Source organism: Aquabacterium sp. (assembly GCF_016234775.1).
In the GTDB taxonomy this organism is placed as follows: Bacteria; Pseudomonadota; Gammaproteobacteria; order Burkholderiales; family Burkholderiaceae_C; genus Aquabacterium.
Genome location: NZ_JACRAH010000026.1, coordinates 1 through 57,671, shown reverse-complemented (window position 1 = coordinate 57,671; position 57,671 = coordinate 1). Strand labels below are relative to the sequence as shown.

General features: G+C 62.8%; 44 protein-coding genes and 1 pseudogene (1 of these 45 running past the window's edge). 22 read left to right on the top strand and 23 right to left on the bottom strand.

Going from position 1 to position 57,671, the window contains the following annotated elements:
- On the top strand, positions 1-187 hold the 3' end of the coding sequence (locus HY836_RS07835) for a hypothetical protein (RefSeq protein WP_290675204.1). 962 nt of this gene lie to the left of the window's left edge; only the last 187 of its 1,149 coding nucleotides appear in the window; its start codon lies off the left edge, out of view; it ends in the stop codon at positions 185-187.
- A 23-nt stretch (positions 188-210) separates the two neighbouring features.
- Here the strand turns inward: HY836_RS07835 and HY836_RS07830 are convergent, their stop codons facing one another.
- From HY836_RS07830 to HY836_RS07815, 4 genes are read right to left on the bottom strand one after another with little or no spacing between them, the layout of a single operon-like run.
- Positions 211-690 carry a VOC family protein gene (locus tag HY836_RS07830; RefSeq protein WP_290675203.1) on the bottom strand — a complete coding sequence of 160 codons (480 nt, stop codon included), beginning with the start codon at positions 688-690 and terminating at the stop codon, positions 211-213.
- A gap of 31 nt (positions 691-721) precedes the next feature.
- Entirely contained in the window at positions 722-1,801 is a 1,080-nt protein-coding gene (locus HY836_RS07825) for a sel1 repeat family protein (RefSeq protein WP_290675202.1), read from the bottom strand.
- Positions 1,779-3,806 carry a phospholipase D-like domain-containing protein gene (locus HY836_RS07820; RefSeq protein WP_290675201.1) on the bottom strand — a complete coding sequence of 676 codons (2,028 nt, stop codon included), beginning with the start codon at positions 3,804-3,806 and terminating at the stop codon, positions 1,779-1,781. The genes HY836_RS07825 and HY836_RS07820 overlap by 23 nt, the downstream gene beginning before the upstream one ends.
- Positions 3,807-3,820: 14 nt before the next feature.
- Complete coding sequence (locus HY836_RS07815) at positions 3,821-7,228, bottom strand: type VI secretion system Vgr family protein (RefSeq protein WP_290675199.1); 3,408 nt, start codon at positions 7,226-7,228, stop codon at positions 3,821-3,823.
- Between the two features lie 256 nt (positions 7,229-7,484).
- Between HY836_RS07815 and HY836_RS07810 the strand changes: the two genes are divergently transcribed.
- From HY836_RS07810 to HY836_RS07795, 4 genes are all read left to right on the top strand, one after another.
- Positions 7,485-7,799, top strand: a complete 315-nt coding sequence (locus tag HY836_RS07810) for a hypothetical protein (protein WP_290675197.1) — start codon at positions 7,485-7,487, stop codon at positions 7,797-7,799.
- Between the two features lie 77 nt (positions 7,800-7,876).
- Positions 7,877-8,785, top strand: a complete 909-nt coding sequence (locus tag HY836_RS07805) for an MBL fold metallo-hydrolase (protein WP_290675195.1) — start codon at positions 7,877-7,879, stop codon at positions 8,783-8,785.
- A gap of 153 nt (positions 8,786-8,938) precedes the next feature.
- A complete protein-coding gene (locus HY836_RS07800) occupies positions 8,939-9,799 on the top strand; it encodes a phosphate/phosphite/phosphonate ABC transporter substrate-binding protein (protein WP_290675193.1) in 861 nt (286 codons plus the stop codon).
- A 19-nt stretch (positions 9,800-9,818) separates the two neighbouring features.
- Positions 9,819-11,684 carry an ATP-binding protein gene (locus HY836_RS07795; RefSeq protein WP_290675192.1) on the top strand — a complete coding sequence of 622 codons (1,866 nt, stop codon included), beginning with the start codon at positions 9,819-9,821 and terminating at the stop codon, positions 11,682-11,684.
- 20 nt (positions 11,685-11,704) lie between these two features.
- On the opposite strand, the gene HY836_RS07790 is transcribed toward HY836_RS07795, so the two are convergent.
- Genes HY836_RS07790 through HY836_RS07765 form a run of 6 tightly spaced genes read right to left on the bottom strand, consistent with a single transcriptional unit; the run spans position 11,705 to position 18,332 of the window.
- Complete coding sequence (locus HY836_RS07790; RefSeq protein WP_290675191.1) at positions 11,705-13,735, bottom strand: neutral/alkaline ceramidase; 2,031 nt, start codon at positions 13,733-13,735, stop codon at positions 11,705-11,707.
- A 38-nt stretch (positions 13,736-13,773) separates the two neighbouring features.
- A complete protein-coding gene (locus HY836_RS07785) occupies positions 13,774-14,688 on the bottom strand; it encodes a hypothetical protein (protein ID WP_290675189.1) in 915 nt (304 codons plus the stop codon).
- Between the two features lie 30 nt (positions 14,689-14,718).
- Entirely contained in the window at positions 14,719-15,150 is a 432-nt protein-coding gene (locus HY836_RS07780) for a DUF2147 domain-containing protein (protein WP_290675187.1), read from the bottom strand.
- Between the two features lie 58 nt (positions 15,151-15,208).
- The gene (locus HY836_RS07775) at positions 15,209-16,489 is read right to left on the bottom strand and encodes an alanine racemase (protein WP_290675186.1); all 1,281 of its coding nucleotides are present in this window, start codon (positions 16,487-16,489) and stop codon (positions 15,209-15,211) included.
- Between the two features lie 17 nt (positions 16,490-16,506).
- Positions 16,507-17,928 carry a D-arabinono-1,4-lactone oxidase gene (locus tag HY836_RS07770; RefSeq protein ID WP_290675185.1) on the bottom strand — a complete coding sequence of 474 codons (1,422 nt, stop codon included), beginning with the start codon at positions 17,926-17,928 and terminating at the stop codon, positions 16,507-16,509.
- Between the two features lie 14 nt (positions 17,929-17,942).
- On the bottom strand, positions 17,943-18,332 hold the full coding sequence (locus HY836_RS07765; protein WP_290675184.1) for a c-type cytochrome: 390 nt from the start codon (positions 18,330-18,332) through the stop codon (positions 17,943-17,945).
- Positions 18,333-18,459: 127 nt separating this feature from the next.
- On the opposite strand from HY836_RS07765, the gene HY836_RS07760 reads away from it, so the two are divergent.
- The 7 genes and pseudogenes from HY836_RS07760 to HY836_RS07730 form a co-directional block, all read left to right on the top strand.
- Positions 18,460-19,116, top strand: a complete 657-nt coding sequence (locus HY836_RS07760) for a WHG domain-containing protein (RefSeq protein ID WP_290675183.1) — start codon at positions 18,460-18,462, stop codon at positions 19,114-19,116.
- Between the two features lie 75 nt (positions 19,117-19,191).
- Positions 19,192-19,755 (top strand): ECF-type sigma factor, encoded by a 564-nt coding sequence (locus HY836_RS07755; RefSeq protein WP_290675182.1) that lies wholly within the window; start codon positions 19,192-19,194, stop codon positions 19,753-19,755.
- A 196-nt stretch (positions 19,756-19,951) separates the two neighbouring features.
- On the top strand, positions 19,952-23,032 hold the full coding sequence (locus HY836_RS07750) for a serine/threonine-protein kinase (protein WP_290675181.1): 3,081 nt from the start codon (positions 19,952-19,954) through the stop codon (positions 23,030-23,032).
- 96 nt (positions 23,033-23,128) lie between these two features.
- On the top strand, positions 23,129-23,530 hold the full coding sequence (locus tag HY836_RS07745; RefSeq protein ID WP_290675180.1) for a hypothetical protein: 402 nt from the start codon (positions 23,129-23,131) through the stop codon (positions 23,528-23,530).
- A gap of 99 nt (positions 23,531-23,629) precedes the next feature.
- Positions 23,630-24,034, top strand: coding sequence for a hypothetical protein (locus HY836_RS07740; RefSeq protein ID WP_290675179.1), 405 nt, complete (start codon positions 23,630-23,632; stop codon positions 24,032-24,034).
- A 545-nt stretch (positions 24,035-24,579) separates the two neighbouring features.
- Positions 24,580-25,491, top strand: a complete 912-nt coding sequence (locus HY836_RS07735) for a DUF3800 domain-containing protein (protein WP_290675178.1) — start codon at positions 24,580-24,582, stop codon at positions 25,489-25,491.
- Positions 25,492-25,652: 161 nt separating this feature from the next.
- Positions 25,653-25,934, top strand: a pseudogene (locus HY836_RS07730) (type I restriction enzyme endonuclease domain-containing protein); the annotation flags it as partial.
- Between the two features lie 11 nt (positions 25,935-25,945).
- On the opposite strand, the gene HY836_RS07725 reads toward HY836_RS07730, so the two are convergent.
- Entirely contained in the window at positions 25,946-26,527 is a 582-nt protein-coding gene (locus HY836_RS07725; RefSeq protein WP_290675177.1) for a TetR/AcrR family transcriptional regulator, read from the bottom strand.
- Between the two features lie 102 nt (positions 26,528-26,629).
- Between HY836_RS07725 and HY836_RS07720 the strand changes: the two genes are divergently transcribed.
- Positions 26,630-27,097, top strand: a complete 468-nt coding sequence (locus HY836_RS07720) for a nuclear transport factor 2 family protein (protein ID WP_290675176.1) — start codon at positions 26,630-26,632, stop codon at positions 27,095-27,097.
- A gap of 31 nt (positions 27,098-27,128) precedes the next feature.
- On the opposite strand, the gene HY836_RS07715 is transcribed toward HY836_RS07720, so the two are convergent.
- Entirely contained in the window at positions 27,129-28,004 is an 876-nt protein-coding gene (locus HY836_RS07715) for an AraC family transcriptional regulator (protein WP_290675175.1), read from the bottom strand.
- Between the two features lie 168 nt (positions 28,005-28,172).
- Between HY836_RS07715 and HY836_RS07710 the strand changes: the two genes are divergently transcribed.
- Complete coding sequence (locus HY836_RS07710) at positions 28,173-29,591, top strand: cytochrome P450 (RefSeq protein ID WP_290675173.1); 1,419 nt, start codon at positions 28,173-28,175, stop codon at positions 29,589-29,591.
- Positions 29,592-29,595: 4 nt separating this feature from the next.
- Here HY836_RS07710 and HY836_RS07705 read toward each other — a convergent pair whose 3' ends face one another.
- The 4 genes from HY836_RS07705 to HY836_RS07690 all read right to left on the bottom strand — a co-directional run bounded on the left by HY836_RS07705 (position 29,596) and on the right by HY836_RS07690 (position 39,055).
- A complete protein-coding gene (locus HY836_RS07705; protein WP_290675172.1) occupies positions 29,596-29,949 on the bottom strand; it encodes an HPF/RaiA family ribosome-associated protein in 354 nt (117 codons plus the stop codon).
- A 55-nt stretch (positions 29,950-30,004) separates the two neighbouring features.
- Entirely contained in the window at positions 30,005-32,353 is a 2,349-nt protein-coding gene (gene pbpC, locus HY836_RS07700) for a penicillin-binding protein 1C (protein WP_290675170.1), read from the bottom strand.
- A gap of 36 nt (positions 32,354-32,389) precedes the next feature.
- Positions 32,390-38,614, bottom strand: a complete 6,225-nt coding sequence (locus HY836_RS07695) for an Ig-like domain-containing alpha-2-macroglobulin family protein (protein ID WP_290675169.1) — start codon at positions 38,612-38,614, stop codon at positions 32,390-32,392.
- 153 nt (positions 38,615-38,767) lie between these two features.
- Entirely contained in the window at positions 38,768-39,055 is a 288-nt protein-coding gene (locus tag HY836_RS07690) for a hypothetical protein (protein ID WP_290675168.1), read from the bottom strand.
- Between the two features lie 215 nt (positions 39,056-39,270).
- Here HY836_RS07690 and HY836_RS07685 point away from each other — a divergent pair, with 215 nt between their 5' ends.
- The 4 genes from HY836_RS07685 to HY836_RS07670 are packed head-to-tail and all read left to right on the top strand — an operon-like array spanning position 39,271 to position 42,621.
- Complete coding sequence (locus HY836_RS07685; RefSeq protein WP_290675166.1) at positions 39,271-39,903, top strand: bifunctional 2-polyprenyl-6-hydroxyphenol methylase/3-demethylubiquinol 3-O-methyltransferase UbiG; 633 nt, start codon at positions 39,271-39,273, stop codon at positions 39,901-39,903.
- 17 nt (positions 39,904-39,920) lie between these two features.
- A complete protein-coding gene (locus tag HY836_RS07680) occupies positions 39,921-41,420 on the top strand; it encodes a bifunctional aminoglycoside phosphotransferase/ATP-binding protein (RefSeq protein ID WP_290675164.1) in 1,500 nt (499 codons plus the stop codon).
- A gap of 2 nt (positions 41,421-41,422) precedes the next feature.
- Positions 41,423-42,382 (top strand): hypothetical protein, encoded by a 960-nt coding sequence (locus HY836_RS07675; protein ID WP_290675162.1) that lies wholly within the window; start codon positions 41,423-41,425, stop codon positions 42,380-42,382.
- A gap of 20 nt (positions 42,383-42,402) precedes the next feature.
- Positions 42,403-42,621: a SlyX family protein gene (locus tag HY836_RS07670; RefSeq protein WP_290675160.1), complete on the top strand. Its 219-nt coding sequence runs from the start codon at positions 42,403-42,405 to the stop codon at positions 42,619-42,621.
- A 19-nt stretch (positions 42,622-42,640) separates the two neighbouring features.
- Here the strand turns inward: HY836_RS07670 and HY836_RS07665 are convergent, their stop codons facing one another.
- From HY836_RS07665 to HY836_RS07640, 6 genes are all read right to left on the bottom strand, one after another.
- Positions 42,641-43,423, bottom strand: a complete 783-nt coding sequence (locus tag HY836_RS07665) for a DUF4239 domain-containing protein (protein ID WP_290675158.1) — start codon at positions 43,421-43,423, stop codon at positions 42,641-42,643.
- A gap of 37 nt (positions 43,424-43,460) precedes the next feature.
- A complete protein-coding gene (locus tag HY836_RS07660) occupies positions 43,461-46,082 on the bottom strand; it encodes a PAS domain S-box protein (protein ID WP_290675156.1) in 2,622 nt (873 codons plus the stop codon).
- Between the two features lie 168 nt (positions 46,083-46,250).
- Positions 46,251-48,104, bottom strand: coding sequence for a hybrid sensor histidine kinase/response regulator (locus HY836_RS07655; protein WP_290675154.1), 1,854 nt, complete (start codon positions 48,102-48,104; stop codon positions 46,251-46,253).
- Between the two features lie 151 nt (positions 48,105-48,255).
- Positions 48,256-48,861, bottom strand: a complete 606-nt coding sequence (locus HY836_RS07650) for a tRNA-uridine aminocarboxypropyltransferase (protein ID WP_290675152.1) — start codon at positions 48,859-48,861, stop codon at positions 48,256-48,258.
- 21 nt (positions 48,862-48,882) lie between these two features.
- A complete protein-coding gene (locus HY836_RS07645; protein WP_290675150.1) occupies positions 48,883-50,385 on the bottom strand; it encodes an aminoacyl-histidine dipeptidase in 1,503 nt (500 codons plus the stop codon).
- The gene (locus HY836_RS07640; RefSeq protein WP_290675148.1) at positions 50,342-50,887 is read right to left on the bottom strand and encodes a DUF1016 N-terminal domain-containing protein; all 546 of its coding nucleotides are present in this window, start codon (positions 50,885-50,887) and stop codon (positions 50,342-50,344) included. The genes HY836_RS07645 and HY836_RS07640 overlap by 44 nt, the downstream gene beginning before the upstream one ends.
- Positions 50,888-51,065: 178 nt before the next feature.
- Between HY836_RS07640 and yegQ the strand changes: the two genes are divergently transcribed.
- The 4 genes from yegQ (at position 51,066) to HY836_RS07620 (ending at position 56,697) form a co-directional block, all read left to right on the top strand.
- Positions 51,066-52,433, top strand: coding sequence for a tRNA 5-hydroxyuridine modification protein YegQ (gene yegQ, locus HY836_RS07635; protein ID WP_290675146.1), 1,368 nt, complete (start codon positions 51,066-51,068; stop codon positions 52,431-52,433).
- 140 nt (positions 52,434-52,573) lie between these two features.
- Complete coding sequence (locus HY836_RS07630; RefSeq protein ID WP_290675144.1) at positions 52,574-53,494, top strand: HDOD domain-containing protein; 921 nt, start codon at positions 52,574-52,576, stop codon at positions 53,492-53,494.
- Positions 53,495-53,590: 96 nt separating this feature from the next.
- A complete protein-coding gene (locus HY836_RS07625) occupies positions 53,591-56,317 on the top strand; it encodes a TonB-dependent siderophore receptor (RefSeq protein WP_290675142.1) in 2,727 nt (908 codons plus the stop codon).
- 29 nt (positions 56,318-56,346) lie between these two features.
- Positions 56,347-56,697: a cupin domain-containing protein gene (locus HY836_RS07620; RefSeq protein ID WP_290675140.1), complete on the top strand. Its 351-nt coding sequence runs from the start codon at positions 56,347-56,349 to the stop codon at positions 56,695-56,697.
- Here the strand turns inward: HY836_RS07620 and HY836_RS07615 are convergent.
- Entirely contained in the window at positions 56,672-57,286 is a 615-nt protein-coding gene (locus HY836_RS07615; protein ID WP_290675139.1) for a hemolysin III family protein, read from the bottom strand. The two genes, HY836_RS07620 and HY836_RS07615, sit on opposite strands and share 26 nt — an antisense overlap.
- Positions 57,287-57,671 lie beyond the last annotated feature (385 nt).

Below are 57,671 nucleotides of genomic sequence, written 5' to 3'. Positions count from 1 at the left end.
GCAATCCTGGAACATCTGGGACGGCCACATCACGCTGACACTCAACACAGGAGGCCTGCAACCTGGCGTGCACGACCTCTTCCTGGTCGTGATCGATGGCGTGGACGCCCAGGGCTGGGATGTGGTCAGGCAATCGATGCCGATTCGGGTGGTGGTGCCCGGTACGGTGCCCACACCATCGAGTTGACAAAAGGGCTTTGGCCTTGCGTCTCAACCCTTTTGGGCGGCCTCGATCGCGGCGATGTCGATCTTGCTCATCTGCATCATGGCTTCGAAGACACGCTTGGCCACGGCACGATCGGGGTTGGCCATGGCGGTGGTGAGCACGCGAGGCGTGATCTGCCACGACAGCCCCCACTTGTCCTTGCACCACCCGCATTCACTGGCCTGACCGCCGTTGTCGATGATGGCATGCCACAGGCGATCGGTCTCTTCCTGGGTGTCCGTGGCCACCTGGAAAGAGAAGGCCTCGCTGTGCTTGAACGCCGGGCCACCATTCAGGCCAAGGCAAGGAATACCCATCACGGTGAACTCGACGGTCAGCACATCACCTTGCTTGCCGGACGGGTAGTCGGCCGGGGCCCGAAGGATGGCACCCACGGTGCTGTCAGGGAAGGTTCTGGCGTAGAACTGCGCGGCCTCTTCGGCGGTGCCGTCGAACCAGAGGCAGATGGTGTTTTTGCTTGGCATTGTTGTTCTCGTGGCTCGGTGGGCTGGATCGTTAACGTGTGTTGCCCCAAGCGAGTGGGCGGCCCGTGGCTGGGTCCAGACCCTTGGCTTTGGCCATCTCAGCGATGCGTGCTTCGCTGGGTAGGGGTGGTGGCACGTTGGCTTTGTGCTCTTCCAGCCACTTGAGCTTGCCATCCCATGGTGGAAGCTTGGCAGGAGGCAGGGGAACGATTTCATCGATCTCCGGGACCTTTGGATTTAAGTAGTCGTAGTCGAAGAGTGTCTTGCCGATAGCTTCGTAACGGCGGGCTCGATCAAGGTCCTTTTGTTGACCTAAGTAGTAGAGTTCGTCGTTCGCTGGAGGCCCTTCGAAACCATGTTGCAAGAAGGAAGCGGCTGAATAGTGTCCTGCTTTGACGCTAAGTTGAAGTGCGACCAAGCTCTTTTCGTACTGCTTGTCTGTTTTTAGATCGACGCCGAGTTCCAATCCAGCTGTCCCATGCCCCTGTTCTGTGGCGCAAAGCAACATTGCTTTGGCAACGTCAGGTGCCGCATCAACGGGTAATAGTTTTCTGCCCACGAGATACTGCCCATCAGGGCTTCCGAGATCAGCGGACTTGCGGAAATATTTCAAGGCCAGATCGTGGTCCTGAACCACGCCATAACCTCTTTCAAGATACTGGCCCATGTCGTAGTACCCGCCTGGGACGCCTCGGTTGATGAGGTCTTCTGTTAGATTGATCGCCTCAGCAATGGGCGTTAAGCTTTTGGCTTCTCCGTTGGCGATCAATTCGCGGAGTTCAAGGTTGGCTTTGTCATGACCAGAAGCCGTTGAAATCCGAATAAGTCGTTCGATGATGGGAAACACGCTCGGGTCACGTTTTGTTAAATTACTTTTTCTCAACCAGCGAGCGTATTTATATAGTTGATCGGCTTCTGGGTCTCTGGCCGGTATTCTGTCTAACTCGTGTGAGCAAGTGAAGGCTAACTTGGCCTTGATTTCAGGTAGATCAGGCACTGCAAAATCCTTGGGGCGTTTGTTGGTTGAGTCGCTGCAGCCAGTAAGTGCGAGGACTAGGGTGATTGCAAACAGGCTATATCGCATTGCTTCAGTCTTTGTTTGCACGATCATCACTAAGACGTACGAATGCGACCACTTGCGCAATCGGTTTGCGGCGTTTGTTTTTTTGCGCCGCATTTTGAGTCAGGATGTCCCCCCAAGTTTTGTAAGCGATCGACATGCCGTTTAGACCCATTGACTCATTTCCGCATCTCCCGTGGGTATGACTCTCCCATAGTGCTTTCCGTGTCGCAACTGTAATCTCTGGTCTATGGTGAGCAATATTGAGTTCGCTGTCGGTCTGCATGCTGCGCGTGTTGATGTTGGCACTTCCGAGAGTCATGAAGGCATCATCAATCAACATTAGTTTCGCATGGATGTATACCTCTACCCAAGGCTCACCTGCGAGCGTGTCTGGTGCAACCAATGTGCAGACGTGGCATTTCAGTCCCGGAATATTTTTAGGTTGAATTGTTGCCCCGCCTGTATCTTCTTCCCACCGGCTGTCTTCTGGCTGTTCGTCAGATTTTTTCAGCGCCTTCCTTTGCGTGTTGTATTCTGATTTTAAAGCGGCGTTTTGTGCTTCCAGTTCCGCTAGCTTCATACGGGCAGGTTCAAGCTGTACGTTGATTGACTGGTAGCGCTTGGTAAGAGCGTCAGGGGTGTTGGGTAGTCCCTGATAAAGACGCGCTTCGCTATCTAGGGCACTTTTTTCGCGCTCCAACCGGCCAACTTCCTTGCGCGCACTATCCAGTTGGGGTTCCAGCGTGTCCAGATTTTGTTTTCTGGCGACTTGGGGCATTGTGTCAGCTCTGCCCAGTGCATCCATCATGCGGTAAGTGTTTGTAGCACCAGGCCCTACGCCCTCATCCTTGGAGTTGGTAATGACAAATAGGTACAAGGAGCCATGGGTTTCTGGTTTGCGCCCTCCAGCTCCCTGTCCTTGTGCTGCGGCCTTGATTTTCTCTGCCAAGGGTGGCCAACGGAAATATTGGTTCTCAATATGGATATATTGAGTTGCATTGTTGACGGCCTGCAGGTAGCACTTCTTGATGTCCTCTTTCCCGTATTGAGGTTGAGTGCGCAGCAGTTGCCCTTTGATATACCGTAGTGCGTCCGTTTCCCGGTATGGGTAGGAGGCGAAGTTTGCACTCTTTAGCTTTTCCCCTTTAGCCTCTTTCCATGCAACGGCGAAGTTGTTGAAAAGATCTCCAATCAGAGGCCCCGTGATCTGGCTCGAAAAATCGTGGCGAGGAACTTTGCCGTTGGCGTGCTTGTTTGGTTCAGAGTCAGGTGTGCCTGTGCGTAAGAACGATCGAGGGAATGAACTGTGCTCTGACGTGTCCCAATAGGCGTCGAGCATGTTGTGCCCCATGACGAAGCCGGTTGCAAGATCCTTGTCTTCGTAGTCAATGAGCACCATTTTCTGATGATGGGTAGGGGCTGAAGCCAGTGCAGCTTTGGTCGTCCACGACAGCCCAGTGTCGTCATAACCCTTGGAACGAATGAGTACTCTGTCCGCGCCGGAAAAGCCTCGCCCGTAAAAATGTAGATTCTGCGATTTCTTGTTGCCAAACAAAGCACGAAGATCTTTTGCAACCTCATCAGACCATTCTTGCTCTTCGTCGTATTCGTTGTACCACCAGCGGTCGTATTTGTATTGCTTCCGTGTGCTGGTTTCCGGCATGTCCTTGATACCTGAATCCCAACGTCCAGGTGTGTTGGACTCACTAAAACCTGTGACGTTGAGGAGGCCAGGCTTCAGTGCCCAACTCAGAATTCGGACCTGAACGCCTTTTGCTGCTTTTTGCTCCAGCAGTTCTCCGATTGAGGGCGATGCGCCGTCGCGAATGAAATACATGGAGGGCTGAAAGCCCCAGCAGATGATGCAGACAGACTTTTGGGCGTTCGCAATGGCATTGTGTACGGCACCGAAGGCTTCTTGCCCGTTGATCAAAAGCTTGAAACTGCCGTCATGAGGCTGATATTCCGAGTCCTTGACAAACCAGGGCGACGTGGCGGTTACAGCCATCTGGCTACGCAGAACAGGTGTCTTGATAGTGACGGTAGGAGGCATGATGGATCTTCTTATCAGGCAAGGCCATTGACACCGCGCGCATAGCCATCGCGTACGGCAGATGCTGGAACTCGGGTTGCGCCGGTATCGCCAGGAGGCGTGCCTGCTTCATGTTTGATAAAGCCCTGAGCAGCCAGTTCGCCCTGCTCAGGGTTTGAGTACTCATCAATCACTGGTAGTTCGTACCTAATCCCGTTCGCCATTTCCACGACATATTTGCGAGTGATTGGTGAGTGTTGGATGTCAATGCCACCACTGCCATCCAACACGCCGTTCGCAATCTGGGCACCATCCGCAAATACCTTGTAAGGCATGCCCTGCCAACCGCTTTGCATGCCCATAGGCGCGTTATCAAAGTTCACGCGCAGAGGTACCTTGTAGGCGAATTCACTTGTCGGGAAGGCGGGGTGATCTGAGTTCATCTTCTGGCCGGCTTGCATGGACTTCTGCCCAGCTTGGACGGTGATCTTGCCGGGGCATTGGGCAGTGAAGCTGCCTTCGTCCATCGTGATGCTGGCACCACCAGATACGGCCAGCACAATGCGCTTGGCTGCCACGATGTTGACCACCCCACTGGCCGTCTTCAACTCCAGCGTCTGTTTGGCCGCAATCTGCGCAGGCCCAGCCTGAGCCTGCATATCAATCGGCCCTTGTGCGGCGATCACGGTCAGGCCTTTGCCTGCGGCTTCCGAGCCCGGCTGAATGGCACCCGCCAACAAGCCAATGGCCTGTCCGGTGTGGATGCGCGCCTGGCCGCCCACGGCGAAGTGGGTGTCCTGCCCGCTGGCGATCTGGGTGATGTCTTGTGCGCTCAGGTGCAGGTCCTGGCCTGCCGTCAGGCCAATGCCGGCTTTGCCCACCAGGGCGATGTTGGGGTCGGCCATGTGGGGCACCTTGCTCTGGCCGGTGCCGGTGGCTTTGTCTGCCGCGTCGGCTTGGGCGTTGGGCAGGCTGCTGGTGCTGACCATGCCGCTCAGGCTTCTGGTGAGCGCTGCAGCAGGCGCGGCCTTGTCATCAAGGGTGCTCTTGTTGCCACCCAGGCTGCCCGCCGCCGTGGCCAAGCCAACCGTCTGGTGGGTGCCGGCGGCCTGGTGGAAGGTGCTGGCCAGTTGCTGTGCCTGTTTGGCCAGGGCCATGCCGGGGGCGTTGTCACCAGCTGGTGTGCTGGTCTGGCCCAGCCCATTGCCCAGGCCAAAAGTGCTGAGCATCACGCCGCGTGCGGCACGCAGGCCACCCCAGGCGTCGGTGCGCAGCTCGAAGCCCTGGCCCCGGAAAGATCCGCGGTGGTTGTCGGCCTGGTGTAGCAGATGGCCCATTTGCAGCCAGGTCTGGCTCTGGGTGCTGTGCAGTTGGGTGCGCAACTGGCCGGGCGTGTCGTCGAACACGAGCTGGTTGTAGCCGCTGCCGCCGAATTCCTTGCTCTTGACGCCGCTGAGTGCGGCTGCGTTGTTCTGGCCCGAACTGCCTTCGGTGGCGGCGTTGGGTGCCGCGCCGTGCCAGGCCGGGCTGTTGCCACCTGAGCCTGCGCCCACCAGGTTCATCTGGCTGCTGGGGCGGTGGTCGGTGGATTCGGCCAGGGCGGTGGTGTCGGCCTCGGCGGCCTGGCCACCAGGTGTGCGGGGCACGCCGGATTCGCCGCGGCCGTTGTAGAGCGCCGCCATCACGAAGGGGCGGTCGATGTCGTTGCCCAGGAAGCCAACCAGTACTTCCTGCCCGATGCGGGGGATGAACTGGTGGCCCATGCCGGGGCCGGCCAGGCGCTGCATGACGCGCAGCCAGCAGCTGTGGTCGATGTTGGCGCGCTGGGAGGCAAAGGCGTTGGCCTGCCAGTGGAACTTGACTTTCACGCGGCCGAGCTGGTCGGTGTAGAGCTCGTCGGCCCCGCTGGCGTTGACGCTGCCATCCGGACCCACCACGATGGCTGTTTGCGGGCCCAGTGCGGTGGGCCTTGGGCGCGGGCGCAGGCCGGTGTCGTCCATCAGCACGGCACGCCAGGGCACGTTGCGGCGCAAGGCCTGGAACTGGCAGGCAAAGCCGCTTTGGCCGGCCTGGGCGTGCAGGGCAGCGTGGTCAACAGGGATGTGGTCGCGGCCACCGGCGGCGTCTTCCAGGGCGGGCAGATCGGCCTCACCCAGCGTTTTGGCGATGCGGTCGCTCAGGTCCTTGGGCAGGTTGTTGATGCCGACCACGTCGCAGCGGGTGACGAAGAATTGTTTGTCCTCATCGCCCAGGCCGAAGGCTGAAAGCGGATCCAGCGTGGATTGGGTGACCGCAAACCAGGTGCCGGCGCGCAGGGTGCGCACGGTGCCACGGCCCAGCCAGGTCTTGTAGCGGGCTTCGTGGGCTTCTTGCAGGCGGGTTGCGGCGAACTGGGCTTCGGCGTTGTTGCCAAAGACGAAGTCACCGGTGGGGTCGTAGCTGGTGAGCCAGCTTTGCAGGCTGGTGGCTTCGCTGCCGCCCCAGTCGTGGGCGGTGGGGGCATCGGCCGTGATGGCGGCGTTGGCTTTGTAATCCCAACCTTGCACGGCGGTGGCGGTGGGGCCGAGCTGGCGCCCGCTACACAGGGCCTGGATGCTGTCTTGCGCTTCCTGGCTGCTGCTGCGGTGGTAGCGGATGCCGGCGCCACCCAGGCTGCTGGCGCTGATGGCGTCTTGCGGCTGCCGGGCGCTGTTGGTGAAGAAGACGAGGGTGTGGCCGCCCGGTGCGGTTTCGTCTTCCTCCACGCGCCAGCAGATGCCTTCTTCGGCCAGCAGGCGTTGAACGAAGGCCAGATCGGTTTCGCGGTATTGCACGCAGTAGGCGCGGCGGCCGGCGTTGCGGGCGAACAGGCCCTCAGCCACATAACGCTCGACGTCATCGTCCCATTTCCAGGCGGCGATGGTGTCGTGGTCGGCGAAGACGTCTTCCACGATCTCGATGACGGACTTGTCCTGCCAGACGCGGCTGTTGAGCGTGTGGCCCAGCAGCGCGATCCAGGGTTGCACCAGCAGGCCTTTGCGGGCAAAGCCGCCGTCGGCTTCGAGCGAGCGGGCTTCGGTGACGTAGCCGCTGCGCCGGGCGCGGCTGCCGTCGGCCAGGGTGGTCTGCAGGGTGATGGCGCGCGCGTAGAGCTGCTTGAGCTCGACGTGGCTGTTGAGCACCAGGGCGTTGATGTAGAGCGAAAACGGCTCGGACACCGCCTCGTGCAACGCAAAGCTTTCAACCATCAGGTCAGCCGGCAGGCTGCGCTCGCTGCCGGGGGCGCTCAGGGTGTAGAGGCGGGTTTCGCTGCCCCATTGGCCGAGGATGGCCGCCAGTGCGCCATCGAGCAGGCCGCCGAATGCGTCGTGCATGGCATCGTGCGCAGCCGATTGGAGGCGCGAGCCCACGGCGGAGCGAGCGCTATCGAGCCCGCCTTGCAAAAAGGAAGAATCCAGCCCCATGTGTCGGGCTCCCTGCTGTGTTTCGTGTTTGTTCAGATCTGCGTGGCAATTTTCAGGTTGAACACCCCTGGCGACGTCCACCCCCTTGGGGTGTATGTGCAACCTGCTGTAACCAATCCCGGCCATCCCGTAACCGTTCGTGAACTGGCGCACGCTCCGGGCTTTGTTTCGAGGTTCCAGGCGCGGCGGGGGGCTCAAGCTGTCCGGGTAGTGGCCGATGTCGATATAGCCATTGCATTCACCGGAGAGTCTGACCATGGGTCAAAAAACCACCGCCCAAGCCCTGCGCGAACAACTGATGGCCCCCCGTGCCATTGAGCGCGTTCACGCCATGCACGCCCTGGAGCTGGAGCTGGAAGAATCCCGCGCCAACCCGGTTGCCGACGAGCTGGAGGCCTTTACCGCGCGCGGCATCCCCTACTACGCGCCGGAGGATCCGGAATACTGCGAATGGGTGGCCAAGGCCGTGGATTACTGGGAGCGTTTGCATGCGCAACCTGAGGCCCATGTGCCCGTGCCCTGCATGACCGCAGCCAAGGTGCGTGGCGGCCGCGCCAGGCACCATTCCTGAGCTCACGAGGGCCAGGGCGTTTTCCCTGCCCTATGATCGCTCCGCGCACCCTTGTACCGGGTGCGGGGTGACACTGCATGACCTTGCCTGACAGCATCCGCGTTCTGGAGCGCGGGTGGCTCTCGTCCAACAACATCGTCTTTCTGGACGATGACGGCGCCTCCGTCGTGGACACGGGCTATGTCACCCACATCGACGACACCATCCGCCTGATAGACGAAGCGCGTGCAGGCCGGCCCCTGGTGCGCATCGTCAATACCCACATTCATTCGGATCATGCCGGCGGCAACGCGCAACTCAAAGCGCAGCATGGCTGCGAGGTCTGGATCCCGCCTGGCGAAGCCGAACTGGTGGACAGCTGGGACGAAGAACGTCTCAGCTACCGCCGCACCAGCCAGCAGTGCCCACGTTTCAGCTACGACCGCCTGATCCATCCGCACGAAACCTTGCACCTGGGCGGCGAGGACTGGACCGTGCTGCCTGCCGCCGGGCACGACCATGCCATGGTCATGCTGTGGTGCGAGCGCCTGGGCATCCTGCTGTCGGCCGATGCGCTGTGGCAGAAGGGCTTTGGGGTGATCTTTCCCGAACTGGCGGGCATTCCCGGTTTTGAGAAGCAGAAGGCCACACTGGATCTGATCGGTCAGTTGGCACCGAAGCTGGTGATCCCTGGCCATGGCGCACCATTCACCGATGTGGCGGCCAGCCTGCAGGCGGCGCATTCGCGCATCGACTGGTTCATGGCCGAGCCGCGCCGCAATTCGGACAACGCCCTCAAGGTGCTGCTGGCCTTCAAGCTGCTGGAAGCGCGGCGGCTGACCTTGGCCGACCTGACCGACATGGTGCGCGCCAGCATCGAAGGCAATGTCGCCATGCAGGCGCACTATCCGCATGACCCCGAAGCGATGGCGGCCTTCATGGCGCAGGAGCTGGTGCGGGCGGGTGCCGCGACCCGTGATGGCGACGCCGTGTTTGCTTTGGGCTGACTCTGACTTCTGTGCGGGCCTTGTGGTCCCAGCCAATATGAAAAAACGCGCAATAGTGGGCGTTCGCACATGTTGCTTGGGGTGTCCAGCCCTCTTGCTGCGGCTTGGATCTGCCGACATTCGATTCAGGGTGAAGTCCGAGGAGGACACATGATGCACGTCAACGTATCTCGAATGAGCCGCCGCCTGGCGTGCCACTCGCTTGCCATGCTGCTTGTCTGCGGGGCGATGGTGTCGCGGGCCTGGGCCGATTCGCCTGCCAAGCCTGTGTATTCGGTGGCGGTGGTTCCTCAGTTCCAGGCCGTCGAGATCAGCCGCGTGTGGGTGCCCATTCTGGAGAGAGTGGGCCAGGAAGCCGGCGTGACGCTCACCCTCAAAGTGGCCAAGGACATTCCCGCCTTTGAAGACGAGGTGATGACTGGCAAGCCCGACTTTGCCTACATGAACCCCTACCACCAGCTGATGGCTTTCAAGGCGCAAGGCTATGTGCCCCTGGTGCGGGACAGCAAGCTGTTGACGGGCCTGCTGGTGGTTCGCCAGGATGACCCGATCAAGTCCGTCAAGGAACTTGAAGGCAAGACCTTGGCCTTCCCCGCCCCCAATGCCTTTGGTGCCTCCTTGATGATCCGCGCCCAGCTGGCCGAGCTCGACAAGGTCAACATCACACCGATGTACGCCAAGACGCACACCAATGCGTACCGGCAGACCATTGTCGGCAAGACAGCCGCCTCTGGTGGATTGCGAGCCACATTGGACAAGGAGCCACCTGAAGTGCGCGCCATGTTGCGTGTGTTGATGGAGACTCCGGGTGCGGCACCTCACCCCTTGAGTGCCCATCCTCGCGTGCCTGTGAAGGTGCAGCAGGCGCTGAAAGCCGCGATGCTGAGGCTGGCCGGCGAGCCTGACATGAGCTCCGTGTTCAAGGACGTGCCCATGAGCAACCCCGTTGCGGCGGACCATGCGCGCGATTACCAGGTGCTGGAGAAATACCGCCTGGAACGGTACCTGCAATAGCACCCTACCCGAGCCCATGATGGATACCTCACGCTTCCCCGATGTGATCAAGCGCTGGCTGTGGCCCAGGCGCCTGCATCATCAATTGGTGCTGATGGTGTCCATGGCTTTGGTGCTGGCGCTCGGCTTGCTGGGTGGCTATACAGCTTCCGAACAGGCCTCGATTGCATTGCGAGGGCATGAAGGGCAGGCGCAGTCGATGGCCCGCAATGTGGCCATTGCGAGCGGCAACCTCATCCTGACCGAGAGCCTTGATCAGCTCGAAGAGCTCGTGCTCCGCTCGGCGGACTTCGATGAGATCCGGAGTCTGCGCGTGTTCAATGCCTCGGGGCAGACGCTCAGCCATGTGGCGCGAGGTCGTGCGCAAGCTCCACGACTCGTGTTCGATCCCCCTTCGCAAGTCGTGGCTGTACCGACGCGCGCCGATACGTCCACGGTGACCGACGAGGCGCAGGGCCAGATCTCGGTCTGGTACCCGATACAGACGCATCAGGTCATAGGCTGGGTTCACCTGGACTACCGAGCAGAGGCCTTGTCGGATCTGCGGAAACGCATCTGGCGCAACACGCTGGTGGTGGCCGTGATGGCGGTGACCCTGTGTGCCACGCTGCTCGCACTGTTTCTGCGCAAACCCATGCAGTCCCTCGATGAAGCGCGGCGTTTTGCCACCGAGCTGGTCAATGCAGAAGGTCGGCAACTGACAATCAGCCCTGGCCCCGTGGAAGTGGTCGAGTTGGGGGCCTCCTTGAACGAGGCTTCGATGTTGCTGCGTCAGCAGATGATGCTGATCGAAGATGGTCTGCGTCAGCAGAAAGCGCATGAACGCCAGTTGGCCGAACAGAACGACCAGTTGAGTGCCATTTTTGCGCTCAGCGCAGATGGCCTCGTCACGTTTGGCAAGGACGGGCAGGTGTTGTTTGCCAACCAGGCCTTCATGAATCTGACGGGGCTCAAGCCCAGCGAGGTGATCGGCCTGGACGCACCACAACTGGATGCGAGGCTGAAATCGTTGGCCGCTTCTGGTTCGACCTATGAGAGCCTGGATGCCTGCTTCAAGGATCCCGGGCAAGCAGTTGCGTTCAAGGAACAGATCCTGATGGTGTCTTCGCCCAACCGGGTGGTATTGTCGCTCAGCGGGCAACGCAGTGAATCGGATGCTGTCACCCGGGTCCTGTATGTGTGTGATGTGACCAAGCAGTACACGCTGGATCAGATGAAGTCGGAGTTCCTGTCCATGGCCGCCCATGAGTTGCGCACGCCCATGGTCAGTATCCTGGGCTTCACCGAGCTGATGCTGACACGCGATCTGAAAGAGGCCACGCGCAAGGACATGCTCAGCAGCGTGTACCGCCAGAGCCAATCGATGGCGGCCATCCTCAATGAGTTGCTGGATCTGGCGCGCATCGAAGCCCGTCGTGGGCAGGACTTCAAGCTGGAGACGGTGGACCTGGCCGACGTGGTCAACCCCGTGATCGCCGATTTCAAGGCACCCTCCGGCCGTGACGCCCCCGTGGTGGACGAGCCGCTGTTGCCCATGCCGGTGCATGTGGACATGCACAAGATGCAGCAGGCGGTACTCAACATTTTGTCCAACGCCTACAAGTATTCGCCTGATGGCGGCCCTGTGTATGTGCGCTATCTGGTGGCTGATGCCGAGCAGGGGCGCCACCGCTTCGCTGTCGAGATCGAAGACCATGGCCTGGGGCTGTCGGCGGAACACCTGGCCAGGTTGGGTGAGCGCTTTTTCCGTGCCGACAAGTCGGGCAACATCCCCGGCACGGGCCTGGGCGTCAGCATCGTCAAGGAGTTGATCGAGCTGATGGGTGGGCGCATGCAGGTGCGCAGTGAGCTGGGCAAGGGCACGACCGTCACCTTGTGGCTGTGATCGCGCCTGGCCGGCCGGCGTTAGTTGGCTTGAACCTGGAAGACGCTGGATGTCCCCGTGAACGAGGTGATCGTGCCGATGAGGTTCTTGGCATCGCCATAGTGCACGATGCGGTAGCTGCCAGCCGGCGTGCCAGCGGGAATGGTCCAGCTGATGTCGGCGGCTGACTCGGCACCAAAGGTGCGTGTCCAGCGATAGCGGGTGGACCAGTCACCATCATCGGCCACGGCCACCCAGTTGCCGCCTACCTGGCGTTGCACTTCCAGGAAGCTGCCGTTGCGGCGCAGGTTGTTCTTGGGGTGCCCGGTCTGGAAGCGCACGCTCACGGTATCACCCGCCTTGTAGCTGCCTGATGCATCCTTGAGCACACTGCCAAATCGCTTGCCGAAGGCTGGCAGGTCCATCAATACGCCGGTCTGGAAGTTCATCTGGCAGCAGTTCAGGTCACGTGGCTGCAGGTTGTTGATCGTGGGGGTACTGTTGACCATGTCCCGCGCCAGTTTGTCCAGCTCCTGTTGATACGCCGGTTGGGTGTAGGGGCCAAACAGCGTGCTGCCTCCTTCGTAGTCCTGGATGCTGTACTCCTCGGGCGTGGTGATGTATTGGGTGTAGGCGTTGGTGTAGCCCACCACCAGCACCTGTTTGACGTCCACGCCCAGCGTTTGCGCCAACTGGCGGCGAATGCGGTAGCCGGACATGATGGTGGGCTCGCCGGGCAAGGTGGCCAGGTAGAGCTGGCCCAGGCGCACCAGTTGCAGGGGCAGCACTTCGGGCGACCAGGGGTAGGGCTTCATGTCGCCCACCGGGATCACGACTTCCTTGACGCCATGGCATTGGCGCAGTGATTCCGACGGCCAGAACACGAATCCACCCACAGCGGCCAGGAAGGGATTGGATTGGCCCTCCTTGGCAATGCCGGGGCCGGGCCCATCTTCTTCGCTGCCTGCCGCAAAACTGGTGCCCAGGGCGGCGGGGCAGGTGGTGTGCGGCTTGCCATCGGGCGTGTAGGCGCCGGACACGGTGACCTGGCTCATGTCCACATAGCGCATGCGGTAGTCCACCGCACCTTGCAGCAAGGTGGTGGATTGTGCCGACAGGCTCAGGGCCTTGTCAGCCTGGCGAAGGCCAATGATGCGGGTGTTCTCGAACTCGTCTTCGGTGGGGCCGCTGCCTGGCTTGAGGTTCAGGTTGGGTGACATGTCACCCGGGTTGGTCTGGGCGAAGGCGGCCACGAAGGGCGCCTTGTCAGTGCGGTAGCGCACACCGGCATGCTCGTGCTCCCAGTGGTAAGCGGCGTAGCCCTTGTTGTCGCCACTGATGAGCTTGTTCTGGTTGGTCATGCTCGTGCCATGTGTGGGGAACAGGCTGAGCGCGCCCACGGCCTTGCCACCTTGGCGGAAGGTCAGCACGCTCATGAGCGGGTCGATTTCCTGAGGGAATGCGGCGCGGTCTGCGGCGGCATTGAGGCGGAAGGCCGGCGTCGAGCGGTTGCGGCTGGCGTTCGTCAGTTCGCCCTGGTTGAGCAGGATGTCGCCAGGGGCCTTGCGCTGATGGGCCTGGTCAATGGCCTCCACGATGCCGTCCACGATGGCGTTGAAGGTCTTTTGCTGGAAGCCCAGGATGGTGATGTTGTAGAGCGCGTAGTGCGAATAGCCACCTGGGCCGGCATGCGTGTGGGTGGCGCTGATCAGCACGTTCTGTGCGTTGTACAGCGCGCCGTACTTCGCGGCCAGCCGTTTGAGCACGGCCTGGTGGATGGACTGTGTGACCAGGCCCGTGTCCGTGATGACGATGACGGCGGACTTTTGCGTGGCCGCATCCTGCACGATGAAGGCGCGGGCACGCAGGCGCTGGTGGATGCCGGCCGTCTTCTGGCTCAGTTCGGCATAGCCCATCATGCCGACCTCGGCCGCCTCTCCGGTGATGTCGCTCATGCCCACGCCCAGTTGATAGGGTTGAGCGGTGGCCGCATGGGCGATCTGGTGGGGCATGAGCGCCCATGCCGTGGCAGCCGTGGCGGCCAGCATGGAGAGTCGGCGAGGTGTGTGCATGTCGGGCTCCTGGTGGTGGGTTGTGACCGTCGCGTTGATCAGAAGCGCTTGGCGATGCTGGCCATCAGCGCTGGCTTGTCGATGCGTTTGACCGAGGTGCCGTCGGTGGTGGCCGTGTTGCCGTAGTAGCTGTTGCGCATGGAGCCGCCCACGATGTCGGCTTCGAAGTCGAATCCCCATCGGGTGTGGATCAGGCCGATCTTGTAGTCCACCGTGTTGAGGAAGGAGAAGTTGCGCACCGCCGTGTAGCCCAAGTGTGTGAACAGCTTGGTGTTGCTGTTGAGCGGGATCTTGGCTTCGACTTGCAGCAACTGCGAGCCACGGCTGTGGTGGTACCCACGGCCATAGCAGGACATGGCTTGAGACAGGTCTTCTCCGCCGGTTTGAATCATGCCAATCTGAGCCGCAGCGCCGCACACCACCGAGGTGTTGTTGCCACGGAAGTCCTTGCTCAGGACCAGCAGATAGCGGGCCTCCACGATGCCGTAGCCGAATTCGAACAAGCCGAAGGTGGTGTCGAAGTTGGTCTTGAGGGTGGTCGTGGGGTCGAGTGCATTGTCGGGCGCTTCAACGGACGAACCGGGGAACATCTCATGCGCCGCACCAGCGCCAAAGTGCCAGCCATCGGGCTTGCCCCAGCGGTAGCCCAATGCCGCCAGCGCGGTAGTCTTGTTGCCATCGGGGAAGCTTTCCTTGGCCACGGTGCCCAGTTGCAGGTAGCCCAGGAAACCGGATTCATGCGCGGCGGTGACCGTGAACTCGGCACCGGGGCGCAGGTAGGTGTCGGACAGGCCATTGGTACGGCGGTCTGTCAGCACCCTGGCTTCCATGTCGATGGCATAGCTCTGAATCTCGGGCTCGCCAGGCGCTGCAGCATGGGCAGGCAGCGCAGCGGCCAAGGTGAGCGCAGCCAGGCTGCAGGACAGGGCAATGTGAGAGGCTTGGAACGTCATGGTTTGTCTCCGTTTTTGAACTGATGGATGTCAATGGGATTTGCAGGCCGCACCTGGCAGAGAGGCCACACGGCTCATCTCTTCGGTCTCGCCCAGGATCTCGGCGCCGATGAAGGCGCGCAGCGAGAGGGTGTCCTTGTTGACGCGCACAGCGGCCTTGTAGTTCTTCTTGGTGCGCGGGTCATGCACCCAGCCATCGCGCCAGGCTTCGTCGTCGTACTTCTTGAGCTTGGCGATGAGCAGGCCGCAGGTGTCCAGCGGCGTGCCGGCGTCCTTGTCCCACACCACGGTGGCGCACAGGGCGCCTGCGGTGTCGGCGCAGTCCTTGAACTCGATCACGGCGCCCTTGTCGCCGCTGAGCCAGAGGCCCTTGGCGTCGTTGGGGCTGGCCGCATGGGCTGCCTGGTTAGACAGCCAGCAAGTGACGGCCGTGACAAGGCCGACGATGGGCAAACGCTTCATCATCAATACACTCCACAACGGTGTGGCGCGGGCGGTGCCGCGCCTTGGATTGCGGCGATCAGGCCTGTGCCGGGAACACGGGCCACATCTCGGTGATGCGGCCTTTCTCGTACACGGCGATGTCGCCAAACTGCTGCAAGACGGCCTCGCTCTGGGTGGGCCTCAGGAACACGAAATCGTCAGGTCGCAGGGCCTGTTTGCCCGAACCCAGCAGGATCTGCTGGTTGGACGAGGGGCCGATCAAGCCACTGGGGCTCAGGCCTGCGGGGGATTCGGGGCGGGCCAGCCAGTGGCCGCCATGGATGAAGTGCGCATGGCGCTGGTTAGGGTCCCACCAGCCAGCGGCGGCGCTGAGTTCTTCCACGCCATCGGGGGCGACGAAGGGGCCGGTCTTGAGCAGCGGCGTGGCGATGAAGGCAGCAGGAACCAGATCGGTGAGCAGCGGCGTGTCGAAATCCGTGGGCTTGACCATGGCGGAACCCACGGCCACTTCGTTGGCCGCACCACTGCCATCATGCAGCTTGAAGCTCGGCGAGCCGCCCGTGTTGAGCGTGAGCATCTCGCGCTCTGCCTTGAGCGGGCTGGCGCGCATGAAGTCGGCAAAGTGCTGGTAGGTCTGCTTCGAGTGCAAGCGGGCCTTGTCGCGCAGGCCGGCCACCTCAGGGATTTTTTCGGTGTGGGCGTCGTAGCCCATCAGGCCAGACCATTGCAGCAGTGGTTCTTCCTGGATCAGTTGCACCATCTGTTTCATCACGTCCAGATCGGGCACGCCCCCGCGATGCAAGCCCACGTCGATCTCGATGTTGACGCGCATGGCCTGCTTGAGGCCGCGCGCCAGATCACGGTATTGCTTCAGGCGCTCGGGCGTGTCCACCAACCATTGCAGCTGTCGGCTGGCATCGAAGCCCGACGTAGGTGCAGCAGCATAGAAGCGCGCGGCCGCTGCTGCGGGCAAAGGCTTGCCCAGCAAGACCTGGCTGTGCGGGCGTTGTTGCGTGAGCAGTTGCAGATAGGGCAGGTTGAACACCATCTGATGCTGGGTGCCCGTCAGCTTGCCGAGTTCATCGAGCAGGGGCAGGCAAGGCAGCGACTTGTTGACCAGGCGCAGCTGCAGCCGACCCTGCACATGTTTCTGAACATGGCGGGCATTGGCGTGCAGGCGTTCACGGTCAATGACCATGGCGGGTGTGGCGATGCCGGCGGCATTCAGTGCCTGATTGAGGTCCGCGAAATACGACTCATAAGGGGCGCCCTTGTCGGTGGGGCGCAGCGTGATGGCGCCGGCCACTGCCGCGATGCCGGTGGCGCCGATGAAGCCGCGTCTGCTGATAATAGGCATGTTGAATGACCTCGCTCTCAAGCCTTGACGAAGAGCTTGCGCAGGTGCGCATTGAGCATGCGGCCTTGTGGGTCAAACTGCTTGCGCACGGTCTGGAAGTCGTTCCAGCGCGGGTACATGGCGGACAGCTCGGCGAAGCCCATCTCGTGCAACTTGCCCCAGTGTGGGCGGCCCTGGTGGGCGCGGTAGATGGGGGCGCAGTCCTTGATCAGGTAGTCATAGGGCTCATCGGCAGCCGCATGCACGGCGATCGAGCAGCTGTCGCGGCCATGGAAGGGGCTCAGCCAGGCGTCGTCGCCCTTGATGAAGCGGAACTCGATGGGGAAGAAGGCTTCGTTGTGCTTCTCGATGGCACCAATGATCTGGCGCAGGCAGGCAATGCCCTGTTCGCGCGGCACATGCCACTCGGATTCATTGAACTTCATCGGCCGCACGGACGACAGCAGGCGGTAGGCGCGGTGGCGGGCCTCGTCGGTCATGTTGGGATCGATGAACTTCTGCGCAGCCCACTGGCGCAGTTGCGGGAAGCGGCCCAGCCAGTCGCGCAGGGTGCGCAGGTCGGCCATGACGGCGTCATCGCTGGGCTTGGGCAGCATCAGCTCGGTGCCGGTGTAGATGTCGTGCGAGATGGCGGCGCCATAGCCCGTGAAGGGCAGGTAGTACATCTCGAAGCAACGGTGCTGTTGCGCCAGTTGCGGCGCCTGCTTGAGCAGATCTTCGATGGGGCGCAGCCAGACCTTGCGATGCAGGTTGTAGGCCGGCAGCACGCGCATGGTGACTTGCGAGATCACGCCCAGGCTGCCCAGCGAGACGCGTGCGGCGGCGAGCAGGTCGCGGTCCTTGTCTTCCCGCAGCTCCACCACCTTGCCACCAGGGGTGACGATGCGCATGCCCACGATGTCGGCGTGCAGGGCAGGCAGGGCCATGCCCGTGCCGTGCGTGCCGGTGGAGATGGCACCGGCGATGGTCTGCACATCCACGTCCGGCAGGTTGCGCAAGGCCAGGCCCTGAGCATCCAGTGCGCGAGACAGCACGCCCAGACGCGTGCCGGCATGGATGGTGGCCGTCATGGCGGCGCGGTCTACCGACACGATGCCCGAGAGGCGATCCAGCGACACGATGCTGCCCGGCGTGGGCACCAGCGCTGTGAAGGAGTGGCCGGAGCCAAAGGCACGCACTTCACCTTGTGCGGACGCCATCAAGGCTTGCAACTCGGCCTCGCTGCCCGGTGTGGGCAGGGCGGCGGGGCGAGCTTGCTGCGCGCCAGACCAGTTGTGCCATTGCAGCGCACTGGCCGGCGCCCCCTTGCTCGCAGCCGTTTCAGCCTGAGCAGATTCCAGCAGGCCGGAGCCCAGCAGCAGGCTGCCCAAGGTGGCTGCAGCGCCCGTGGCGATGAACTGGCGGCGTGGCAGGACGGTTTCAAAAGTGGGTTGGCTCATGGGGCTTGTCGGACTTAAAGGGCAGGCTGGCTCATGAAGGCGATCAGGCCGCGCAGGTCGTCGTCGGTGCAGTCGCTGCACAGGCCTTTGGCGGGCATGCCGTTGAAACCGTCGCGGGCTTTTTGGAGCAATACATCGGCACCCTTGGCGACGCGTGGCGCCCACGCGGGCTCGAAGCCCGTCAGCGGGGCCGCGCTGCGCACGCCATGGCAGGCCTGGCAGGACCGCTCGTACTTGGCGGCCAGTTGCGCATCCGCCGGGCGCAAGGCTTCGGCGCGGGTGACCTCCTGGTCATTCGGCTCGTGGGGCGGCGAGGCGTGGCAGGCCGCCAGCAGCAGCGCCGGGATCCAGGCCAGTGAGCACAAGGCGTGTTTGATCAAGGTCATGAAAAAGAAACGGCGCATGAAAAAAATACAGTGTTATCAGAATATGCTGTGCCCAATCAGAGAGTTATCCAGACAAACCCTGTCCACACCGAGTCGCAAAACGCGAGGTAATACAGGGACAGGATCAGACCAGGAGAGCCGGTTCGTGGCCACCACATCCGCCAAAGAGACACGCAAGCTGCGCGAAGCAGAGCAACGCCGCAAGGCCATCATCAAGATCGTGCGCAAGCTGATCAGGAAGGGTGGCCTGGGCGACGTATCGCTGCGCAAGGTGGCCGAGCTGGCCGGTTACTCCACCACCGTCGTGTACTCGCTGTTCGAAGACAAGGCCATGCTGATCACGCAGGCCATGGACGAAGATCTGCTGGAACTCACCAAGGTGATGAGCAGCGCGGCCAACGAGCACCAGGCGCCGGCGGACCGCATCCGTGGCATGGCGCGCGCCTACATCCACTTCGGCATGACGCATCCGGCGGAATACGCCTTCGTGTTCATGCAGCCTCGTCCGCATGCGCCCAACGAATCGGCGCGTGTGCAGCATGGCGATCCCACCGAAGATCCTTACGCCTTCAGCCGCAGCCTGTGGCTTGAACTGGCGCAAACAGGCGTGGTCAGCCAGGCGGATATCGACATCGACCTGATGACCCAGATCTTCTGGGAAGGCATCCATGGCTTGACCGCACGCCATCTGGTCATGGGGCCGGACGACACCTGGTTCCCTGAGGTGCCCAGCGATCGCCATGTCGAGGTGATGATCGAAGTGCTGCTGGGCGGGCTCTTGCAGCAGTTCAAGGCCAGCTGATAGCGGGCAGAAGCTCCCTACAATGCCACTGCGCCACCCGGTGCGGTGGCTGTTGGCGTTTGTGGAGTCAGTTTCATGGGCAAGGTTGGAGAAGTCACACTGTTGCTGGCGGCTGCGCAGGAAGGCCAGGCCGATGCGCTCAACCGTCTGTTCGATCTGCTCTACCCCGAGCTGCGCCGCATCGCCTCGGCCCGCATGCGCAAGACCGACGAACGCGTGATGCTCGACACCACCTCCCTGGTGCACGAGTGCTACCTGCGCCTGCTCAAGCTGGAAGAGCTCTCGCTCAACGACCGTTCGCATTTCCTCTCGTATGCGGCCAAGGTGATGCGCTCGGTGGTGGTGGACCTGGCGCGCGAACAACAGGCGCAGCGCCGTGGCGGCGACATGGCGTTCGTGACCCTGGACACCGCCGTGGCCTCGGGCCTGCCCAGCGGCGAAGACGAGGTGCTGCACATCCACGAAGCGCTGGAGGCCCTGGGCGCCATCGACCCCCGCCTGGTCAAGGTGGTGGAGATGCGCTACTTCATCGGCCTGGACAACGCCGAGATCGCCGAAGTGCTGGCTGTCAGCACCCGCACCGTCGAGCGTGATTGGGAGCGTGCCCGCAGCTTCCTGTTCGCCGCCCTCAAGGCCTGAGAGGCTGAGAGCCCTTCCCCATGCCCGCTCATCCCGTTCTGGCGGCCCCACTCAGCGTTGCAAATGCTCTCCGTAGCCCGAGCTACGGCTGTGCTTTGCGCCTTGATTGGCGCTGCCAGAGCGGTCTGCTCGGACACGTGGAAAGGCTCTCAGCCTCTCCTTTTGCACTCACATTGTCGTGGCCATGAAGATCCCCATGGCCCTGTGGCCCCGCCTCATGCCATTGCTGGACGAGGCGCTGGCGCAGCCCGCCGATCAGCGCGAGGCCTGGCTGCAGCGCCAGAACCTGGACGAGGACACCGCTGCCGCATTGCGCCAGTTGCTGGCCGACCGGCGGGAGCTCGATGGTGGCGCATTCATGGCGGCCTTGCCCAAGCTGGAGCCGGTACCCGCTGCATCAGCATCGGATGATGCCGAGCATGGTGGAGGCCAAGGTGCCCACAGCAGCCAGTCCGGCTTGTTTGCGGGCGACATGCTCGGGCCCTATCGCCTGATCCGCCCCTTGGGCCAGGGCGGCATGAGCGTGGTCTGGCTGGCCGAGCGTGATGATGGCCAGATCCGCCGCCAGGTGGCCTTGAAGATGCCGCATGCCGGCCCGGGCCAGGCCCTGCTGGCCGAACGCCTGCGCCGCGAACGCGACATCCTGGCCAGCCTCGAACACCGCCACATCGCCCGCCTGTACGACGTGGGCACCGCCCCGCAAGGCCTGCCCTTCATGGTGCTGGAGTACATCGAGGGCCAATCCCTGCCCGCCTATTGCGATGCGCACCAGCTCAACATCCGTGAGCGCCTGAACCTGTTCCTGCAGGTGCTCAGCGCCGTGCAGTACGCGCACACCAAGCTTGTGCTGCACCGCGATCTCAAGCCCAGCAACATCCTGGTCAACGAGCAAGGCGAGGTCAAGCTGCTGGACTTCGGCATCGCCAAGCTGATACGCGACAGCGAAACCGGCGCAGTCGCCGTCTCCACCGAACTGACCCAGCACAACGGCCATGTGCTCACCCCTGATTACGCCGCGCCCGAACAGATCGCCGGCAAACCGCTGACCACCGCCAGCGATGTGTACGCCCTGGGCGTGATCCTGTTCGAGCTGCTCACGGGCCAGCGCCCTTACCGCCTGCCACGCGGCACACGCGGTGCGCTGGAAGAAGCCATCCTCGCCACCGACCCGCGCCGCCCCAGCCAGGTCTGGCTGGATGCCGACGTGCAGACGCACCACCCGACGGCCGTCACGCTCAGCGATCTCGCCACGCACTTCCACACCAGCCCACGGCGCCTGCACCAGCTGCTCAAGGGGGACCTGGATGTGATCGTGCTCACCGCCTTGCAGAAGCAGACGGTACGCCGCTACGCCACGGCCGAAGCCTTCGCGCAGGACATCCAGCACCATCTGGCGAAAGAGCCGATTGCCGCCCAGCCTGACAGCCGCTGGTACCGCACGCGCAAATACGTACAGCGCCATGCCTGGGCCTTGAGCGCAGTGGGCGCCGTGATGGCCGCACTCAGCGTGGGTCTGGGCGTGGCCCTGTGGCAGGCCCAGGAGGCCCGGCAGGAGGCAGCCAAAGCCAATGCCATCAAGGACTTCCTGGTGGGCCTGTTCGAGAACGGCGACGTGGAACAGCCCGACGCCTTGCGCAAGCGCCAGCAGACGGTGGAGCAGTTGCTGGTCAACAGCGCCCGTGCCCTTGGCACGCAGCTGAAAGACCAGCCACAGGTGCGGGTTGAGCTGCAAGGCGTGGTGGGAGGCCTGCTGCACAACCTGGCGATCACGGATGAGGCGATTGCCTTGCGTCTGCAACGCGCAGAACAACTGACCGCCATGAACGCGGACGTTGGTGAGCGAGTGCAGGCCTGGCGCGATCTGGCCGACAGTCAGGACGCACGTGGTGACACGGCTGCAGCCGGAGGTAGTCTGAATCGCGGCTACAACTTGTGTGCTGCCAACCAGATGCGGCCTGTGACGTTGTGTTACGGCATACAAGTGGCCAAAGCGCAGCTCTTGCTCAAAGCCAGAGATATTCGAGGTGCACAAGAGCTGATTGCTCCGGCATTGCAACAACTAGGCACCTATGCCGTTAACACGTCGCAGCACGCAGAGGCTCTGGTCGCGATGGGTGATCTGCTGAGTCTTCAGAATGACAACAAGGCCTCATTTGCGAAGTACGAGGAATCCATGGAGATTCGTGCTCGCTTGTGGGGCACGCATTCAGCGAGGCTTGCGCAAGAGCGCTACCAACTGGCTATGAGTCTTGCCCAGGTGGGGCGCTTCTCGCAGGCTCTACAAGAATTGCAAGATGCACACCGTACCATGGCGACAGTGCTGGGTGCTGATCATGTCAGCAGCGCGGCGATCGAGTTGCAGTTGGGACGTTTGAGTGCGTCGATTGGCTTGTCAGGTGGGGGGCGGGACTTGGTGGCCCATGCGAGCAAGGTTATCCTGACCAATTTAGGTTCGGTCGACCTACGGACTGTCTTCCAGGCCCACCTGGCTCTGGGCGAACTGGCCTTGTTCGATGGACGTTTGGGCGAAGTCGGTCAGCACCTCACTGAGGCTCTGCGCCTGCAATCGATGTTGGGCAATGCTGTCCCCATTGACGGACGCATTGAAACCGTGATGGCCTGGTATCTGGACGACATCGGTCGCCCCACCGAGGCCAGGGCAACACTGCTGGAGGCACGGGTAAGGTTGACCAAGCGGCTGGGAGAGCAGCATCCTTACGTGCTGGCAATAGACGAAGCCGTGGGTGCCAGTTACCTGGCCGAAGGCAATCTGACCCAAGCCACAAAGTGGCTGGGCTCTCCGACCGTGGATAAGAACGCGGAGCTTGCTGCGTCCCCAGCCCAGATGTCAACGGGGCGGACGGCTCTGTTGATGGCAATGGGGCGTTTTAACCAAGCCGCGACAACGGTGATCGCCAGATATGAGGCGGTGGACCGCACGCCCAGAAACGACCAGTTTCGCCTTGCCATCTTTAGTGCCAGCGATCAGATGGCGCGATTGAAAATGGGCCAGAAAGTGCCCCTCGAAGCGCGACCATACTTCGAGCGTGCAATCAAGACATTGTCGGACGGGTACATTGGTAATCCGTACTTGGCTGCTACGCGTGCGCGTTATGGCTTATGTTTGTTCGCCATCGGCGATCATGCTGGGGCGCTCAAGCAGGCCAATCTGGCGGGTAAGGCATTTCGAGAACAGTCAGTGGTGGCCTATCATTTCAAGGAGCCGCTGGACGAGCTCCGAAAACTGTTGGCCACTGCGGTGGCAACTGGCATGTAAAAACTTGCAACGCCATGTCGGTGCTGGTGGTGTTTTAGCGTTCTCTGGGTTACAGAAGTATTTTTCTTGACGTCCTGCATAAACTGGAGCATTGCAATGATCAATCTTGTTTCGCTGAAATCGCGCTATATCGGTTCGGCCATCACATTCTTCGCGCTTGCGGCGGGTTTCGGTACCGTGCAAGCCGCCACGGATGTGGCGCCTATTGCGCAAGCGGCCTCTACTGGCGTGGCAACGAAAGTGGCGCCTGCAACCGGTGCGATCAAGCGAATCGAGCCTGTCTCCGCTGGTGGGTTGACCACAAAGGGCGATAAGGAATACCCCACTGGCACGCTGCCTATTCCGCCCAAGCCTAAGAAAGAAGGTGCGGCTGTTCAGTTGAGCGGTCAAGGTGGCGGCAATCAATACCCAACGGGCACCTTGCCAATTCCTCCTAAGCCCAAAAAGGAAGGCCTTGAAGCTGCCGGCGCCATCAAGGCCAAAGCCGCGCAGCCTTGATGCACATGAGGGATGATGCCCTCTTGCCCCACTTTGTGGGGATTCCCATGTATTGAGCCTCCTTGCAGTATGTAAGCTCTACTACAGCAAGGAGGTTCTATGTACAAGCATGGGTTGTGTATCCGCAAAATGTTGGTATCAACTTTTTGCGCAATGTTGGCGGCAACGAGTTGGGCTTATGAAAGCAATCCGGCCACAACGGGTGTTGACGAGTACCCATCTGGTACACCTGTTGTCCCCCCAAAGCCAAAAGCGCGCGATGGTGGCGAATTTGGGTTTGATGAGTATCCGTCTGGTGCGCCCATCATCCCGCCCAAGCCCAAAGCACGTGAAGACGGTGAAACAGGTGTTGACGAGTACCCAACTGGTACACCTGTTGTCCCCCCAAAGCCAAAAGCGCGTGATGGTGGTGAATTTGGGTTTGAGAGCCTGTCAGAAATTTTGTGTGTGAGGCATAGCATGTCGACAAGGAGCATGAATGCCACCCAAGCCAAAGGTTCGTGACGAGGGTGAAACAGGCATAGACGAATTTCCATCGGGCACCATTCCCGTTCCGCTCAAGCCCAGATCCAACATTCAGTACCAAGGATGGCACTGATCGTGTCTGGGTGCACTTGATTGCATATGTACTCCGAACTGCCGACGCGACATGAATCCAGCGGCGCCCTCGTCGCAGATGGCGCTGCTGGATGTGCCTCATGAACGCGCGGCCTTTGAAGGCGGATCATGTGCACTAAATTCCGGGTAACAGGATGTCAGCCTACGTTTGCCGGCCAGACATGTTCTCGTTGGCCAATGCGATTCAAACCGCCTCCGGGCGGTTTTTTCATATTCAGCGCTCTCCCAGCCGTCTTCGCCCCTGGCCCCAAATTAAGATCAAGGTTTGCGGCGGCTGTGTTGCCGCTCAGGCATTCCACAAAGAAGACCGCTCCGGGACCCATGCTCGACGACATCAAAAAGACTCTTTGGGCCACCGCCGACAAGCTGCGCGCCAACAGCCTTGCGGATGTCGGAGGTGTTCCGCCCCTTGGTCAAGGAGTTGAACTGACATGAGTTCCGTCGGTCAAGGCACGCAGTACGCGCTCTTTGAATCTGCAGAAGCCATTCCTGTGGAGGTGGCGCCGCCTGCCGAGGCTGACCGCCGATTCAGCGACTACGTGGTTTACGTGGACGAAAGCGGGGACCATTCACTGGCCAGCATCGACAAGGACTACCCGGTATTTGTTCTGGCGCTGTGCATCTTTCACAAACGTCACTACGCCGAGAAGATCATCCCTGCGGTCGAGAAGCTGAAGTTCAACTACTTTGGCCACGACAGCGTGGTGTTGCACGAAAACGAGATCCGCAAACAGAAGGGCGATTTCGCCTTTTTGAGCTACCGCCCGACAAGAGACGATTTCATGGAGCGCCTGTCATCCATCATGGATGCCAGCAACTTCATCTTGATCTCCTGTGTGGTGGACAAGGCCCGCGTGAGCAAAAGCGGCAATGCCGACTCCAACCCGTATCACATCGCCTTGGGCATATGCCTGGAGGCGTTGCGCGAGTTCCTGGCTGAGAAAGGTCAGGACCAGGTCAAGACACATGTGCTGGTGGAATGCCGGGGCAAGAAGGAAGACGCTGAACTGGAGTTGGAGTTTCGGCGTATATGCGATGGCGACAATCCAGGCAACCGCATCTTGCCATTCGACATCGTGTTTGCAGATAAGAAGACCAACCTGACCGGTTTGCAATTGGCCGATTTGGTGGCCAGGCCCGTGGGGTTGAACTACATCCGACCAGCTCAGGCCAACCAGGCTTTTGAGCTGTTGAAGCAAAAGTTCTTCTGCGACGGAGGCCGTGCCCGCGTGGGCAGCGGGTACGAAAACGTGGGTTTGATGGTTTATCCGTTCCAGAAAGCGAAAAGCCCCGATGAACCCACCGAGGCTGTAGCGCCGACCAGGAACCCCCAATCCACTTGAACTACAGTTTAGCCCAACTCGCACGTCAAGCAAGCAAAAAATTGAACCACCTGGCAGCCGTATGACAGAGGATCAACTCGAACAGGAAGCACTGAGTTGGCTCATCGAAGTCGGCTACACCCACATGAGTGGCTACGACATCGCCCTCGATGGCCCTGCCCCTGAGCGATGACGAGGTGAAGTTCTACGACGCTTTGATCACCAATGAATCGGCAGTGCGGGAGCTGAGCGACGAGACGTTGAAGAAGATCGCCCACGAGCTGACGACCAGCCTGCGCCAGAACATCAGTGTGGACTGGGCGCAGCGCGAGAATGTGCGAGCCAAGCTACGGTTGATGGTCAAGCGGATTTTGCGCAAGTACAAGTACCCGCCTGACTTGGCTGATGCGGCGGTGGAGTTGGTGCTGGAACAGGCGGAGACGATTGGTGAGGCGTGGGGGTAGTTTTAAGCAGGTTATTGGCTTTTTTCGGACGGCGCCATCAAAGCCTTCACCACCCTCTGCAACCCACTCAAAGCCCCTGGCGCATCCCCCGTCATCTGCACCTGCACGATCGCGCCATCCACCACCATCGCCAGGGCTTGCGCCAACGCAGCCCGCTGCCGCGAAGCCGGCAACAAGGCCGCGATCGCCCGCGTCATGTCCTGCTTGTGCGCTTGAGAAACCGCCACCACCTCCGGCAGTTCTTCGCCCAGCTCATTCACCACGTTGATGAAGGCACAGCCCCTAAAGCCATCGCTCTCGAACCAGGCTTTCAACGTGGGCACCAGGGCCGTGGCCTTGCCGCCGTGTGCGGCCAAGGTGGCGTCGAACCACTGCATCCAGCGTTCGTGGCGCAAGGCCAGGTAGGCCAGGATCAGCTCGTTCTTGCTGGGAAAGTGCCGGTAGAACGTGACCTTGGTGATGCCTGCCTCGGCAATCACCTTGTCGATGCCGGTGGCGCGGATGCCGTGTGCATAAAACAGGCGGTGCGCCGTGTGCAGGATCCGCTCGCGAGCGTTGGTGGGCAGGGCTTCACCCTGAAAAAGGCTGGTCATGCGCGCATTGTAGACAGACTTGTCTACTTCGTGTAGATTGCACCCATGTAGACAGAGTTGTCTACTTTGTTGATGATGCCACTGGCCATGCAAGGACACCACATGGAAGCCCGCCCCCCACTCCCGCCTTTCACCGCCGATTCGGCTGCGCAGAAGGTCCGCCTGGCCGAAGACGCCTGGAACAGCCGCGATCCGGATCGGGTGGTGCTGGTCTACACCGAAGACACGCAATGGCGCAACCGCGCCGAGTTCCCGGTCGGGCGTGATCAGGTGCGGGCATTGCTGCAACGCAAGTGGGCGCGCGAGCTCGATTACCGCTTGATCAAGGAGTTGTGGGCGCATTCGGATACGCGCATTGCCGTGCGCTTTGCCTACGAGTGGCATGACGATGCCGGCCAGTGGTATCGCTCCTATGGCAACGAGAACTGGCAGTTCAATGCCCAAGGCCTGATGGAACGCCGCTACGCCAGCATCAATGACATGCCGATCAAGGCCTCGGAACGCTTGTTCTTCTGGCCGCTGGGCCGCAGGCCTGATGATCATCCCAGCCTGAGCGAGCTGGGCCTCTAGCCTCTTCAAGCAAGTGCTGCCCGCGCAGGGATCAGGTGGAGGCCTGCTCCTGGAAGCCCCATACCCGATAGCACCAGAAGCCCTCGTCTTCGGCAATGCGTCGGCGCAGTTCTTCAGGGGCAAAGCCGGTGAGGCGCCGGGTCTGACGGCATAGATGGGATTGGTCGGCAAAGCCGGCCTGTTCGGCCACGTCAGACCAGTTGTCGGTGCCGTTCTCCATGGCCTGTATGGTCTCGAAGAAGGCCCGCTCCAGCTTGCCCAAGCCCTTCAACTCGCGCAGTGGCAGGCCTGTCCACTGTTTGATGCGGCGCTCGACCTGGCGCAGGCTGCGGCCCAGGCCCGATGTGGCCGCTCGCAAGGCCACGTGCGATGACCAGTCCTCCACCAGCTGGCTGCCGGGGATGCCGTCTGGTCGTGCTGCCCGCCACATGGGGTCCAGTGTGGACTCGATGAACTGGATGCGCGCCATGTCGTCAGGCGCGTCTTGCACCTGCTGGCACCAGTCCATCCATTGAGGGCTCAACACCTCGTGCGCAGGCGCAACCCGGTTCACATACGCAGCGGGGTCGATGCCGGTCAACGCGGCCATCGCTTCAGGCATCCAGCCCACCATGAAGGCATACAAAGGCCCCTTGCTCCAGCTCACATAAGGGCGCGGAAAGGGCCCGTTGAACATGATGCGGGCGGGGTAAGGCGTCCGGGGGCTGCGCTCATGGTCGCGCGTGCCGTCTTGCACTTCCAGCGATTCGCCTTCGATGAACCAGGTGATGGCGCAGTAGGGCGTGGCAGGAAAGAAGTTGAAGCGCTGCGCATCGGTCAGCGTCACGCCTCGTGTGTCGCGAACCAGGGCGCCGCGCAGGCAATGCGCCAGTGAGGGACGTGGCAGATACAGCCGCGCTGTATCCATGCTGGGCGTTTTGTGAGGGCTATGCGACTCAAGCGCAGGCATGAGGTGGATCCATCTCAGCGGAAGGTGTCGGCAGTATAGGCATGCACGATGCCGGTCGACGAAAGGGGCCGTCGATGTCGAGTTCGTTCAAGACAGATCGCAGTGGGTTCCCTAGCATGCGCCCTCATGACTCAACACAATCTCAGCGCGCCAGAAGTGGCCCACCGCCTGCCTGGTCCACCCTGCCCCTGGTTTGGCGCACCACACATGCAGGCGATCTCACGTGACTTCCTGGGCTACACGCGCCAGATGCACCGAGAGTGGGGTGACATCGTCTTCGTGCAGATGTACTGGGAAAAGGTCTGTCTGCTGGGCTCGCCCGAGCTGGTGCGTGCCGTGATGGTTGACAACGCAGCCAGCCTGATCCGCCAGGAGCGCGCCATCGAGGTGTTCAGCCGTGTTCAAGGCCCCAGCGTGATGATGGCCGAGGGTGAGGACTGGCAACGCCTGCATCGCTTGCTCATGCCGGCGTTCTCGCCTCGGCGGGTTGCTGGTTACGCTCGCTTGATGGTGGACGCTGCCACCCCCTTGCTGGATCGTCTGGTGCCCGATATGCCTGGCGCTTCGGGCCTGATCAACATGGACGAGCTGACCGCGCGTGTGACCATGGATGTGATCTGCCGCACCCTCTTCAGCACCGATCTGGGTGACACGGCTCGGCAAGTGACAAAGGCTTCACATGCGCTCAACGAGATCGCCATGCAGGAGTTGATGGTGCCGCTGACCTTGCCAGACAGTTGGCCTTTGCCGGGCAAGGCGGCCAAGCGCCATGCCATGCGGCTGTTTGACGAAGTGATTGACAAGCACATTGCCGATCGTCGCCAGATGCCAGTGGACCAGGCGCCACAGGAGGACGTGCTGGCCCTGCTGCTGGCGGCGCGCGATGAAGAAGGTGGTGGCCGCCTGAGCGAAGCTGAACTGCGTGCCCAATGCAAGGTGATCTTCCTGGCGGGCTTTGACACCTCGGCCAAGGCCTTGCAATGGTGGGCATGGTTGATGGCCGCGCATTCCGACAAGGCCGCACTGGCGCATGAGGAAGTCAGTCGCGTGCTGGGCGCGCGTACGCCCCAAGCCGAAGACCTGCCGCAACTGCCCTATCTGACGGCGACGATCAAGGAAACACTCCGGCTGTATCCACCGGCCGCCGGCTTGTTGACCCGCAGGGCGGTGAAGGAGATCAAGGTGGGGCCCTGGACGATCCCTCGGCGCAGCATGATCATCGTTGCACCCTGGGTGCTGCACAACGATGCGCGCAGCTTCCCGCAGCCGGAGTCCTTCCGGCCAGAACGGTTCATGCCCGATGCGCCACCCTTGCCGCGCAGCGCCTGGATGCCTTTCGGGTTGGGGCCACGCGTGTGCATTGGCCAGCACTTCGCCATGACGGAGATGACGCTGGTGGCCGCGATGCTGCTGCAGCGTTACGAACTGAGCAAGGAGCCGGGCCAGCCCGAACCCGTGGCACAACTCAACCTCACCTTGAGGCCAGCGCAAACCTTGTTCTTGCGCATGCGCCGGCGTGAACCGGCACATGAACGACAGGTGTGAGTGCTTACTCGGCCGCGTCGTCCACTTCAGGGCGAGGGTGGCGGCGGGTGTCGTGCTTCTCGATGGACGAGGCCACGGCACGCTTGAGCTTGGCCACGGCGCCAGCAATGGCCTGGTGGGCGTTGGGGGCGAACTCCTTGACGACCACAGGCTCCAGGCCGGTCAGGCGCGCTTCCAGCGTGCACTGGATGTCATCCGGATTGGGCTTGTTGTGGTGGGCTGCGTCCGTCACGTGGGCTTCCACGCGGGTAACGTGATCGCCAAAGCGGTGCAACGCTTCCTTGACCACGGTCTCGAGGTGTTCGGCCATGCCTTGGCGGCCGTCAACATGGGTATCGGTTTGCAGCAGTACTTGCATGTGTTTCTCGTTATGGAAAGTGGTCAGTTCAGTGTAGTCCCCATCGTGGGGCACATCATTTGATCTGGCTCGGGTTTTGTGCGTGCGTTGCAGGCTTGCCAATGTGGCGAACTGGCCTCACATCCGCCGTGGATGTCTTGCTTTTGACCTGCGCGCCGCGTACCTCAAAGCGCACGGCCTCCATGACCTTGTTGCTGGCATCCACCAGTTCCAGCAGGTGTGGGCCGGGCCACATGGCCCATTTCATGTTGGTGGCGGGACCGAGGCGCTTGCCATCCAGGCGCCATGACCACTTGGGTGACACACCGGGCACCAGCGCAAACGCGATCTTCTGGGCCTGCAGCGGGATGTCCGGGTCGAGTGCGAAGATGGTGCGGTCGCTGGGGGCATGAATCAGCGTGCGGGCGGCGCCCATCTGACTGGCCAGACGGATATCGGCTTGCTCGGTGCCGGCGATGAACCACTCGTTGCGGGGCGGCTCCAGGTTGCGCTCGAAGTGAACCGTCTGTTGCAGCAGGCCTTTGGGCGGGGATGGCGGCTGGCTCGCTTGCTGATCGGGATGACGCCTGTGCAGTTCGTCCATCACGGCGCGCCAGACCGGCGCAGCGCCGGTGGTGCCGGACACGTCCCACATCGGGTCGCCATTGGCATTGCCCACCCACACACCCACCGTGTAGCGCTTCGAAAACCCGACGCACCAGTTGTCGCGCATGTCCTTGCTGGTGCCCGTCTTGACGGCGGCCCAGTAGCGCGCAGCCAGGGCGTTGCTCAGGCCGAAGGTGGGCACGCGGGCTTCGCGGTCGGCCAGCACGTCGGCCACGATGTAGGCGGCAGCAGGGTTCATGAGTGCCGCGCTTGACGAAGGTGCCGGCTTGGGCGCTTGGGAATGTGTGGCGTCTGCTGCGTTGCAGGGCGCTGCATTGGTGTGCTGCCTGTCGCTGGTGGTGTTTGCGTCAGCGGCTTGCACACGCCATGGCCCATATTGCCCGCCATTGGCCAGCGCCCGGTAAGCATTGCTCAAGGACGCCAGCGTGACCTCGGCAGAGCCCAATGCCAGGCTGTAGCCATAAAAGTCACCGTTGTGGCTCAAGGGCAGGCCCAGGGCGGTGAGCCGCTGAGCGAAGCGTTCTGGTGTCACCATCACCAGGGTGCGCACCGCCGGCACGTTCAGCGACGAGCCCAAGGCGGTGCGCAGCGACACGGGCCCTTTGAACGCGTGATCGTAGTTTTGCGGGATGTAGAGCCCGCTGCTGGTGGTCAGGCCCACGGGCGAGTCATCGAGGATAGAGGCTGCAGTCAGCCAGCGTTGTTCAATCGCGATCTGATACAGAAAGGGCTTGAGCGTGGAGCCAGCCTGGCGCAGGGCCATCACGCCATCCACATCCGCCGCTTGTGACAGCTCGCCGCTCGACCCTACCCAGGCCAGCACCTCGCCGGTGGCGTTGTCCAGGGCGATCACGGCGCCGTCTTCGACATGGCGATCACGCAGTTCACGCAGGTGCTGGCGCAAGGTGTTGCGGGCAAAGCGCTGCAGGCGGGCATCCAGCGTGGTGGTGATGCTGGCGGGGCGCGGCGTCCTGGCTGGCCAGACTGCGAGCAGGCGTTGGCCCAGATGCGGTGCCAGTTGATCGTCTGCATTGAGGCGCTCGTTGCGCTTGCTGGCCAGCACCTGTGCCGTGTAAGTGGCCAGGGTCTTGCAATCGGGTTTGAGGCCTTGTTCCTGCAGCACGCCGCAAGCGCGATCGGCCACGCGCGCCGCGGGCGCGTTGGGCGAGCGGATCAGCGCCGCGGTGATCGCCGCCTCTTCGGCATCCAGCCCGCTGGGGTATTTGTGGAAGAGGCGGGCCGACAAGGCCGAGATGCCGACCACTTCGCCTCTGAAGCCCACGAGGTTGAGGTAGGCCTCCAGGATCTGATCCTTGCGCCAGCTGCGCTCCAGCCGCCATGCGGTGGAGGCTTGCCCGATCTTGGCCACCACGGAGCGGCTTTGCTGGCCGCCTTGTGGCATGGCCAGGTCCTGGTCCATCAGGCCGGCGAGCTGCATGGTCACCGTGGAGGCGCCGCGCGTGCGGCTGTTCCACAGATTGCCCCAGGCGGCCGCACCCACGGCCTGCCAGTCCACACCGGTGTGTTCGTAAAAGCGTTTGTCTTCCGACAGCAGCAAGGCGGTGCGCAGGGCGGGCGACACCTGGGGCAGCGTGGCCCATTCGCCGCGCAGGGCGGTCTTGTCGGTGCGCACGGCTTGCAAGGGCTGGCCCTGTCGATCAAGCAGGAGCGTGTCTGACGAGCGATAGCTGGTCTTGACTTGGTCGAAGCTGGGCAGGGCGTGGACAGCCGTGCTTGCGCCCGTCAGCGCCATGGCGACGCTGACGGGCATGAGCCTGCTGTACCGCTTGAGGCTCATGGGCGAACGGCCTTCATCGAAACCATCGCAGGCCGATCAAGGCTTGACCACCACCGCCGCATTGGGCGATTCGCCGTACATCTCGGGCGAATACATCGCTTCCATGCGCGTTTGCGGCAAGCCGAAGCTGCCCGGGTTGTTCAGGCGCACCGTGTACTCGATGTTGAACGAGCCCTTGGGCAGGTAGCGGTAGTACACGCGGTAGGCCTCGAAGCTGCGCTCCTTGTAGGCCAGCCAGCCGCGGTCGTCTTCCTTCTCCGAGTTGGTGTCCATCTGGCTGTCACGGCCCAGGCCGCTGCCCAGGATGGTGGCGCCGCCGGGCACCGGGTCGTTGAGCACGACCCAGGTGGCATCGGCTTGTACGTCGATGTCGAGGTGCACGCGCAGCACGTCACCGCGGCTGTACTGGCCCTTGACCTTCTGCTCCACCGGCGTGATGGTCTTGGTGATGCGGTATCCCGAGCTGAACGCCGTGACCACCGGCACGGCCGCCTTGCTGGTGAAGGTGACCCAGGGCTTGCCCGTGCCTTCATGCGTGACCTTCACGGCGGTCGAGGCCTTGTTGCCACCCACGGCAAAGCCCGTGGGCCAGCCCAGGGCCAGCGTAGCCCCCGTGCTTTGTGTGGCCCAGTTCAACGCCTGTGCATTGCCACCAGGCTCGAAGCCCACACGCGACGTGCCGCTGACCGGGTCCTTCTCGAATTTGCGAGAGAAGGCCTCGATGGCCACCGAGCCCCAGGCATTGGCCACCGTGGTGGACCAGCGCCCGAACTGCTGGCGTTGCAGCGTGCCGGTCACCAGGCGGGGCATGTCGCTGGTCCAGGCGGGTTTGTCCAGCGCGCCCAGGATCATGCGCACGCTGTTGACGTCGCCATTGCTCATCAGCCACCACCAGCTGTCATCGCGTTCGGTCGAGAAGCCCAGGCGCGTGCCCTGCACATTCAAGCGAGCACGCAGCACCTGCTCGGCCTCGTTGAGGCGCTTGTCGCGATCGGGGATGTCCTTCACGCGCTCCAGCACCATCAGCCAGTCGATCACGGCACCCGTAGGCCACTGGTTGGGCAGGATCTGGATCGAGCCCAGCATGCGGGGCTGCACGCGGCCGGTGCGGCTGAGCGCTTCCAGTGCCGCCAGCTTGCGCACATCCAGATCACCGTTCTTGAGGAAGGCCGGCATCCAGAAGTCGCGCTTGATGCGCCCTTCCACAAAGGCGATCAGGCCGCGCTCCATCTTGTCGCGCGTCTCGGGCGGGATGTGGAAGTCATAACCCAGCTTGCTGGCTTCATCGGTGACGGACAGCAGGTAGGCCGTGAGAGAGTCGCTGCCCGTGTTGTGCCAGCCCGCAGCCGGCGGGAAGTAGTTGGCCATGCCGTCTTCGTCCAGGTACAGCGGGATCTGGCCGGCGATGGCTTGCCAGTAGCCCGTGTCACGCAGGCCGATGGCGATCGAGGCCTTCTGTTCCAGGCAAGACCAGGGATAGCGGCTGAAAAAGTCGCGCACACCCGGCAGGCCATCGGCCAGCTTCGGCTTGAAGCCCACTTCGATGCCGCCGCGCAGGGCGCCCTTGCCATCGGGCAAGGCCTTGACCGGTGGTGCAATCGGGATGCTGATGGGCTTGTCCAGCTGCATCAGCGTGGCCTGCTGTACCGTCACAGGCACGGCCTCAACCACCTTCTGCGTGAACTTCATGCGGTCTTGTGCGCCACCACCCTGGGCGCTCACCTGCCATTCCACCTGCGGGATGTTGAAGGGCACGGTCACGTCCCAGCTGACCTCGGCGGCGGCATTGGGCTCGATGTGCACGCGCTGCTCTGGCAGGGCGTTGCCGGCCTGGCCATTCAGTACCACGTCCATCGGCTTGGGCGTGGTATTGCGCAGCGTGAACATGGCGGTGTACTGGTCACCCTCGCGCACCAGCGGTGGCACGCCGGAGAGGATCTGCAGATCCTGCGTGGCGCGGATGCTGGCGTGGCCGGTGCCGAACAGTGCGGCCTTGTCTCCCTTGATGGCATCGGCCACCACGACGATGCGGAAGCTGGTGAGTGAGTCGTTCAAGGGCACCTTGACCACGGCTTCGCCCTTGGCATCGAGTACCACGCGGGGGTTCCACAGCAGCAAGGTGTCGAACAGTTCGCGGGCCGGGAAGTCGCCCCCGCCGCCACCTGCTGGCGCGGCCTTCTTGCCATAGTGCCGCTTGCCGATGATCTGCATCTGTGCGGTGGCGGTTTCCACGCCATAGCCTCGCTGCTTGATCATGGCGTTGAGCAGGTCCCAACTGTCATTGGGCTTGAGTTCGAGCAAGGCCTCGTCCACCGCTGCCAGCGTCACTTCGGTGCCGGCGGGCACAGGTGTGCCATCGGGCAGGCTGACCTTCACGCGCACCTGGCTGTTGGCGCGGATGGGGTAGCTGGTCTTGTCGGGTTGCACCTCCACCTTGAGGGTGTGCGGGCCCATGCCCACTTCGATCTCGGCGATGCCGTACTTGAAAGCAGGCTTCGACAAGTCGACCATGGCCGTGGGCTCCTGGTACTGCTGGCCCTCGGTGCGGTAGGCGTGCCACCACTCGGTGGGCGCGCGCCAGCCCCAGGTGAAGAAGGAATACCAAGGCACTTCGCGGATGCGGCCTCGCACGGCCAATACGGACACGTAGACGTTGGGTGCCCATTCGGCTTTAACAGGCACCTCGATGGTCGGGTCCTTGCCGTTGAGCTCGACCGTCATGGTCTCGATGATGCCGTTGCGCTCGATGGCCACCAGGGCTGTGGCATGGCGGAAGGGGCTGCGCACCTGGAACCTGGCGACCTGGCCGGCTTCGTAGTTGCGGCGCTCGGGGATCACATCCATGCGGTCCTGGTTGTCGCCACCGAACCAGACTTCACCCTGGCGTGTCACCCACACCGAGGCGGCGGAGCGGGCCAGGTGGCCACCGCTGTCCTTGGCTTCGGCGATCAGCTCGACCTCGCCCGTGGTGCTCATCTCGGCTTCGCACAGCACCAGGCCGCGTGCATCGCTGGTGCCGCTGCAGACCTCGCCCAGTTCTTCATCGGCGTTCTGGTTGTCGTAGGCGTAGAAGCCGCCCACCAGGCGTTTGCGCGTGGAGCTGGTGCGGTGCACCACGGCCTTGACCTTCACGCTCACATTGGCCTGAGGGTTGCCGTTGGTGTCCAGCGCCATCACCTGCGTGGCCACCTTCTGTTTGACCGACACCCACGAATCCGTGCGCAGGCCCAGCACGATGGCCGAGGGCCACACAGACAGCGTCTGGCTCAGTGTCTGCACTTCGCCGTTCGGGTCGGCATACGTGGCCTGCACCAGCAACTGGCGCGGTGTGGCCACCTCGGGCAGCTTGCTCAGTGTCACGTTGCCCGCACCCTTGGCATCCAGGGTGGCGGCCAGTTTGTCGGCCACCAGTTTGGATCGATCGTCGCGCGTGTGTTGCGAGGTCTCGTTGTCGTCCTCGTCCACATAGTTTTCCGAGAAGAAGCCGCGTGCATTCGGGTCACTCGGGGCGCGTGGTGGCTGGAAGCTGAAGCCGGGGAAGCGCTTGGTGCGCAAGGCGGTGTTGATGTCGGCCTCACCCAACTGGGCAGACACACGCACGGGCAAGCCCGCCGCGCCGCCGCCATTGCCGTAGTTGATCTGCAGGCCGATGGGCACTTCCTTGGGCTGGATGAGCGCGGCCTTGGGGCCGATGAGGCGCCCTGTCATCACGGGCAGACGGAATTCTTCGACGCGGAAGGAGCCCGTGCTCACATGGCCGCGATGCCCACCGGGCCGACGCAGTGAGACGCTGTAGGTGCCCAGCTTGGCGTCTTCCGGGATCTTGAAGCTGGTGTCCGCATGGCGTTGATCACGCCAGCTCAGCGGGAACTTGAACTCCTGGCCCGAGCCTTCGTGCACGATGCGTACTTCGTCGGGCAGTTCGCTGCCCTGCAGCAGGCGCATGCCGGTGAGCTGCTCGGCGCGGGCATGGTGCTGCATGGACACGGTCTGGCCGGCGCGCAGCAAGGTGCGGTCGAACACGGTGTGAAAGCGTTGCGGCTCTTGCGTGTCATGGCCCACGTTATTCACGTGGAAGCGCCAGGACTCGATACCATCGTTCCAGGTAGACCACACGAAGGACATGTCGGCGCGGCCTTTGTCGTCGATCTTGCGGGCGCTGATGAAGTAGCCCTCTTCACGGCCTGTCTCGTAGCCCTGGCAGTAGCCCCAGCGCGGTGTGGGTAGCTCCTGCTTGACGATGGCAAAGCCGTTCTTGTCGGTGTGGCCCTTCCACACGACCTGGCCCTGGCAATCCGAGATCTGCACCTGTGCCTCAGGCACGGGCTTGCCCTTGTCCAGCGTGGTCACCCACACACCGGAGTTGACCGCGCCCCACTTGAAGTGCACGCCCATATTGGTGACCAGCACGCTGGTGCGCACGAACATGGGGGCATCGCGGTCCAGCAAGGTCTTGCCCAGTCGGGGCGATTCGATCTCAACCACATGGAAGCCAGGCTGCGGCATGGGGATGCCGATCACCTCGAAGGGATGTGGGTCGGTCCTGGCCTGGCTGGGCAGGCTCAGGCGTTTGGCGGCTTTTTCTTTGTTGAGCAGGCTGACGGTGCGCGTCTGCACCAGGCCCTGGGCTTCGGGGCTGTAGTCGCGTTGCTCTTCGTTATCGTCGTATTCACCTTGTTCATCGCTTTGACCATAGCGGTTCGCCTTGCGCTGCCTCTTCTGCTTGGCCTTGACAGGCGGTGGCGGCAGCTTGATACCCAGCTCTGACTCCACCTCTTCACGGCGTCGGTTGGTTTCGTCATATCGCTTGACCATGGCCAGCCAGTCGATGATGGCGGCGTCATCCACCACGGTCAGGTCGCGCACGGCGCTGGCCTTCTTGACTTTGCCAGAGGGCGCTGTACCGTGCGCGGGCTTGGCTTGATCTGCCTTGGCCACATCGGCACCCGCCTGCAAGCCCTTCACAGCCAGATCGCCTTCCACATGGCGCACCGTCACAGGCAGCGTGGGCTCGGCGTTGAGCTCCAGGATGCCGAAGGTGGCGCGCGGGAACTTCGCAAGCGGCGGGGAGTCGGCCGTCTTCGTCTTGATCGGGAAGGCGCTGGCGTTGCTCAGGCCGCGGCCCGAGTCATCCTTCAGATCAGCCGGGATCTCGATGCTGACGGCTGCCGTGGGCGGGAAGTCGGGCTTGAATTCCACCGCGCTCACGGCGCTCTCGGACGGGTCGATCTTGACCTCGCCTTTGTTGCGCGTGAAGAAGTGGAACCACTTGCGGATGCCGCCGCTTTCCACGCCCACCAGGCGCTCTTCGGTCTCGCCCCGGTTCTGCTCCACCAGGGGCTTGTGCTCGCCATCGGACGACTTGAGCACGATGCGCTCGGCCAGCTTGCGCGGCACCGGCGACGAGAACTCGATGCGCATCGGGCGGATGGGCAGGCAGTCGGATCGCGAGTTGACGCGTTCGCAGGTGAAGCTGGCCGTGAACGGCGGGCGCACCTTGTAGTCCAGCTTGCGGTCTGCCGAGTTGGGCACACCGGACGGCGTGGCAATGCCGCGTGCCCACACCAGGTTCACATTGGCATCAGGCGGCAAGGGGCGGGCGCAGCGCAGCACCACGGCGCGTTCCTGCTGGGGCAGCAGGCTCACGGCCTTGAGGATGTCGTTGCGGACGGGGCCCGTGATGACGGCCACGGGTAGCCGTTCAGACACGCCGCTGACTTCGCAATAGGCGTGTTTTTCGATGCTGGCCTGGGTCGCCGCACCGTTGAGCAACAGGGCAAAGGCCTGCTCTTCTTCGATCTTGTTGTATTCGCCGGGCGAGGGGTAGGCGCGCACCACCGCGGGGCCGCCCGTGCTGAAGGCAAAGCGCGTGTCGCCCGTGACGGCTTCGCCGCTCAAGGCCTTGACGCCTTGGCTGAGCTTGATGCCGCAGCGGGTGCCGGCGGGCACATCCTGCGTGAAGTCGTAGACCCAGGTCTTGTCATCCACCCATCGGCCGGTACCGGTGACGGGCTTGTCGTTCTGGCAGCTGACATCGAACGGCGAAGGCAGGCGCGGGTCGCCGAACTTCACCATCGAATCCGAGAAAGTGACACGGGCCTGGCGCACCTTGGCCACCTCGCCCTGGGGCGACATGGTCTGCACCGTCACGGCCAGAGCGTGTCCGATGACGGCCACCGAGGCCACGGCCATGGCCAGCCCTGCCAGCATGGACAGACGGCCGGTTTGATGACGATCCTGCTTGTTTGATGACGAGCGCATGGCGCTTTTCCCCTGTTTGGCGGCTGGATGATGGGCATCCAGCGATCGCGAAACTATACGGCGGGGTCACGCCTGGGCGTGTGGGGATACCAACCCCCTTAAAGAGGATGGTGGCAGGGCGTACCAGGCTGCCTGGTGCTGTCGCGTGCTGATTCAATGCCCACGCATGCGCGCTGCTTCCAGCCGACGCTCGCGCCGCTGGGCCCATTCATCTTTGTGGGTCAGGGTGGAGTCGGCTTCGGTGGCTTGGCGATGCTTGTAACGCCACAAGGCGGTGAGCACGCCAGCCGTGACCAGCATGGCGGCACTGAGCACGCTGGGGCCGGTGATGCCGAATGCAGGCAGGAGCGCTACGCCAGCTGCGGCGTAGAGCGCGGGCAGTTTTTTGTAAATCGAGTCAGGTATCCACATGTCAGTCAGGTTTGAGCTGGCTTGAGACATGGTCCCAGATACGAGGGGTCTTGTGGGGCGAAGCCGGCCCCCTGGGCACAGGGGCTGACGCGATAAAACGGGCGTGAGCGTGAAGGAGTACCGCTCGGCGTAGTGTGTCGTCAACGGGTTTTTCGGCAAGCCCTGTTTTGTCCGGAATTTCATGGTTGCCTGGGCAGGCGATGGGTTTCGTAGGTCATCCCCCCATCCTGTGTCACCATGAAGGGATGGACCTCACACCGGACATCCTGCAGCGCATCGAGTCAGACACCATCGCGTACTACGAAGCGAGAGCGGCGCAGTTCTGGCAGGGCACGCGTGACCACGATGTCAGTCAGAACATCCGCGCCCTGCTGAGCCACATTCAGGGCATGGCTCCGTTCGAGATCCTGGACCTTGGCTGCGGCCCCGGTCGAGATCTGAAAACCTTTACCCTGCTCGGGCACCGTGCCACGGGCCTGGAAGGCACGCCCAGCTTCGCCGCCATGGCCCGCGAACACAGTGGTTGCGAGGTGCTGGAGCAGAGCTTTCTGGCGCTGGACCTGCCTGCGGCCCGCTTCGACGGCATTTTTGCCAATGCATCCTTGTTCCACGTACCCAGCCAGGCCTTGCCGCAGGTGCTCACCCACTTGCATGCGGCGCTGAGGCCGGGCGGTGTATTGTTCAGCTCCAACCCCCGCGGGCAAGGTGAGGAAGGCTGGCAGGCCGGGCGATATGGCGCGTACCACGAGCTGGCAGGCTGGCGCGCCTTCATGATCGGCGCCGGTTTTGTCGAGTTGACGCACTACTACCGGCCCGAAGGCTTGCCGCGTGATCAACAACCCTGGCTGGCCAGTGTGTGGCGCAAGCCAGTGGCGTGAGCAAGGGAGATACCGCCATGTCGCTCGAACTGGTTCGCACCCTGCAACAACAGTGGCACGCGCAACTGGTCGAGACGCACATCTCCTGGGTGCTGCTGGACGGGCAATGTGCCTGGAAGATCAAGAAGCCCGTGCATTTGTCGTTTCTGGACTTCAGTGAGCTGCGCACGCGCCAGCACCTGTGCGAGGTCGAGTTGCAGCTCAACCGCCGTTTGGCGCCAGACATCTACCTCGGCGTGCACGCGCTCACCGGCTCTGCCGCCGCACCGGTTCTGAACGGCACAGGCCAGCCCTTCGAGTACGTTCTGCAAATGAAGCAGTTCGCACCTGGCGCCCTGCTCAGCGAGCACCTGACCGCCGACACCCTGCAGGCCGTGCATCTGGATAAACTGGCCCGGCGCCTGGCGGCGTTTCATGCGCAGGCCGCCGTCGCAGGGCCTGATACCGACTGGGGCAGCCCGCAGGGCATCACCCAGCCGGTGGACGTGCTGCTGACGGGCCTGGCCGAGCATGGCTGCCAGGATGCCTGCGCCCGGCTGCAGCCGTGGTTGCAGGATGAGGCGCGCCGCTTGCAGCCGCTGTGGCAGCAGCGCAAGGAACAAGGCCGTGTCGGCGAGGGCCATGGCGACCTGCATCTGGCCAATGCCGTGGTGCTGGGTGACGAGGTCACGGCTTTTGACTGCATCGAGTTCGACCCTGCCCTGCGCTGGATAGACGGGCTCAGCGACATCGCCTTTCTGGCCATGGACCTGATGGCGCATGCGCGCGCCGACCTGGCCTGGCGCTTCATCAACGCGTATCTGGATGCCCGTGGTGACCATGCCGGCTTGCCCGTCCTGCGCTATTACCTGGTCTACCGGGCGCTGGTGAGGGCACTGGTGGCCCGACTGCGCCAGGATCAGCAAGCGGATCAGGATCGGGCACCTGCGGCCGAAGGGCCGGATTACCTCGCGTTGGCTTTGCAGCTGATCGAGCCCACGCGGCCTGCGCTGTTGATCACGCATGGGCTGTCCGGCTCGGGCAAGAGTCATGTGTCTGCGCCGATGTTGATGGCCGCGGGTGCCGTGCGTCTGCGCTCCGATGTGATCCGCAGGCAACTGCTGGGCACGGGGCAGTACGACCGTGCTTCTACGCAAGCGACCTACGCGCGATTGCACGAACTGGCCGCACTGGCCCTGTCGTGCGGCTACCCCGTCATCGTGGATGCGACTTTTCTCGATGCGTCAGAGCGCGCCCATTTCAGGCAACTGGCGCGTGACCGCGCCGTGCCGTTCGCCATCCTGCATTGCCACGCCCCTTTGCCCGTCTTGCAGGAGCGCATCCAGCACCGGCAGGCCAAAGGTGGAGACCCTTCCGAAGCCGATCTGGCGGTGCTGGCCAGGCAGGCCCATGGCGGGGATGCCTTGCTGCCTGAAGAAGGCCCCGAAGCGCTGGATGTGGATGCCCGCCAGACCTGGTCGGCCGCCGATCTGACGCGTCGCTGGCTGAACATGGCACCGCCAGGAAAGGCAGTCTGATCATGCAGCGCTTCGATGTCTGCAATGGCGATGCCGATGGCTTGTGTGCCACGGTGCAATGGCGCTGGTTCGAGCCGGCCGAGGCCACCCTGATCACCGGCCTCAAGCGCGAGATCACCTTGCTGAGCCGCGTCCAGGCGCGCGCGGGCGACGAGGTGAATGTGTTTGACCTGTCCATGCAGCGCAACCAGGCCGCCCTGCATGCGCTGTTGGCGCGAGGCGTGCGCATTCGCTATGTCGATCACCACGCCACGGGCGAGGTCCCTCAGCACCCCTTGTTGCTTGCCCATGTGGACCTGGGGCGTGATGTGTGCACCAGCTTGCTGGTGGATCGCCTGATCCATGGCGCCAGCCGCGCCTGGGCGCTGGTGGGCGCCTATGGCGACAACCTCGCGCAGGTGGCCGATGCGCTGGCCAAGGCCTCCGGCTTCGATGCGCCGGCGCGTGCGGCGCTCCAGCGCATGGGTGAAGCCATCAACTACAACGCCTACGGTGACTCTGAACTGGACGTGCTGCTGGCCCCGCAGCACCTGTACCGCTGCATGCAGGCTTACCGCGATCCCCTGGACATGCTGGCAGCCGAGCCGATCATCGACGAGTTGGACGCGCAGCGCCAGGCCGACCTGCAGCAGGCGGCATCGCTTCAGCCTCTGTGGCAGGGGCCTGGCGCGCAGGTGCTGTGCCTGCCCGATGCGCCCTGGGCCCGGCGCGTGATGGGTGTGCTCGCCAACGAACTGGCCAACGCACAGCCGGATCGGGCCCATGCCGTGCTGCGCCAGCAGGCCGACGGCAGCTACTCGGTCAGCGTAAGGGCGCCTTTGAACAGGCCGTCGGGCGCTGAAGCCGTGTGCCAGACCTTTGGCGGCAATGGCCGGGCACGGGCGGCGGGCATCGATGCCCTGCCCTCCGACTTGCTGTCGCGTTTCATTCAGGCGTTTGCCGAGGCTGCCTGGGGTGCGTGAATATCATGTCCAATAGCAGCATGGAACAAAGCGACCTCATCGACAAGCGCCTGACCGATCTGGAGATCAAGGCCAGCTTCACCGAAGATCTGGTGGAGGATCTCAATCAGCTGATCGTGCGCCAACAGCAGCAGATCGACATGCTGATCCGCGAGGTGTTGCAGTTGCGCCAGCAGTCCACCGATACCAGCCAGGGAAGCTTCCGCAGTTTGCGCGACGAGTTGCCGCCGCATTACTGATCGTGGCTCGCAGCGAGCTTCAGTGGGGCGTGATGTCGAGGATGACGCGTTCGATCGGTGCCGCTGTCACGGCCGTGGGTTCCTGAAACGGGTTGCCCTGGATCAGCACGATGGCAGCCGTGGGGGCGGCCGCCAGCGCAAACAGCATGATGGCCACGAAGGCCGCGCGTGGGTTGTCCACATGCACCACCGCGACGGACATCAGCGTCAACAGCCCCAGGAAGGCCATGCCCAGCCACTTGAGCGGGTTGACGTGCGTCTGGCTCAGGCCGACGCGCTGGTTGCGCTCGTCACGCAGCTCGCTGGCCTTGTGCAGCATCAATGACTGCACATTGCTGCCTGCAGCCTTGGCCATTTCATCACTGGACAAAAGGCTCATCAGCGTGTCGGCTCGCTGGCGCACTTCTCGGCTCTGGTGGCGTCTGGCCAGTTGAGGCCATTCCTCTGCGATGGCACGGGCATAGGACAGCAGGGCATCACGCGTCTGGGTCTGCAAGGTGTAGGGCAGCTTGTTGGACAGCGTATGGATGCTCTGGAGGGCATCCGCTTCCTTGTAGACCGCCTGCATCGCTCGATCGTGGGCGCTCCAGGTGTCATTGGCAAGGAAAGCCAAGGTCAGGCCGAACAGCACACCGATGATGTTGATGAACGGCGGCGCCACACCGTGCAGCGTGCGGGCCCACTCCGCCCAGCGTGAATGCTGAATCGCCCATTGGATGATGGCCACCGCGGCGAAGGTGCCCACTATCGCCACCAGGGCGTAGCCGTATTGATCGTAGGTGTGCCAGCTATTGGGAATCATGGAGCGGTTCGGAGTGATCCTTTTCTCAGTTTAGACCTCAGCTGTCGCGCGGCCTGTCGCCGGGACACATGCCCGCCCAGTGGGCGATGCGCTCTTGCAGCAAATGTGGAGAGATGGGCTTGCTGATGTGATCTGTCATGCCCGCCGCGAGGCACTCACGGCGGTCTTCCTCGAACGCGTTGGCCGTCATGGCCAGGATGGGCGTGCCGCCGTATCCGGCTAGCTGGCGTATCAACTGCGTGGCTTCCAGCCCGTTCATCAGGGGCATCTGTACGTCCATGAGGATGAGGTCGTACTGATGGCGGCTGGCCTTGAGCACAGCTTCTTCGCCATTGAGGGCCACGTCGAACTCGATGCCCGAGCCGGCCAGCCCCTCGATGGTCACCAGCCGGTTGATGGCGTTGTCTTCTGCCAGCAGCACGCGCAGGCCTTTGAGTTGATCCAGGCGCAAGGGTTGCAGGGCCCGCGCGCGCGCTTCGGGGTCACCGGGGCTTTGTCGGGCTGGCGAGAAGGGCAGTTCGACCCAGAAGCTGCTGCCCAACCCGGGCTGGCTGCGCACGCCAATGCGCCCGCCCATGAGCTCGGCCAGCCTCTTGCTGATGGCCAGACCCAGGCCGGTGCCGCCATAGCGCCTGGTCAAAGAGCGGTCGACTTGTTCAAAGGCCTTGAACAGGTCATCGAGCTTGTCGGGGGCAATGCCAATGCCGGTGTCCTCCAGTGACAACTTCAACCACGTCTGGTCACTGCGATCGTGTTCGGTCGGTTTCACCAGTTTGACCGACAGTGACACCCTGCCTCTTTCGGTGAATTTGACGGCGTTGCTCGCAAAGTTCAACAAGATTTGCTGCAGGCGCATGTCGTCGCCATGCAGGTACTTGGGCAGGGAGGGGTCGAGGTCTTGTACCAAGTCCACTTTGGCTTGTGTGGCGCGCACGCGCACCATGTCGAATACATGGGCGACGACATCGCGCAAGTCGAAGTCGCGTTCTGCCAGGGTCAGGCGCCCCGCTTCGATCTTGGAGATGTCCAGGATGTCGTTGATGATCTGCAGCAGGTGGGCAGATGCAGCGTCGGCTTGCTCCAGCCTCTGCGCGTGAACAGGCTCGGTGACGTCTCGCTTGAGCAGCGCGAGCAAGCCGATGATGGCGTTCATCGGGGTGCGTATCTCGTGGCTCATGTTGGCCAGGAAGGTGCTTTTGGCCTGGTTGGCCTTGACGGCCTCGTTGCGGGCCTGTTCCAGCTCCCGCGTACGCTGGCACACTAACTGTTCGAGCTCCTGTCGATACTGCTGCAACTCGCGCTGGGTCTGCAGCTTGTCGGTCACATCCAGCAGCGAGGCGATGACCAGTTGGGTCTGTCCGTCCGCACGGTAGCTGGCCACCGAGACGGTCAGATCGATGATGCGTCCGTCCTTGCGCACGGCGCGCTGGTCCATCTGGTAGTGATCAACCTCACCGTTGAGGAGCCGCTGGTAGCTTGCCAGGGCCGCGGCCCGGTCTTCCGGGTGGACGAGGTGCTCCCACTTCATCTGCCGAAGTTCGTCTTCGGTGTACCCCAGCATCTCGCAATAGCGGCGGTTGTAGCGCACCCAGCGTTTGTCCGGCGTGGTGATGTTGATGCCGATGTTGCCCAGATCGAACTGGGATCGAAACATGAACTCGCTTTCTTTGAGCGCCGTCAGCGCCTGGTCCCGGCTGTGCCGAGCGCGGGTGGCATTGAGACCATAGCTCAGCGTCCCAACCATCCGGGTCAACAGGTCGATTTCGTCAGCCTGAAAGGCATCAGGCTCCGCCGCGTAGAGCGAGAGCACGCCGATTTTGTTGTCGTCCAGCTTGAAGGGCAGTCCGGCGGACGATTGAAAGCCATGCCGAAGCGCCGCATCACGCCAGGGGGCCATGGCCGGGTTGGTCAGGAAGTTCTGGTTGCACACGGGCTGCATCGTGCGGATGGCGGTGCCGCAGGGGCCATGGCCACGTTCGTCGTTGCCCCATGAAAAGCGCAATCCACCCAGATAGTCGGATGCACCACCAGCCCAGGCAATCGGATGGACGGTACGAATCTCATCGTGGCGGCCTTCTCCAATCCATGCCATCAGGTAGCCAGCCTCTTTGACAGCGAGCTCGCACACCTGATGCAAGAGGTCGTCTTCTGTGGCGGCGTGAATCAGCATGCTGCTGGTTTCAGCCAGCAGGCGAGAGGCTCGGTTGACCTTCTTGAGTTCCTGTTGAGTCTGTCGCAGGGCTGTGATGTCACGGGATACGCCGGCGACAGCGTAGAGGAGGCCGTGCGCGTCGAACAGTGGCGTCTTGACCGATTGCACCAGCACCTGGCGCCCATCGCTGGCATAGGTGATCAGCGATTCCGATGTGTGCGAGCGCCCGGTTGCCATGGCGGCCAGATCACTCTGGCGGAAGTACTCAGCTTGTTCTAGCCCGACAAAATCATGGTCCCGCTTGCCGATGATGTCCGCTTCCCGGGCGCCGAAGAACTTTTCGAACTCGGGGTTGCAGGCGAGATAGACGCCATCCAGATCCTTCACCCAGACAAGGTCAGGGATGGCACTCATCAGCGCCGACAGATCTACACGTTCATGCCGTATGTCGCTCAAGGCGTCCACCCTGGTGCCATGCTGATACGTTTGACGCTGAGAAAGACGCATGCAGCCTCCCTGGCCTGACGGCCGTCAACGCGCGGGTATGCAGCCACCAGAAAGGCTCAGGCACCGCATCGGGATACACAGGATAGCGAAAGGGTCATTCAAGCGGAATAGCGCCCTTCACCAAATCAGGCTTGGCTGGGGGGACTATGCAACAGCAGGGCGCGTCGTTCAAGGGGTCTCGGGCAGGTCAAACCAGAACGTGCTGCCTTGATCGGGTTCGCTTCGAACCTGCAGTTCGCTGCTCATCAGCGCCAGCAGTTGCTTGCAGATGACCAGGCCGATGCCGGTGCCCGGTTTGTCACTGTGGTGTCGCCCCAGTCGGTTGAAGGGTTCGAACAGGTGGGTGAGCTGGTCGGGTGACATGCCCAACCCGGTGTCCTGCACGGCAAATCGCAGCTGACTCCCGTGCCGCTGAAGGCTGAGCGTGACATGCCCGCCCGGACGGGTGTATTTGAGCGCATTGCTCAACAGGTTGAGCAGGACCTGCTTGAGGCGCGTGCGGTCAGCGCGCACGGCGCCGCTCGGGCTGTCGACGGCGACGATCAGTTGCAGGCCGGCCTGGCTGGCCTCTGCGGCCATCATGTGGTGGCACTCCTGGACCAGGCTGCTGGCATCCACCCGTTCGAACTCGATGCGCAACTGCCCGGACTCGATGCGAGAGAAATCCAGCACGTCGGTGATCATGCTCAGCAAATGCTGTCCTGCGCTGTCGATCAGGCCGATCATGTTGCGCTGGCGTTCCGTGAGGGGATCGCCGTGGTCGAGCTGCAGGACCTGGGTGAAGCCCAGCACGGCATTGAGCGGCGTACGCAATTCATGGCTCATGCGCGACAGGAAGGCCGTTTTGGCTCGGTTGGCGGCTTCGGCGGCCAGTTTGGCGTCGCGTTCCTGTTCGCGTTCGCGAAGACGTTTGCTCATGTCCGCGAAACCGTGCTCCAGCATGATGAACTCTTGCGGGGTATGGCGAACATCAACCGGGCCAGGTTCCTGACCTTGCGCGATGGCCTGCATGCGCTTGAGCAGTTCGTTGGCGGGCTGCATCACGCGGGTGACCGCCAGGCGCCACGCGACCCACAGTGCCGAGGCGAACACCAGCATGCTGGCTATCAGCAGGGTAATCAGCGAGCGCTTGAGTTCGGCGGTCAACTGCGCCTGCGGGATGCCCACGGCCACGCACCAGTCCGATACGCGGGAGCGGCTGTAGGCCGTGATCACCGGGATGCCCTCCAGTGTGATGGTTTCCAGCACCCCTTCTGATGATTGCCTGGACATGCGGATCAGGTCTGGTACGGCTGGCTTGCCGACGAAGCGGTCCATCTCGTGCGTGCGTGCCACGATGTGGCCCTTGCTGTCCAGCACGGCGCTGATCCAGTGGCTCGGCAGGTTCTGGGACAACAGTACTTTGGCGATGCGTTCCGGGAAGATGCCGGCATTGAGGCTGTACACCGTTTGTTTGCCGCGTTTGACCGGCACGCCGAGTGCCAGGATGGGTTTGCCGGTCACGGGGCCGATGAACACATCGGTGAGCACCGGTTCGCCCGTGTCGAAGATGCGTCCCAACTGGGGAGGCCCGCCAACCGTTGGCAGTGGGCTGCCCCAGGGTTTGAGCGTGTTGAGCAACTGACGGCCGGCCTCATCGATCAACACGTAGTTGGACACCGCCTGGTAGGGCAGCGCGTTCAGCGCCTGGGTGTAGAAGGTCGCCAGGTCATCGTTGTTCAGCGCGCTGGAGGTGGCCAGCACGCGCAACGCAGCAGATGTGCCGGCCAGATCGCGGTCCAGATTGGCCGTGGCAGCGCGTGCGATCGCGATGGCATTTTGGATGGCCTGCGCCTTGTGTTGCCGGTAATCGGAGACGATGAACCAGGCACTCAGCAAGATGCCTGGCAGCATGCAGGCAGCGACCAGCCAGATCAGGCTGCTGCGTATGTGCAAGCGAGCGCCTTGTACTTTCTGGTTCTCACGCGCAACGTCAGCTTGCACGGGTAGCTGGCTGGCACGCCAGGTGAGCTGTTCAGGCATGGCGAAGGCGGAAAGACGCGAGGTGTCAGGCACCTTCGCCTCGGTGCTGCAGAGGCAAGGTGGGCGTTTACGGCAACCAATACGACGTACAGCCGAACCAGTAGAACAGAGCCAGCAAGGGCGCGCCTGAAAGACCTCTGATTTCGCGTGGTTATGCGTGTTGACTGTGGTGCAAGCGATCGCTCACAAATGACGAGAAGGCCGTGAGTAATGGGGTGTAGCGATCTGGTGCGTGTTCCAGCTCAGCCAGTGCCATGCAGGTGGCTTCCAGCGTGGACAGCTGATCCGGGCGGTGGGCCTTGCGGATCAGGTAGCGGGATGGCGCATCGGGGCTCAGGGCCATGCGCGGCAGCACCTGGAGTGCAGGATGGAGGTGCAGCATCTTCAGGCTCTTGCGCCAGGTGCCGTCCAGCACGACCAGCTTGATCTGCGATGGATGCGCCTTGCTCACGTCGACGGTGGGGGCAGGCAAGTCGGGGTGGGCCGGGTAGAGCAAGATCGTGTGCGATGTGCGGGTTTCGTCTGCCGCCAGCCAGCTATGCAGATTGTCTGGATCGAAGGTCTCGCCCACCTGCAGTTCGGCGTGTTGCAGGCTGAGCTGCAACAGCCTGGCGCTGCCTTTGGCCTGCTTCACTTCCAGCGGATGCTGCAGGATCAGCACGCGGGCTTCGTTGGCGGTGGGTGTGATCCAGGTGCAGATGCAGGCGCTTTGCGGGCGATCACATCGCGCGCACAGGAGGCGGCGCGGTGCGTTCAAGGCGAGGCCATCACCAGGCACTCAGGCTCCGATGGCCGAGACGATGGCCTGCAGCAGTTGCCAGGTGCGGCCCACCGAGGCCACTTCCACCTGCTCGCCGGGAGCGTGGGCGCCCCGGATCGTGGGGCCGAACGAGACGATGTCCATGCCCGGGTACTTGGCCGCGATGATGCCGCACTCCAGGCCGGCGTGGATCACCTGCACGCGGGAGTCGCTCTGGAACGCACGTTGGTATACCTGCTGGCACAAGGTCAGCAAAGGCGAATCGGGGTTGGGCGTCCAGCCCGGGTAGGTGCCGGATCGCTCGGCGCTGGTGCCAGACAGCGCCCACAGGCTCACGATCTCGTCGGCCAGGGCCTGGCTGCCGCTGTCACGCAGCGAGCGCACCATGAAGTTGCAACTGCCGCCTTGCGGGCCCAGGTCGACCATGCCCAGGTTGTTGGATGTTTCAACCACGCCCGGCACGCGCTGGCTCATGCGGCGTACACCATGCGGGGCGGCATGCAGGCTGCGCAGCCAGATGGCTTGCTCGGCTTCGTGCAGCATGTGGCTGGCCGATGCGGCCTCGGCTTGCAGCTTGATGCCTTGCTCCACGCCTTCCAGCTCCTGCGCCAGCAAGGCCTGCCAGCGGCCCAGGGCCTCCGTCAGCGCTGCGGCTTGACCAGCGGGCAGCGCGATCACGGCAAAGGCCTCGCGCGGCAGGGCATTGCGTGCGGTGCCGCCTTGCAGTGCCACCAGGCGCAGTGGCTGGCGGGCGTTCAGATCGGCCAGTATCCGAACCAGCAGCTTGATGGCGTTGCCGCGCTCTTCGTGGATGTTCACGCCGGAGTGCCCGCCGCGCAGGCCCGTCAGGCTGAGGCGCCAGGCCTCGTGGCCGGCGGGCAGGGGCTGCGCCACGCCGGGGCGTTGCACGTTCACGTCCATGCCGCCGGCGCAGCCCAGGTAGAACTCGCCCCACTCTTCGGTGTCGAGGTTGAGCATCAGCCTGCCTTGCAGCAAACCGGGCTGCAGGCCCTGCGCACCGCCCATGCCGGCTTCTTCGTCCACGGTGAACAGCGCTTCCAGCGGGCCGTGTGCGACCGTCTTGTCGGCCAGCAAGGCCATGATCATGGCCACGCCCATGCCGTTGTCGGCGCCCAGGGTGGTGCCTTCAGCTTTCACCCAGCCACCCTCCAGCACGGGGCGGATCGGGTCACGGCTGAAATCGTGGGTGCTGTCGCTGTTTTTCTGGCAAACCATGTCCAGGTGCCCTTGCAGCACCAGGCCGGGCGTGCCCTCTCGGCCCGCTGTGGCGGGTTTGCGGATGATCAGGTTGCCGGCCGTGTCCACCAGGGTGCCCAGCCCCAGGCCTTCGGCCCACTGGCGCAGATGCTCGCGCAGGGCGTCCTCCTGCTTGGACTGGCGCGGGATGCGGCACAGCGTGGCAAAGTGAGCCCAGACGGCGCTGGGTTCTAGCTGATCCAGGGCGGCGGTGGCGTTGTCAGTGAGCATGGGCGCGGTTCGGGCTTGTTGTTGTGAAGGCATGTTGAGGTGCTGGGTGGGTGTATTTCACCACTGGTGAGACTTTTGCTGGCTGCAGCACGGTGCGCTCGAACAAGGCCGATTCGAACTGCCGCTCCAACTCTCGGTTGCTCCACTTTTCCTGGGCTGCCTGGCGCAGGTAGAACTCGCGCTCCTGGGGTAGTTTGGCCTGGCTCAGGATGATGAGGTTGTGTGTCCAGGGCAGTTGTCTCACCAGTGGTGAGACCAAGTCCTGGCCTTGGTACGCCTCATAAAACTGCCGCATGCGGTACAGGTTGGGCCTGGTGAAGCCCCGAAGCCCAGGATGGGTGCTGGCGATGTGCTCGGCCAGCTGATTGACCACACCCTCACCCCATTCAGCCGTCTCGATCTTGTGGCTGATGATGGCGCCCACTTGCCAGTACAAATCGATCAGTGCCGTGTTGACGGCCTGTACCGCCCGCAGCCGCGCGCTGGCAATCAGTTGCAAGACTTCGGCGAAGCCGGGATCGACGGGGGTGCTCATGCGCGATTCATATCCTGAAATGGCCAGCCGGACGGGGCATGTCCTCTTTTGAGTATGCCAGTGGCGTGCCCCTTCTTTCACATGGTGCGATCACCCTGTTGGGCGGGCAAGCGCCCATGGCGAGGGACATTTGAGCCCGAGGTGGCGTCGCACAGGTTCATGCGTGAAAATACGCCCCATGACACGCCCTGCTCCCGAACTGCTCCTGCCCGCCGGCTCGCTCGACAAGATGCGCGCCGCCTACGATTTTGGCGCCGATGCCGTCTACGCCGGTCAGCCGCGTTATTCCCTGCGCGCCCGCAACAACGAATTCAAGCTGGAGCAGCTGCAGCAAGGCATCACCGAGGCCAAGCAGCGCGGCAAGAAGTTCTACGTCACCAGCAACCTGCTGGCGCACAACGACAAGGTCCGCACCTATCTGCGTGACATCGAACCCGTCGTCGCCATGAAACCCGACGGCATCATCATGGCCGACCCCGGTCTGATCATGATGGTGCGCGAGAAGTGGCCCGAGGTGGCGGTGCACCTGTCCGTGCAGGCCAACACCACCAATTTCGCCACCGTCAAGTTCTGGGAAAAGATCGGTGTCAAGCGCATCATCCTGTCGCGCGAGCTGAGCCTGGACGAGATCGAGAAGATCCGCCAGGAATGCCCGGACATGGAGCTGGAAGTCTTCGTGCACGGCGCGCTGTGCATCGCCTACTCGGGCCGCTGCCTGCTGTCGGGCTACTTCAACCGCCGCGACCCCAATCAGGGCACCTGCACCAACGCCTGCCGCTGGGATTACAAGACCCACACGGGCTCCGAGATGTCGGACACGGGCGAGGTGATCCCCATCAAGCTGGAAGGCGACTTCAACTTCGGCAAGGAGCAGGAAGAGGCCAACAGGGCTTTCTCATCCTGCGGTGATGGACAGCGCCACCCGGCGGCCGATCAGGTCTACCTGCTGGAAGAATCCGAGCGCCCCGGCGAGCTGATGCCCGTCATGGAAGACGAGCACGGCACCTACATCATGAACTCCAAGGACCTGCGCGCCGTGGAGCACGTCGCCCGTCTGGCGGCCATCGGGGTGGATTCGCTCAAGGTGGAAGGCCGCACCAAGTCGCTGTACTACGTGGCGCGCGTGGCCCAGGTCTACCGCCAGGCCATCAACGATGCCGTGGCCGGCAAGCCCTTCAACCCGGATCTGTTGCTGCAACTCGAAGGCATGGCCAATCGGGGCTATACCGGAGGCTTCCTGGAGCGCCGCCCCGCGCAGGACTATCAGAACTACATCACCGGGCACTCGGAGTTCCAGCGCAGCAAGTTCGTGGCCGAAGTGCGCGGCATCGAAGACGGCTGGGCCGAAGTCGAGGTCAAGAACAAGTTTGCCGTGGGCGACACCATCGAGGTCATCCACCCGGCCGGCAACCAGATCGTGAAACTGGAAGCCATGCGCAATATGGACGGCGAACCCATCGAAGTGGCGCCAGGCAGTCCGCTGCATGTGCGGATCCCCCTGGCGGAGCAATACCGGGGTGCCTTGATCGCCCGCATGTTGGGTTGATCCGGGGTGGGGGCGCTTCGCCTCCATCGAGCGGATGAAAGTGTGCCGAAGCTCACGGCGGGGTGAGGCGGTGGCGTTCAGTTCGGGCGTTGGCAGACGAAGATGACGGTTCACCTTTGTGTTGTCTTCTATCGCCCTGCATGACCGATACCGCCACTGCCACCGCCGCGCCGGCCAAAGACAGCCAGGCCAAACTCAGCGCCTTTGCCACCTCCGTCATCGAGGTGCTGGACCAGCTCCGCCATAGCGGGCCGATGCAAAGCATCGTGTTTCCGCCTTATCCGGAGTTGCTGGCGCGCTTGCAAACGGCCTTGAGCGCTGCCGAGCCCGATCTCAACGAGGTATCGCGGATCGCCACCAGCGATGTGGGCATGTCCATGGCCTTGCTCAAGGCCGCCAACAGCCCGCTGTATGCCGCAGGCCAACCGGTGCAGACCATCGGCCAGGCCTTGAACCGCCTGGGCCTGGACCAGACTGCGGCGGTGATGACGGGTTTTCTGGCGCAACGGGCCATCAAGGTCAACAGCCCGCACCTGGCGCGCTTCTGGGAGCGCGCTGGCAAGCGTGCCACGGCTTTGGCCTACCTGGCGCAAAAGCTGCCGGGCATGTCACCCGACGTGGCCTACACCTTCGGCCTGTTCTGCCACGCCGGCATGGCCGTGATGGTGCAAAGCTGCAAGGGCTACACCGGCACGCTCGTGGAGGCCATGGCCCGCAAGGACCGCTCTTTCGTGGCCACCGAAAACGCCAACCACAAGACCGACCACGCCGTGGTGGGCGCCCTGGTGGCGCGCGCCTGGCGCATGCACCCGCTGGTGATCGCCTCGATCCGCCTGCACCACGACCTGGGCAGCCTGGGCGAAAGCCGCATCGACAGCGACATCCACAACCTGCTGGCCGCCGGCCTCATTGCCGACCACCTGATGCGTGAGCACGAAGGGCTGGAGCCCGATGCCGACTGGAAGACTTATTCGGAAGCGGCGCTGGCGTGGTTGCAGATCACGGGCGATGAGCTGGCGGGGTGGCAGGTCGAACTGGGGGATCTGCTCGACGAGGGCTGAAGCGCCCCCCTAAGCTGAAGGGCTGGCGGCCTGCGGGCCGGGTTGAGCTGCGCCTACACTCGCAGCTCAGCTTGACCTTGCCCAGAAAGCCCGCCCGTGAACCGACCCTGCCCCCACCAGGCGGTGGCATGGGCCGTTGCCCTGTTGTGCGCCTCGATGGCCACCGCAGCGCTCGCCCAGACTGCGCCATCGCGATCCACCCCCGACAGCGAAGCCGACCGCCTGCCAGCCGTGCAGATCACGGGTACGGCCTTGCGCCGCATCGATGCCGAATCGGCCTTGCCGGTGACCGTGATTCGGCGCGCCGAGATCGACCGATCCGGTGCGCGTACCACCACTGAGTTGCTGCAGCAATTGCCTGCCATGCAGGGCGCGGTGCCCACAACATCGGTGGTGGGCAATGATTCGCGTGGCTACGCCAGCGTGTCCATCCATGACCTGGGGGATGCCTACACGTTGGTGTTGCTGAACGGGCAGCGCGTGGCGCCCTTTGGTGGGCAGTTGAGTAGCGGGGCGCTGCCTGGTGTGGACATCAACACCATCCCGCTGGCCATGGTCGATCGCATTGAGGTACTGACAGACGGCGCATCTGCCTTGTACGGCGCCGATGCATTGGGCGGCGTGGTCAACATCATCACGCGCCGCGATGGCGAGGCGAACGAGGCCACGGTGGGCTGGACGCTGCCTAAAGGTGGCGGCAGGGAGTGGCGCGCCAGTGCGCTCAAGAGCGTGGGCAGCCTGGACGAGCAAGGGCAGAGCTTGAACCTGGCTGTGTCGACCATGCGTCGATCAGCCTTGCGTGCCACGCAGCGAGACTACGCGCGCCAGGCTGCGTTCAATTTCTCACATGCCGGGCAGGCTTATGCATTTGTGGCAGACGCCGGCGCGATGCTGTTCACCGCGCCCGCAACCGAGTACGACGGGCACTACTTCAACAGACGCGGTTCTTGCCCTGAGGGCCAGTACGTCGATGGCGACACCTGCCTCTATAACTACGCCGCCGACGTGGATCTGATACCTGCTCAGGTGCAGGACAGTTTGATGGCCAGTTATACCCGCGACATGGGGCGAGGGCATCGATTGCAGGTGGACGCGCTGTGGACGCGCAGCCTCGTGACATCCTATCTGGCACCCATGCCCGCCTTGGTTGGTTTGACGGATACATGGGCGCTGTATCGTTTCGTGGACATGGGGCGGCGAGGCTTTGAGGACACCTCCTCTTTAGGACATCTCGCCGTGCGTCAAGACGGACGGGTTGGCGATTGGAATTGGCAGCACGGTGTGGCTTACTCGGTGAGCCAGCAACGCAGTGACATCTCTGGTGCCATTGGCCAGAATGCCGCGCAAAGTTTGATGGATGGTGGGGTGTTCGACCCGCTCGCGCTGCCTGGAGCGCAAACATCTGCGGGTCTGGCTGCATTGCGTCGTCAGGCGTATGACGGCAATTGGCTTTCTGGTCGATCGACCTTGCTGGAGTGGCAGGGCGTGGCCTCCAAGGACCTGCTGCCGCTGGATGGCGGCCCACTGAAATGGGCGCTGGGTGCGAACGTTCGCCAGGAGCGCTTGTCATTTCACCCCAGTCTGTTTGCGCAGGGCCTGCTGTCAGACCCTGCTGCGGGTACTTTGGCAACGCAAGGCGATGGTGATTTGCGTGCCAACAGCTATGTCGCGTTGATTCCTTCTGCTGCGTCTCGTCTAAGCTGGGGCGTGTTCTCCGAGTTGCTGGCGCCTGTGTCGCCTACCGTCGATTGGGGCGGCGCTGTGCGGGGCGACCATGACGAACGCGCGGGCTCCTCCTGGACGGGCAAGACCCATGTTCGTTGGCGGCCATCCCCACAGTGGATGTGGCGTGGCTCATTGGGAACGGGGCTGCGCACACCGACGCTGCAACAGTTGACGGCGCCGGGCAGTTCCGACGGCGTGACCGCGACATCCTACGACTGCACCGTTGCACTGCAGACCTTGGCTGTGCAACTGGGCGCGCAGCCCTGTTCATTGAATGATGCGGCGGCTTCCTTGCCGCTGGTTGCAGGCGGCAACAGCCGGCTTCAGCCAGAAAAATCCATTCAAGCCACCTTGGGTTTGCGCGTGGAGCCCATCGCGGGCCACAGCGTGGGCCTGGACCTTTGGGCCGTGCACATTCACGACCGCATCGGCGTCGTGGACGAGAACGTCGCTTTTGGCAACCCGCTGGCGGTGCCGCTCAGCACGTGGACGACAGTACCGGGCAACGGTGGCGCGCAATTGGCCTTGTCGGGCAGCCCGTACAACCTCAGCAAGTTGATGTCGGCGGGACTTGATCTGGACGCGACAGTTCGCCGCGGCACGTCGTTTGGCTTGATCGACAGTCAATTGAGGACTTCGCTGCTGCTGAGGGAGGACAGCCAGTTGTATCCAGGCGGCCCCTGGTTCAGCAATATTGGGGATGGCTTGTACGGCAGCCCCAGTCTGAAGTGGCGTGCAAGTTGGCGAACCAGCTTGATCCGGGCGGGCTGGACACACAGCCTGACGGCGCGATATCAATCCGGTTTTGAAGATGCGCCGGCTCGTGTTCAACCCCTGGATGCCAATGGGCAGCCCGAGGGGGATCCGGTGAGCCTGCGACTCAAGCAGCCCGGCCAATTGTTGTGGGATTGGCAAACAAGCTGGCGCGTTGATGCCTCATGGCAGTTGACGGCGGGCGTGATCAACCTGTTGAACACGAAGCCCCCGTTGTCGCTGAACCAGGGCAGCCCGAACAAAGGGCAAATGATCGGTTACGACGAGCGCTACTACGACGCCCGCGGCCGCATGCTGACCCTGGAAGCGCGTTTGTCCTTTTAAGCATTCCCGGCCTTCACGCCAAGCCAACCATGCAAACAGGCAACATCTTCTCCTTCGATTCGTCCCCCGAAGAGGGCGAGCGCTTTGACACGCTGCTGCGCCACAAGGGCCTGGTCATCGAGCGCATCGTGAGTTCGTCCAAGCTTGAATCACAGCAGTACCTGCAAGCGCAGGACGAATGGGTGCTGCTGTTGCAGGGCGAAGCCGAGCTCGATATCGCCGGTAAGCGCTTGGCGCTTCAGGCGGGCGATTACGTGTTCATCCCCTCGGCCACGCCCCACACCGTGCTCAGTGCCTCACAAGGCGCGCTCTGGTTGGCCGTGCATCTGCATGAAACCATCCGCGAGGCGGGCATCACACCACAAAACGCCACACCGTGAAGAAGTGGCTGGCCGTGCCACCCAGCACGAACAGATGCCAGATGCCGTGGGCGTGCTTGAGGCGCTTGTCCAGCACATAGAACACGATGCCCACGGTGTAGAGCAGGCCACCGGCCAGCAGCCACATCCAGCCCTGGTCGTGCAGGCCATCCATCAAGGGCGTGGCTGCACCGATGCCGCACCAGCCCATGAGCACGTACAGCGGCACCGAGGGCACGGTCTCGCGGCCCCACCACAACTCCTTGCCGATGCCCACCAGTGCCAGCGTCCACTCGAAGGCCAGGATGCTCCAGCCCAGCGGACCATGCAGCGTCACCAGGGTGAAAGGCGTGTAGGTGCCGGCGATCAGCAGGTAAATGGCGCAGTGATCGACCTTGGCCCACATCTCCTTGCTGGCGCCACGCACGCTGTGATAGAGCGACGAAGCCGCGTACAGCACGATCATCGTCAGGCCAAACACGCTCACGCCAATGATCCGCAAGGCATCGCCGCCTTCAGCGGCTTGTGCCACCAGCACGGCCGAGCCCACCACCGCCAGGGCCAGCCCGAGCAGATGGGTCACGCTGTTCAATCGCTCACCGTGGTACATGTCGGCCTTGCTGGATGGGGGTGGGCCGATGCTACGCCCGATGCGCGACATCCGGATGACAGGGCTCAGGCTTCATTGCGCCAGATCATGGCGAGCCCTGCTGGCTGCGCTCATGCAGATTCGTTGCCTGCGAGCAACTCTTTGACGTGCCTCTGATGGGCAGCTGGCGTTGAGCGATCGGGCCAAACCCGTACCCGTAACACGGCCAAACGTGAACTTCTGGCCAACATCACACCCTCTCACCTTGAGACAGAACACTTCACAAGCCCCATGAATACTGCACAATAGCTTGCCCGACGATTGCGGGTGCAACTCGAACTTCGACTTATGAACAAGACCGATCTGATCCAGCACCTGGCTGACAAGCACACCCTGACCAAGGCTG

What these genes read in the sequence shown, in the direction of transcription:
- HY836_RS07780 (WP_290675187.1), bottom strand. Translation starts at nt 15,150, where the DNA reads ATGAAGCGTTTGCCCATCGTCGGCCTTGTCACGGCCGTCACTTGCTGG.
- HY836_RS07615 (WP_290675139.1), bottom strand. Translation starts at nt 57,286, where the DNA reads ATGTACCACGGTGAGCGATTGAACAGCGTGACCCATCTGCTCGGGCTG.
- HY836_RS07715 (WP_290675175.1), bottom strand. Translation starts at nt 28,004, where the DNA reads ATGGATACAGCGCGGCTGTATCTGCCACGTCCCTCACTGGCGCATTGC.
- HY836_RS07810 (WP_290675197.1), top strand. Translation starts at nt 7,485, where the DNA reads ATGGGTCAAAAAACCACCGCCCAAGCCCTGCGCGAACAACTGATGGCC.
- HY836_RS07690 (WP_290675168.1), bottom strand. Translation starts at nt 39,055, where the DNA reads ATGTCTCAAGCCAGCTCAAACCTGACTGACATGTGGATACCTGACTCG.
- yegQ (WP_290675146.1), top strand. Translation starts at nt 51,066, where the DNA reads ATGACACGCCCTGCTCCCGAACTGCTCCTGCCCGCCGGCTCGCTCGAC.
- pbpC (WP_290675170.1), bottom strand. Translation starts at nt 32,353, where the DNA reads ATGAGCCTCAAGCGGTACAGCAGGCTCATGCCCGTCAGCGTCGCCATG.
- HY836_RS07750 (WP_290675181.1), top strand. Translation starts at nt 19,952, where the DNA reads ATGGCCCTGTGGCCCCGCCTCATGCCATTGCTGGACGAGGCGCTGGCG.
- HY836_RS07705 (WP_290675172.1), bottom strand. Translation starts at nt 29,949, where the DNA reads ATGCAAGTACTGCTGCAAACCGATACCCATGTTGACGGCCGCCAAGGC.
- HY836_RS07640 (WP_290675148.1), bottom strand. Translation starts at nt 50,887, where the DNA reads ATGAGCACCCCCGTCGATCCCGGCTTCGCCGAAGTCTTGCAACTGATT.
- HY836_RS07725 (WP_290675177.1), bottom strand. Translation starts at nt 26,527, where the DNA reads ATGACCAGCCTTTTTCAGGGTGAAGCCCTGCCCACCAACGCTCGCGAG.
- HY836_RS07680 (WP_290675164.1), top strand. Translation starts at nt 39,921, where the DNA reads ATGTCGCTCGAACTGGTTCGCACCCTGCAACAACAGTGGCACGCGCAA.
- HY836_RS07805 (WP_290675195.1), top strand. Translation starts at nt 7,877, where the DNA reads ATGACCTTGCCTGACAGCATCCGCGTTCTGGAGCGCGGGTGGCTCTCG.
- HY836_RS07660 (WP_290675156.1), bottom strand. Translation starts at nt 46,082, where the DNA reads ATGCGTCTTTCTCAGCGTCAAACGTATCAGCATGGCACCAGGGTGGAC.
- HY836_RS07665 (WP_290675158.1), bottom strand. Translation starts at nt 43,423, where the DNA reads ATGATTCCCAATAGCTGGCACACCTACGATCAATACGGCTACGCCCTG.
- HY836_RS07765 (WP_290675184.1), bottom strand. Translation starts at nt 18,332, where the DNA reads ATGCGCCGTTTCTTTTTCATGACCTTGATCAAACACGCCTTGTGCTCA.
- HY836_RS07745 (WP_290675180.1), top strand. Translation starts at nt 23,129, where the DNA reads ATGATCAATCTTGTTTCGCTGAAATCGCGCTATATCGGTTCGGCCATC.
- HY836_RS07620 (WP_290675140.1), top strand. Translation starts at nt 56,347, where the DNA reads ATGCAAACAGGCAACATCTTCTCCTTCGATTCGTCCCCCGAAGAGGGC.
- HY836_RS07670 (WP_290675160.1), top strand. Translation starts at nt 42,403, where the DNA reads ATGGAACAAAGCGACCTCATCGACAAGCGCCTGACCGATCTGGAGATC.
- HY836_RS07785 (WP_290675189.1), bottom strand. Translation starts at nt 14,688, where the DNA reads ATGACGTTCCAAGCCTCTCACATTGCCCTGTCCTGCAGCCTGGCTGCG.
- HY836_RS07695 (WP_290675169.1), bottom strand. Translation starts at nt 38,614, where the DNA reads ATGCGCTCGTCATCAAACAAGCAGGATCGTCATCAAACCGGCCGTCTG.
- HY836_RS07795 (WP_290675192.1), top strand. Translation starts at nt 9,819, where the DNA reads ATGGATACCTCACGCTTCCCCGATGTGATCAAGCGCTGGCTGTGGCCC.
- HY836_RS07775 (WP_290675186.1), bottom strand. Translation starts at nt 16,489, where the DNA reads ATGCCTATTATCAGCAGACGCGGCTTCATCGGCGCCACCGGCATCGCG.
- HY836_RS07755 (WP_290675182.1), top strand. Translation starts at nt 19,192, where the DNA reads ATGGGCAAGGTTGGAGAAGTCACACTGTTGCTGGCGGCTGCGCAGGAA.
- HY836_RS07675 (WP_290675162.1), top strand. Translation starts at nt 41,423, where the DNA reads ATGCAGCGCTTCGATGTCTGCAATGGCGATGCCGATGGCTTGTGTGCC.
- HY836_RS07800 (WP_290675193.1), top strand. Translation starts at nt 8,939, where the DNA reads ATGCACGTCAACGTATCTCGAATGAGCCGCCGCCTGGCGTGCCACTCG.
- HY836_RS07645 (WP_290675150.1), bottom strand. Translation starts at nt 50,385, where the DNA reads ATGCCTTCACAACAACAAGCCCGAACCGCGCCCATGCTCACTGACAAC.
- HY836_RS07685 (WP_290675166.1), top strand. Translation starts at nt 39,271, where the DNA reads ATGGACCTCACACCGGACATCCTGCAGCGCATCGAGTCAGACACCATC.
- HY836_RS07655 (WP_290675154.1), bottom strand. Translation starts at nt 48,104, where the DNA reads ATGCCTGAACAGCTCACCTGGCGTGCCAGCCAGCTACCCGTGCAAGCT.
- HY836_RS07815 (WP_290675199.1), bottom strand. Translation starts at nt 7,228, where the DNA reads ATGGGGCTGGATTCTTCCTTTTTGCAAGGCGGGCTCGATAGCGCTCGC.
- HY836_RS07710 (WP_290675173.1), top strand. Translation starts at nt 28,173, where the DNA reads ATGACTCAACACAATCTCAGCGCGCCAGAAGTGGCCCACCGCCTGCCT.
- HY836_RS07720 (WP_290675176.1), top strand. Translation starts at nt 26,630, where the DNA reads ATGGAAGCCCGCCCCCCACTCCCGCCTTTCACCGCCGATTCGGCTGCG.
- HY836_RS07830 (WP_290675203.1), bottom strand. Translation starts at nt 690, where the DNA reads ATGCCAAGCAAAAACACCATCTGCCTCTGGTTCGACGGCACCGCCGAA.
- HY836_RS07820 (WP_290675201.1), bottom strand. Translation starts at nt 3,806, where the DNA reads ATGCCTCCTACCGTCACTATCAAGACACCTGTTCTGCGTAGCCAGATG.
- HY836_RS07740 (WP_290675179.1), top strand. Translation starts at nt 23,630, where the DNA reads ATGTACAAGCATGGGTTGTGTATCCGCAAAATGTTGGTATCAACTTTT.
- HY836_RS07790 (WP_290675191.1), bottom strand. Translation starts at nt 13,735, where the DNA reads ATGCACACACCTCGCCGACTCTCCATGCTGGCCGCCACGGCTGCCACG.
- HY836_RS07735 (WP_290675178.1), top strand. Translation starts at nt 24,580, where the DNA reads ATGAGTTCCGTCGGTCAAGGCACGCAGTACGCGCTCTTTGAATCTGCA.
- HY836_RS07770 (WP_290675185.1), bottom strand. Translation starts at nt 17,928, where the DNA reads ATGAGCCAACCCACTTTTGAAACCGTCCTGCCACGCCGCCAGTTCATC.
- HY836_RS07825 (WP_290675202.1), bottom strand. Translation starts at nt 1,801, where the DNA reads ATGATCGTGCAAACAAAGACTGAAGCAATGCGATATAGCCTGTTTGCA.
- HY836_RS07630 (WP_290675144.1), top strand. Translation starts at nt 52,574, where the DNA reads ATGACCGATACCGCCACTGCCACCGCCGCGCCGGCCAAAGACAGCCAG.